The organism is Enterobacter sp. BIDMC 29, assembly GCF_019378755.1.
In the GTDB taxonomy this organism is placed as follows: domain Bacteria; phylum Pseudomonadota; class Gammaproteobacteria; order Enterobacterales; family Enterobacteriaceae; genus Enterobacter; species Enterobacter ludwigii.
This window is the reverse complement of record NZ_CP080000.1, coordinates 197,951-255,621: the sequence shown is the minus strand read 5'-3', so window position 1 is coordinate 255,621 and position 57,671 is coordinate 197,951. Positions and strand designations below refer to the sequence as shown.

Here is a 57,671-nt window from a genome sequence, read left to right as displayed (position 1 = left end):
AACTCCCAGCCATGGCATTTTATTATTGCCAGCACTGAGGAAGGTAAAGCGCGCGTGGCCAAATCTGCGGCAGGCACTTACGTGTTCAACGAACGCAAAATGATGGACGCCTCTCATGTGGTGGTGTTCTGCGCGAAAACCGCCATGGACGATGCGTGGCTTGAGCGCGTCGTCGATCAGGAAGAGGCCGACGGTCGCTTCAATACCCCAGAAGCAAAAGTGGCGAATCACAAAGGTCGCTGCTATTTCGCCGATATGCACCGCGTGGATCTGAAAGATGACGACCAGTGGATGGCGAAACAGGTTTACCTCAACGTCGGTAACTTCCTGTTAGGCGTGGCCGCGCTGGGCCTGGATGCCGTACCCATTGAAGGTTTTGACGCCGCCATCCTCGACGAAGAGTTTGGCCTGAAAGAGAAAGGCTTCACCAGCCTGGTAGTGGTCCCGGTTGGACACCACAGCGTGGAAGATTTCAACGCCACGCTGCCAAAATCTCGCCTGCCGCTGAGCACGATTGTGACCGAGTGCTAAGACAAACGGGCCGCAACTGCGGCCCGTTTTCAATCACGCGTCATCTGCCTGGTTTCGCCATTGAACCAGCATCTCACGCAGACGGCGTTTTCTGCGTCTTCCCGATAAAAACGCGTAAAACTTACTTCTCCGCACGCCCGGCATGCCAGATCCGCTCCGCATACCGCCCTATCACCGCCAGCGACGCCGCCAGAATCAGGAAGAACACCACCTTGTTCATCCCATCCCAGAAGTATTCGAAGTAGCGGGTATAGAGGTTAATGGCCAGGAACGTCAGGCCAAACCCGCGCAGCATGCCGTCGTCGGTTTTCAGACTGATGTAAATACAGAGAACCGCCGCCACCGCAAACAGCAGCGCCCACGGCAGCAATGAGGCCTGGGTCACGCTGTACCAGTTATCGATATCGTAATTACCAAATATCGACATGATCCACAGGGCGACAAAGAGATACGTCAGCCCCATCGCTTTACTGGTGGTGTAGAGATGACGGGACTGCAGCACAGCACGCAGGATCCAGCACAGGGCCAGCAGTGCGCCGCCGAAAAAGATAAAGCGCACCGGATAGTTCATCCCCAGCCAGTAAGCGCCCCAGCCGGACATATAGCCCGTCTCCGCGCCAAACCAGTTGCCAAGCGAGAGCAAGAAGAACAGCCAGACCAGCCCGGAGCGGCCGAAAAAGCCTACCAGGCCATAGACGGCACAGCCGGCCAGGAACAGGGGCGCGATGTGGCCGCTGCCGTTATCCAGCCGTTCACCCAGCTGCCAGAGCGCGATGGCGGTAAACAAGACTCCGAGGAACAAAATCGCTTCGGTACTGTAATGCCACTGCGTCTCCCGCCGCTGGCGGCTGAAGCCCCACAAATAAAACAGCACGGCCATCAGTGCCGGCAGCCCGATGCGGGCAAGGGAGGAAAAAGCGAAGAATTCGATAATGCGCGCCATCATTTCGCTGTCCGAAAACAGGCTGCCGATGGCGATAATGACGCAGGCGAGTGCCGTCCAGAAGGCATAGCGGCTCAGCCGCTGCCAGTCCATGGTCACGCGTTGAAGCGTACCGGCCAGCCGCTGATGGTCATCAGCGGTTAATGTGCCTTCCTGTTGCCACTCGTTGAGTGCGCGGCGTAGCAGCCGCTCCTGTTTGCCGGTAACCTTCATTTTGCCTGCTCCGTCAGCCATTCCATTGCTCTCTCCCCGGCTTCATCTACTGGCAGATACACCAGCAACCGGGAACCGTTTCGTGGAGCAGAGTACCAGTACATCTGCTGCAGGGTAAATTCCCCAAGCTCCGGATGGGTAAACAACTTGAGCTGGTTTTCCACACCGCGCACGTCATTGCGCTGATGCCACAGATTTTTAAACTCCTCAGACACCGCAAAGAAGCGCGCCAGTTTGGCTTCCCACAGCGGGTCACCCCGGTGCTCGGCCATCGCCGCCCGGAAATAGGAGACAAAAACGGGCAGCACATCGTCACGTCTGCCGAGACGGGCGCGCCATGCCGGGTGGGTGAGGAACAGATAAATACAGTTGCGGTCTTCCGGGGGGATCGCATTGAAATCGACCCCCATCAGATGACCAAAGCTGTCGTTCCACGCCACGATGTCGAAATTGGGTTTCTGAATGCTGGCCGGTTTCGGCATCAACGTATCAAGCAGGCGGCGCGTGCCTTCGCTGATCCCTTCACAGCAGGTGGCCTGCGGTGCTTCACCCGGCGGTAGCCCGGCCAGCACAAAAAGATGGCGCGCTTCGGTCGGGGTGCATTGCAGCGCTTTTGCCACGGCGGCCATCACCGCGCTGGACGGATTGACGTCCCTGCCCTGCTCAAGCCAGGTGTACCAGGTTACCCCGACGTCCGCCAGCAGGGCCACCTCTTCACGGCGCAGCCCGGGCGTGCGGCGTCGACCGCTGCGCGGCAGGCCGAGCCGCTGCGGATCGAGGCTTTCGCGTCGGGCGCGTAAAAACGCACCAAGTTGTTTTCGGGTGTCATCCTTGAGCGAGACGACGGGTTCAGACATCAGCGCCATAAATCCCCCTGCATGGTAGTGCCAGTACCAGTATAAGCAAGAACTGGTACCCGTTTATCAGATCGTTGATGCTACGACCATCTGTTGAATGACGCAATGGAGTTACCATGAATACGTCAGTCGTTTCACCGGGCCGCGCAGGCCTGATATTGCTGTTAACCGGCCAGATGCTGCCGCTGATTGATACCTCAATCACCAACGTGGCGCTGGATGCTATCACCCACTCGCTGCACGCTACGGCCACCGAGCTGGAATTAATTGTGGCCCTCTACGGTGTGGCCTTTGCCGTCTGCCTTGCCCTCGGCAGCAAGCTGGGGGATAACCTTGGCCGCCGTCGTCTTTTCATGTGGGGCGTGGCGAGCTTTGGCCTGGCCTCGCTGCTGTGCGGAATGGCAGGCAACATTGAACAACTGCTGGGCGCCCGTATTCTTCAGGGGGCTGGCGCGGCGCTGATCATGCCGCAAATTCTCGCCACCCTGCACGTAACGCTGAAAGGCACGGCCCACGCGAAGGCCATCAGCCTCTTTGGCGGCATCGGCGGCATCGCGTTTATCGTCGGCCAGATGGGCGGAGGCTGGCTGGTATCGGCGGACATTGCCGGCCTCGGCTGGCGCAACGCCTTCTTTATCAACGTGCCAATTTGTCTGGTGGTGCTGGCCATGAGCCGCCGCTACGTGCCGGAAACCCGCCGTGACACGCCATCAAGCATTGACTGGACGGGCACCGTCCTGCTGGCGATCGTCCTCTGCTGCCTGCTGTTCCCGATGGCGCTTGGCCCGCAGTGGCACTGGTCCTGGCCGCTCAAGGTCGCGCTTATCGCCATTATTCCGCTTGCCGGGTTAATGGCCCTCAACGCCCGCAAAAAAGAACGGGACGATGCGCATCCGCTGATCCCGCCGCGCCTGCTGCAGTTGCGCAGTATCCGTTTTGGCGTGCTGATTGCGTTGCTCTTTTTTAGCGTCTGGTCCGGCTTTATGTTCTGCATGGCGTTAACCATGCAAACCGGTCTGGGGATGGCGCCGTGGCAGTCTGGCAACAGTTTTATCGCCCTGGGTGTCACCTACTTTATTTCAGCGTGGTTTGCCCCGCGTCTGATTGCCCGCTACAGCACCAGTACCATTCTGCTGACCGGTCTGGCGATCCAGATAGCGGGCCTGCTGGCACTGATTGTCACCTTCCGCCTCTGGGGAATGCACAATACCGCGCTGACGCTGGCACCCGCGACCGGGCTGGTCGGCTACGGTCAGGCGCTGATCGTGAACAGTTTTTATCGTATTGGCATGCGCGATATTCAGCCTGATGACGCCGGGGCGGCGAGCGCCATTTTGAGCACGCTGCAGCAGGCGGCACTTGGACTCGGCCCGGCCATCTTTGGCGCGATTTTGCTGCACGGTCTGCAAAATCATCACGGAGATTACACCCAGGCGATCACCCTCTTCCTCGCGGTGGAAACTGGCCTGATGGTGATCCTCGCGCTGGCGACGCTGCGGGTTCGCCATCGGCTGTGCCTGCCGGTGGTGACGACCTGCCACGCCGTCAAATAACCCTGACGAATTTGCATAATAGATCCGCAGCCGCCATTATGGGGCTGCATCAATACAGGAGACGTTATGCAGGAATTAATTGCTCAGGTTGAAGAGTTAGGCATTGAAATTAATCACACCACCTCTTTAGTGATTATCTTTGGTATTATTTTTCTTACCGCACTCATCGTTCATTTTATTCTGCACAAAGTGGTCCTGCGGGCCTTTGAGAAGCGCGCGCAGGCCAGCAGCCATTTATGGTTGCAAATCATTACCCAGAACAAGCTATTCCACCGCGTCGCCTTTACCCTGCAGGGGATAATTGTCAACGTTCAGGCGGTACTGTGGCTGCAAAAAGGCAGCGAAGCCGCGGAAATGCTCACCACCTGCGCAAAGTTGTGGGTGATGGTGTATGCCCTGCTCTCGTTCTTCTCGCTGCTGGACGTCATTTTCAATCTTTCGCAAAAGATGGCGACAGCCTCGCAGCTCCCGCTGAAGGGCATCTTCCAGGGGATAAAACTGGTGAGCGCTATTCTGGTGGGGATTTTAATTATCTCGCTGCTGATTGGTCAGTCGCCAGCCATTCTGATTAGCGGCCTGGGCGCCATGGCTGCGGTGTTAATGCTGGTGTTTAAAGACCCGATCCTCGGGCTTGTCGCCGGGATCCAGCTCTCCGCCAATGACATGCTTAAACTCGGTGACTGGCTGGAGATGCCAAAATACGGAGCCAACGGCACGGTCACGGACATTGGCCTGACCACCGTCAAGGTGCGCAACTTCGACAATACCATCACCACCATTCCGACCTGGGCGCTGGTCTCTGATGCCTTTATCAACTGGAGCGGCATGTCGGCCTCCGGCGGGCGACGCATCAAGCGTAGCCTGAATATAGACACCACCAGCATCCACTTCCTCGACGAGCAGGAGCAACAGCAGCTGATTCAGGCGAAGCTGCTTAAGCCGTACATGGCGGCGCGTCATGAAGAAATTTCGCTCTGGAATCAGGAAAACGGTGAAGGCGAATCGGTGCTGAACCTGCGCAAAATGACCAATATTGGAACCTTCCGCGCCTATTTAAATGAATATCTGCGTAATCACCCGCGGATCCGCAAAGATATGACGCTGATGGTTCGCCAGTTAGCGCCAGAAGCTAACGGGCTGCCAGTTGAAATATACGCGTTCACTAACACGGTCGTCTGGGCGGAATATGAGGCGATTCAGGCCGATATTTTCGACCATATATTCGCGGTGGTGGATGAATTTGGTCTGCGTATTCATCAGTCTCCGACCGGAAACGATATTCGCTCGCTGGCTGGCGTAATAGCGAAATAATCAGGCGCTGGCGCGGGAGATAAAGCGCCAGTCCATCATCACTCTTTCCGTGGGCGCATCCGGGTTATCGATTTTATTCAACAACAAATCGACCGCCTTGCGCCCAATATCCCGAGACGGCTGTTCGATGGTGGTGAGCGAAATCATCTCCGCCAGTTCCGTACCGTCAAACCCGACTACCGCAATGTCTTCAGGCACGCGTAATCCCGCCTGCTGGATCGCATGCAATGCGCCTGCCGCCAGGGTATCGGAAACAGCAAAGACCGCGTCCGGCGGGTTTTCCTTCAGCAGATTTTGCATCGCCGCCATTCCGGCGCCGAAGCTGAGATCGCTGGCGTATTCCACCGCCTGGTAAGCCAGATCTTTCAGGTGGATAACGCTCTTATAGCCACGCTCGCGCAGGCGGGCATATTTATAACTCAGGTCGTGGTTAATCATCGCGATCCGCCCGCGCCCGCCGTCGGCAAGCTGGCTGACGGCATGCTGCGAGGCGTCCACATCGTTAATACCGACGCAAGAGACCGCACCGGCATCGGCGTATTCGGCGCACTGCACCCACGGCGCAGCGCCAATCAGGGCGGCCAGCTCAGGAAGCTTTGAGAAGGCATCCATGGTGATAATGCCGTCGACAATTTTACCGGACAGCAAACTCAGCCCCGAACGCGAGCGTTCAATGTCAGAGCCGGAGTTGCACAGCAGAATGCGGTAGCCGTTCTTTTCGGCTTCCTCTTCAATGCCTTTCACCACTTCGGCGCAGAACGGGTTAGCGATGTTCGACACCATTACCAGAATCATATAGCTGCGGGCAGTCCGCAGCTGGCGCGCCAGCAGGTTGGGCTGGTAATTACTCTCTTTGATCGCCTGCAGGACGCGTTCGCGGTTTTTCGCTTTCACGGTATCGCTGTTGTTAAGCACGCGAGAGACCGTTGCCACGGACACCCCGGCAAGCTGAGCGATTTTCTGAATGGACATAGCGACGGCACTTCCTGCGGTTAACGTTTTATGCAGGCTACCATAAATTCGTTGCCCGGCGAACCGGGCAACGCGTCAATAGGCAACGCGCACCCAGCGCTGCTGCTGATGGCTTTTCACTATCGCATCAATGATATACATGACGTTCGCGCCGTCATGGAACGTCGCAAACAGCGGCTGTGCCGGCATCTCCCCCTGCATCACGGCGCGGTAAAATTGCGCCATCATATTTTTAAAGGCATCAGGCCAGCCTTCGATATGTCCGCCGGGAAAATGGGCGCTTTCGGCCACGTCACGGTTCATCAGGTTTGGATCGTCGGAGAGGGTCTGGTTTGCCTGCGCGCGATGGCCGATCCAGAGTTGCTGCGGCACCTCCTGATCCCACGCCACGGACCGTTCGCTGCCGTTAATTTCAAACGTCAGCCGATTTTTGCGCCCGGCGCTGACCTGCGAGACGTTAAAGCTGCCTTTGCTGCCATCGTCGAAGCGCACCAGCACCGAGCCAAAATCTTCGGTGGTGACCGGTTTGTCTTCATCGTTCGCGCTGCGATCATCCGTGAAGGTCCGGTTTCCCGCCGCACTGGCCTTGCGCGTTGGCCAGACGATGGTGAGGTCGGCCATCACGTCGGTGATCCGCCGCCCGGTCACAAACTGCACCGTGTCACACCAGTGGGAGCCAATATCCGCCACCGCGCGCGACGCACCGCCCAGCGTGGCATCCACCCGCCAGTTGTAGTCGGTTTCCAGCAGCATCCAGTCCTGCAGGTAGCTGCCATGCGTGGCAAACAGCCGACCGAGACTGCCCTCGCGCTTCATGCTGGCCGCCTGACGCACCATCGCAAACTGGCGATAGACAAAGCTGACGCCGTGTACCACGCCCGCCTGCTCAGCCAGTGCCACCAGCTCGCGGGCCTCCTCCGGGGTCATACACAGCGGCTTTTCGGAAAAAACATGCTTACCCGCCTGCAAAATCTGTCGGTTAATCTCTGCGTGCAGATGGTTTGGCGTGCAGTTATGCACCACGTGCAGATCCGGATGGGCGAGCAGTGCCTCAACGTTCCCGTAAGCATGGGGCACATTCAGCTGGTGCGCCTTTTCCTGCGCTTGTGAAAGCGAGCTGTCGCACAGGGCGACCACCTGCACACTGCCGAGACGCCGCAGCGCCTCAATGTGCGCCGGGCCGATAAAGCCGCTGCCGACGATCCCGACGTTAATCATGGCTGCCTCCCGCGGCGAAATCGTCAAACGCGCGCCCGGATACCGGAATGATATGACGACGGATAAATTCGCTGCCTTCGCGGGCGCCGGTATCGCCATCCTTAAGACAGCACTCCCACTCCAGCACTGCCCAGCCCTCGTAGTCGTACTGGGTCAGTTTGCTGAAAATACCGGTGAAATCGATCTGCCCGTCGCCCGGCGACCGGAAGCGACCCGCGCGATGGATCCACGGCTGGTAGCCACCGTATGCACCGCTGCGCCCGTTAGGACGAAACTCTGCATCTTTGACGTGAAACGCTTTAATGCGCGCATGGTAGAGATCGATAAACGTCAGGTAGTCCATCTGCTGAAGCAGCATATGGCTGGGATCGTAGAGAATATTGCAGCGCGGGTGGTTGTCCACCAGCGCCAGAAAACGCTCAAACGTCACGCCGTCATGCAGATCTTCCCCCGGATGCAGCTCATAACAGACATCGACGCCGTGCTCATCAAAGGTGTCCAGAATGGGCCGCCAGCGGGTTGCCAGCGTCTGGAAAGCGTCCTGAAAACGCTGCGCGTTGTGCGGCGGCCACGGGTAGAAAAATGGCCACGCCAGCGATCCAGAAAAAGTGGCGTGCGCTGTCAGGCCTAATTTTGCGGAGGCCGCTGCCGCCTGATTGAGTTTGCTGGTCGCCCACGCCCGACGGGCCGCGTCGTTACCCCGCACGCCTGCCGGCGCGAAATGGTCAAACGCGTCGCCGTAGACCGGGTTCACCGCAATAAGCTGCCCTTCCAGATGGGTCGACAGCTCGCTGATCGCCAGCCCGTGCTCCGCCAGCGTGCCGGTAATGTCGTCACAGTAAGCCTGGCTCTCAGCCGCTTTCTCCACGTCAAAAATGTGCGGATGATTGCAGGGGATCTGCACGGCTTTGTAGCCCTTACCTGCTGCCCAGCCTGCCAGCCCATCCAGCGAGTTAAACGGCGCTTCTGCGCTGATAAACTGCGACAGGAAAATACCGGGTCCCTTAATCGTTCTCATACCACCTCCTGAACGTTACGCCTTGTCATCGTCATATTTGAACGTGAGAAGGAAAATCAGCGCAATCATCGCTGCCGCCACCGCCGGGATCCACCAGAAGGTGACCCACGCCTGCGGCACGGCCTGTCCCGCCACCAGACGGTTATACAGCGCGCCAGAAATCTGCGAACCAAGCAGCATGCCGATGCCGTAGGTGAACATCACGATCATGCTCTGCGCCTGGCCTTTCACCTTTTCGCCTGCCACGCGGTCGGTATAGATAAAGCCCACCACAAAGAAGAAGTCATAGCACACACCGTGCAACAGGATGCCGAGATAGAGCAGGAAACGTCCCTCCTCACTCACCCCCATGGCAAACATCGCGTAACGGACAAACCACGCCAGCATGCCGACCAGCAGCATGACTTTCACGCCCAGACGGCGGAAAAGCAGCGGGATCACCAGCATGAAGACAATCTCTGACATCTGGCCGAACGACATCGCGGTGCTGACATCAGCAATCCCGGCATCCGCCAGATATGAGGCGGTGTAAGCGTAGTAGGTGCCAAGCGGCACGGAAATCAGCATTGCGCAGACGGAAAAGACCAGGAAGTGGCGGGTTTTCAGCAGGGCAAACGCATCAGCGCAGAACAGATCGCGAATCTGGACCGGCAGCCCTTTTGCCGGGGCGGGCGTGTGCGGCAGCGTCAGACTGTAGATCGCCAGCAGCACGGAGCTCGCCGCCGCAACCTGGAAGATCGTGACGCTGGAGGCCACGCCAGTAACGCCGATAAAGATCCCCGCGACAATCCAGCCGATAGTGCCGAACACGCGCACCACCGGGAAGGTTTTATCGACGTTTGCCAGGCTGTGAAACGCGATGTTGTTCGTTAACGCCAGCGTCGGCATATAACAAAGCGTGTAGCCAAACAGCAGGCCGATCAGCAGCGCACCATTTTCAGCGATCAGCGCCCCCGGAACGAACCACAGGATAGCCGCGCCCGCCAGGTGCATTACCGCCATCACCTTCTGCGAGGCGAAGAAGCGATCCACCAGCATCCCGAGCACGAACGGCGACAAAATAGAGGCGATGGGCCCGGCGGAGAACGCATCGCCAATCAGCAACGACATGTTGTGCTGGGTCATCACCAGACCCAGCGTGACCGACCAGCTACCCCAGATAAAAAACTGCAGAAACATCATCAGCGACAGGCGCGGAACCAGCAGCCGGTGCTGCGCTATCACCTTCCCACTACTTTCAGTTGTTGACACCATAATGAGCCTCACCCTAGAAAAGTAATCGATTACAAATACCCTCAAATGAAAAGTAATCGATTACAAAATAAAGATCCTGTGGATCAGGAGAGATTTGGGAGAGGGGTCACGATAAAGAGGTTAATCGCGTTGGGATGGGAAACCGGATAGCTCGCCCTCTCCCACCGGGAGAGGGCGGCATGCATTATTGCTTGCGGGAAAGTTTAAACGCCACAAACAGGAAGATGACCCACACCGGGAGCAGCATCGCGGAAAGCCGCATGTCGTCCATGCTGCACATCAGCACAAGGATCAACCCGAGGAAAGCAATGCAGAGATAGTTTCCTGCCGGATAAAGCAGCGCTTTAAACTGCGTCTCACGTCCCTTGCGACGCATCGCGGCACGAAAACGCAGGTGCGCCAGGCAGATCATGATCCAGTTCAGCAGCAGGGTGGCAACCACCAGCGCCATTAGCAGGCCAAACGCCTCTTTTGGCAGCAGGTAGTTGATCACCACCACCAAAGAGGTGATCGCACCGGACAACAGCAGAGAATTCACCGGCACGCCGCGACGGCTGACGCGGGTTAAGAACTTCGGCGCATTCCCCTGCACGGAGAGGCCAAACAGCATCCGGCTGTTGGAGTAGACGCCGCTGTTATAGACCGAAAGTGACGCCACCAGAATAACGAAGTTCAACGCTGAGGCCACCACATTGCTGTTGAGATCGTGGAAAATCATCACAAACGGACTGCTGTTTGATTTCACCTCAACCCAGGGATAGAGCGCGAGCAATACCACCAGCGAACCGATGTAGAACAGCAGAATACGGTACACCACCTGGTTGACCGCTTTCGGAATGCTTTTATGCGGGTCGCGCGCTTCAGCGGCAGTGATACCAATCAGCTCCAGCCCGCCGAAAGAGAACATGATCACCGCCAGCGAAAGGATAAGCCCCTTCCAGCCGGTCGCCAGGAACCCCCCGTGCTGCCACAGGTTGTCGATCGTGGCACGCTCACCGCCGTGACCCGAGAACAGCAACCACAGGCCAAAACCAATCATGCCGATAATCGCCAGCACCTTGATGAGCGCAAACCAGAACTCGGTTTCACCGTACAAACGGACGTTCACAAGGTTGATGGCATTAATGATGATGAAGAAGGCCGCCGCCCAAATCCAGGTGGGCACATCCGGGAGCCAGTACTGCATGTAGATGCCAGCGGCGGTCAGCTCTGCCATCCCCACCAGCACAAACATCACCCAGTAGTTCCAGCCGGAGAGGAACCCCGCAAACGGGCCCCAGTATTTATACGCAAAGTGCGCGAACGAGCCTGACACAGGCTCTTCGACGACCATCTCGCCAAGCTGGCGCATGATCAGGAAGGCGATAATCCCGGCGAGGGCATAACCCAGCAATACCGCCGGACCCGCCATCTGAATGGCCGGGCCGATGCCGAGAAACAGCCCGGTACCGATAGCCCCACCGAGGGCAATTAACTGTATATGTCGATTTTGCAAACCACGTTGCAGCGTCGGATTCTGTTCCGACGAAGCTTCAGCGCTACCGGTGCCTGAAGCGGATGACGCGTCTTTCACGCCCTACCCCTGTCTCTTTTTTAGAAGGGGCACGTTTTAACACTTCAGGCTGGTGGTAGCAAGGGAATGGGGCATCCCTGCCCCGGATAACGAGCGGCGTTCTCAGAATGCGTAGCCCACCGAGACTTTAAAGGTACGCGGTTCGCCCTGGGTGATGTAGGTACCTGAATCATCCACGCTGGACCAGTAGTTTTCATTGGTCACGTTGTCGATACCCGCACATACCGTCATCTGATTTTGATTGTGGTTAACGGCGAAGCGATAACGCATACCCAGATCCAGCGTAGTGTAGCTGTCCAGCTTTTTGGTGTTCGCCAGGTCCGCATATTGCGTGCCGGAGTGGTTCACGCGCGCGGTAGCGGTCAGGCCATCAATCGGTTTGATGTCATACTCTGCGCCCAGAACGGCATAGAAATTCGGAACGCCAATCGCATCATTGCCCTGGTTGAGGCCGTTGTTGGTTTTGGTCAGCTCCGCCTGCAGCCAGGTAGCGCTGGCGTTCAGACGGACGCCCAGCAGGGGCTCGCCGAACACATTCAGCTCCACGCCGCGGTTACGCTGCTCGGCATCAAGACCATAATGACCGTTGCTGTTGAGGATCGCCGACGGCATTTTGATCTCAAACAGCGCCAGGGAGCCGCCCACGCGACCAAAATCCGCCTTCACGCCCACTTCGTTCTGCTTAGAGTGAACGATGCCGGTGCTCTGCCCGTAGTTGGTGGCGGTGTTGGGGGCTGCCTGACCCGGCTGCAGCGCTTCAGTGTGGTTAGCATACAGGGAGATCGCCTCCCACGGCTTGTAAACCACGCCGTAGGTAGGCATCCAGCGGCTGCCGTCGAAGCCGTCTGCTTTATTTTCCTGCCCGGTAATTTTGTTGTATCCGCGAATGACCACCTTCTGATGACGTGCCCCGGCGGTAAACAGCAGTTTGTCGTCCAGCACGCCCAGCGTATCACTCAACAGCCAGCCCTGCGTCCGGGTACGCCCGCTGGTGAGCGGATCGCTGTAATTTCCGCCTAAGCCGTTGAAACTGGAGCTGTCCGGCATATCCACACCGGTATTGTGATAGATATTGGTGGTTGGGTTATCCGCCGCCGACGACATTTTCCAGCCGATTTTTTCGTTTTTGGTCATCGCGGAGTAACCGACGTTGACTTTATGCGTTACGAAGCCGGTAGCAAAGTTACCGCGAATACCCGCCATCCCGCTGACGGAATCGCTGATGCGGTTGGTATCAAGACGGCTGACCGTCGCCTTACCGCTTTTATCCAGCAGCTTCGGCGCGCTGTAAATCCCTTCTTCGTGAGCGTGCTGTGCGCCGAGGCCGGTATAGGCCGTCCAGTTATCAGTAATGTCGTACTCGCTGCGCCACATCCCGAATTCATTTTCGATGTTGCTGTAGGCCCATTTCTGCGAGAAGTTACGATCGTTTTTCGGCGGTTCAGGCACGAAATCCACGGCGGAGATATTGACGCTGGTCGGGCTGCCATGGAAGGTTTTCTTCTGATACCCCACATCCAGCGAGGTGCGGAAATTGTCGCCTTTGTAGTCGAGGCCGGTGGAGAGCAGCGTGGTGCGGCGGCGATCGTTGGGCACCCCGCTTTCCCCTTCGCGATGAACGAGGTTCACGCGCGCGCCAAACTGGTCGTTGTCCCCATAGCGACGGCCCGCATCCAGCGTAGTGCCAAACTGGGAATCGGAGGTGTAATCGACGCCCACTTTTGCCTGCGGCGTTTCATCCGCGTGTTTCGGCTCAAGGTTAATCATTCCCCCCACGCCTGAACTTGCCGCGCCGTTCATCAGGGCGTTTGCCCCTTTAAAAATCTCAATGCGGTCGACCATCTGCGCATCCACCACCTGACGCGGCAGAACGCCGGACAGGCCGCCGAAGGTCATGTCATCCCCGTCAAACTTCAGGCCACGGATACGGAAGGTTTCGGCGCTGTTGCCGTAACCCTGCACGTACTGCACCCCCGCGTCGTTAGCGACCACATCAGCAATGGTTTTCGCCTGCTGATCTTCTACCAGCTTCGAGGTGTAGCTGATGATATTAAACGGCACGTCCATGGCGTTCTGCTGCCCCAGCATCCCCATGCGTCCACCGTTCGCCACCTGCCCGTCAAGGAACGCCGGCACAAGCTGGTCGCCGCCGGGTTTAAAATCGCTGGCAGGCGCAGACTGGACAATCAGGGTGTCTTCTTTCTTTTCATCCGCCGCCAGGGCGGAGTGCGTGACCGCGCCAATGGCGAGAGCCAGCAGCGTTTTATGCCTTTTCGTGTTGTTCATAATTAACTCATTAAACGTGCGCGCAAAAAGGGCCCGTTGTCGGGCCTTAGAATGTAATCAAGTGCAATGCAAATGAGAACTATACGCATTACATGATTGTTGGCAAGCGTAAACGCACGTCACTGCGTGAGAAAATCGGTTAACAGACGCGGGAAATCAGGAGGACGTATAGACGGGATAGCATGGCATAACCGCCCCGTTTCCGGGACGGTCTTTCAGGCGCGGCGGGAGAACGATAAAACGCGGGCGGTTCCCGCAACATCAATACGCACAGCCGTACCCGGATTCCAGCCAGGCTGGCTTACGGTCTTCAGAACAACAGGCTCCTGATGCCCAGCAAACGCCAGGGTGAGCGTGGACAAATGACCGGTAAAATCGACATCAATTATCGACACCGGGCTTTCATGCGGCGCGCACGCCGTCACGCGCAGTTGTTCAGGGCGCATCATGACGCGGCCCTGGCCGGTGGCATGCGTATTGTTGGTGGGTATCTCACCCAGCGCGCACACCGCATGGCCGGCGGTAAGCTGAGCGGGCAGGATCACCGCGTCGCCCAGAAACAGCGCGGTCTCTTCATCAACGGGCTGAGTGTAGACGTCATACGGGGTACCCACCTGGGTAAAGCGCCCGGAACGCATTACTGCCACCTGGGTGGCAAAAGATAATGCTTCGTTTTGATCGTGCGTCACCAGAATCGAGGCAACGCCCGCTTCCGCCAGCAGGTCAGCGGTCGCTTTGCGGGTCATGGCGCGAAGACCGGTATCGAGCGCCGAGAACGGCTCATCCAGCAGCATCAATGAAGGACGCTGAGCCAGCGCGCGGGCGAGCGCCACACGCTGCTGCTGTCCGCCAGAAATCTCATGCGGCCAGTGGGTCGCGAGCTGCCTGTCCAGCGACACCATCTCCATCAGCGCCTCTACGCGCTGGCGCTTTTCGTGGCGCGTGCCGTCCAGCCCCCAGGCAATGTTGTCTGCAACGCTGAGATGCGGGAATAACGCCCCCTCCTGGGGAACAAAGCCGATGCCGCGCAGATGGGCGGGAACGAAGCTGTTTTCGTCAAACAGCGTTCGGCCCTGCATCACTATCCGCCCGGCGTCCGGCGTTTCGAAGCCGGCAAGAATGCGCAGCAGCGTCGTTTTCCCCGACCCGGACGGCCCGACTATCGCCGTCCGGCTCCCCGGCGCAACGCTCAGGTTTAAGCTGTCGAGCACCTGCACACCGGAAAAGGATTTAGAAATGGACGTCAATTCAAGCATGTCATAGTCCTGCAATTTTTTTCGACTGCACGTAGAGGATGGCGGTCAGCGGGAGTGAAATCAGGATCATCAGCATCGCGTACGGCGCGGCGGCAACATAATCGATCTCACTGGTCAGCGCCCAGAAACCGGTGGAAAGCGTGCGTGTTCCCAGCGGGGAGAGCAGCAGCGTGGCGGTCAGTTCGTTGCTGACGCCGAGGAAAACAAGCGCAGCCCCCGCGGCGGCACCCGGCGCGGCCAGCCGCATGGTAACGCTCCACAGCGCCTTCGCAGGCGTGCTGCCAAGGCTACGCGCCACGTTTTCCAGCTCTACCGGCGCCTGTGCAATCCCGGCCCGCAGGTTGATGAGCGCGCGGGGCATAAACATCAGCAGATAGGCGAGGAACAGCGTAATTTCCGTCTGATAAATGGGGCGGGCGTAATGAATCGTCACCGTTACCAGCGCGAGAGCGGTCACAATCCCCGGCAGCGAGCTGGTGATGTAGATACACCCTTCCAGCATCCGGAAGACGCGGTGCGGATAACGGATACCAAGCCACGCAATGGGGATCACGCAGGCCGTGGTCAGCAGTGCGCCACCCACGCCGAGCATGAGCGTCTGGCGCAGGGAGTGCCAGAGGTCCACGCTCATCCAGTTCTCAATACCGCCCAGCCAGACCCAGCGACAGAGCACAATTAACGGTACGCCCAGCGCCAGCACGATCAGCGTGAGGAAAAACAGCTGGCCCAGCGTGGCCGCGACCGGCTTCAGCGGCCAGCGTTTCTGTTCACGTGCAGCCCCGCCGCCGATGCGCGCATAGCGTGCTTTTCCGCGCGTCACCCCTTCCAACATTAAGATGGCCAGACAGCATAAGGCCAGCACGCCCGCCAGCATATTGGCTGCCGGGCCGCTGAAGGTAGACTGAAACTGGTCATAAATCGCGGTGGTGAACGTATCAAAGCGGATCATCACGTACAGGCCGTATTCCGCCAGCAGGTGCAGCGCGACCAGCAGCGCCCCGCCGCAGATAGCAAGCTTGAGCTGCGGCAACACTACGCGGAAAAAGACCCGCCACGGCGGCGTGCCGAGCGACGCGGCCACATCTTCAAGCGTCGGGTCGAGGCGGCGCAGTACCGCGGCAACCGGCAAGTAGATAAACGGGTAGTAAGCTAAAACAGAGAGGAATACTCCCGCTGAGAGACCGTGCAGGGAGGGGACGACGCTCACCCAGGCATAGCTTTGTACAAACGCGGGGATTGCCAGCGGGGCGACCGCCAGCGCAGACCATATTCCCCGCCCGGCCAGCCGGGTACGCTCCGTGAGCCAGGCTATCGCCACGCCGGTCACAATACAAAGCGGAACCGCTAAGGCCGTCAGCCACAGCGTGTTGCTGAGTAGCTCAGCAACACGCGGGCGGAACACCAGCGTCTTAATGGTCTCCCAGCCCGTCTCAATGCCAATGGCAATGATAAAACCCAGAGGCAGAAGCGCCATTAATGAAAATAAGACAGCTAACGCAACCATCGGCAGCGCAGGTCGCCTGCGGGCAGGCTCCTGCATCCTGTTTTTTCCGATGTCGAGACTCAGACCAGACATAAGGCGTTCACTTAACTCTCAGGATCACAGCAGGCCGGCTTGCGTCATCAGCTCGATAACTTTTTTGCTGTTAAGCGTTGAAGGTTCCACTTTCGGCGCATCCAGATCTTTCAGCGGAACCAGTTTCGGGTTAGAGGCCGCGTTCACGCCAACCGCATATTCAAACGCGTTGTTGGTGCGCAGGCTCTCCTGACCTTCTTTACCGGTGATCCACTTGATGAATGCCTGAGCCTGTTCTTTGTGTTTGCTGGACGCCAGTACGCCACCGCCGGAAAGGCTGACAAAGGCGCCCGGATCCTGATGTTTGAAGTAGTAGAGTTGGGTGTTTTTGCTGTTTTCACCCGTTTTGGACTGATCGACAAAACGGTAGTAGTGATAAATCACACCGCCATCAATCTGGCCGGCGTTAACGGCTTTCATCACGGTGCTGTTACCTTTGTAGGCCACAAAATTGGTTTTCATCGCCTTCAGCCACTCAAGGGTGGCCTGCTCGCCTTTCAGGGCCAGCATCGCACTCACGATCGCCTGGAAATCCGCGCCTGACGGCGATGCCGCCCAGCGGCCTTTCCACTCAGGTTTCGCCAGATCCATCAGCGATGTTGGCAATTGCTGTTCGCTCAATTTTTCCGGGTTATAGACAAACACCGTGCTACGCGCAGCAATCCCGATCCAGCGCCCGTGCACAGGACGAAATTCCGCAGGCACCTGCTTCAGGGTCTCTGCATCCAGTGGCGCGAACAGTTTGGCATTATCCACCAGAACCATTGAAGGCGAGTTTTCCGTCAGAAACACGTCTGCAGGTGATGCCGTGCCTTCCTGAACCAGCTGATTACCCAGCTCGCTGTCATCGCCATTACGCAGCGTCACCTTAATACCTGTTTCTTTGGTAAAACCGTCAACCCACGCCTTCACCAGATTTTCATGCTGCGCGTTATAAACAACGATACCTTCGTTGTTATCAGCGGCAATTGCTTGTGTGGAAAGGAAAAGAGATGAAGACAACAAGGCAAGCGAGAAGCATGACAACAGGCGAGAATTCATGAACATATCCTTTATAGACCAGGGTGATTTACCACGCATAGCGTTGTGGGACAGGATTAAAGCATACAAAAACGCTAATGATAATTAGTATCAATCAAGTTTAGTCGTAAAAGTGTAAAATATTCTTATACAGCGGATAAATATGATAAAAATCCAGATTATAAAAATGGATGAAATAAAGATTAAGAAAACCTTAGGCTGGAAAAATAACAAATATTCATTAGCGTTCTATTTATTTCCCGATTATTTAATCGACAGAATGAGATCGGCATAAACGTGTATTTAGCGTAAAACGGGAGAGTGGAAGCGAAAAAGGGTGAAGGCAGTAAATGGCACGCCCTGTAGGATTCGAACCTACGACCTACGGCTTAGAAGGCCGTTGCTCTATCCAACTGAGCTAAGGGCGCACTGAGAAGAGTGAACTTCGCGGTGGTGAAACGCCTGGAATTATACGGTCAATGACAGGTGAGTCAATGCCTTTTCGGCTTTCAGGGGCAATTACCGCTAGCCGATTGTAAATACGGCTGTTTTTTCAACATTCATCGCTTTTCCGTCGTAGAATTTCGCGCTGCGAAAAGGCTTAGTTGCATTTAAGTAACGCCTGCTGTTTTCCTGAGCGTCAGCTCGTCACACTAGTGTGAGGTATCCCGGCCGCCTGGAGGCTGACAGACAACAGGACCATGGAGTGACAGCGCAAAACCTGACCTATACGCCCCCCCGGTTACAGTACCTTTCTCAGGACATCGTCGGCATCAAACTTGAGCCCATCGTCGCCCTCTCCTCTTTACGCAGGGTCGGCGTGGAGGTCCTTAGCGTCCTGTCTGAAACGCAGCATAGCGAAGCCTTTTTCCGCCATCAGTCTGCAGACTGGTCGATAACGCTGCTTGAAGCACAGCTCACCGCGTTAAAAAATACCCCGCACTGTAATAATTTTTTCATTAATCTGCCGATAACCGTCCTGACAGAGCCCGACGCTTTTCAGCGGCTTAGCCGGATAAAATGTCCGCCGCTGAATATTGAACTTGTCGACCCCAGTGCTTTTTTAACGCTGTCAGCCGCGCAGAGGCAGACCGTTACCCGGAGCCTGTTGCAGCTCATAAGACAAGGTCACGGTATCTGGCTGGATGACATTGATGAAACACTCATCCCGCCCTTTTTATCCTGCCAGTTACCGTTAAGCGGCGTAAAAATCGATAAGAATGCATTCTGGCGTTTACGCGCCACACCCGCGCTAAGGCAACTGGTGTCCCGGTGCTTTCAGCTTGCCGGGAAAGTGCTTATTGAAGGTATTGAGACTGAGCAGGATTGTACCTGGGCACTGCAGGCAGGCGCAGAACTCGGCCAGGGCTATTACTGGCCGTCCTGGACATGGCCGGAGGATTAAAAAGCCATTTCCAGGGGGGAGGCCATGCGAATGACAGTGCGCCGTTACCGGCGGCGGCGTACAGGAAGTGATGCACTGGGATTTACGCGCTCGCCTTTTGCTCCCCCCTTCTTCGACCGGCTCGAATTTTTGAGTCAGTCCATCAGCCAGCCCCGCAAAACAGACGCTCCGTTTATCATTCTGGTGACGGAGGATCATTTTCTGCGCACCGGTTTTCTCAACGGCCAATTTCCCCTGAGCAGCTGTTGCGACTACCCCACGCTGGAGGATGCGTTTAGCGCCCTGGCCCAGTGGCCATCCGCCCGTCTGGTGGTGGATATTGAAAGCCGCTCCACTGCGCTGATCGACAAGCTGGATCAGCTCAGAAGGCATAGCCTCTATCCCCCTTTTCTGACGCCCTATCTGTTAGTCAGGGCGGATAATTACGATACTCGCCTGTTCTGCAAAGCGGCGGGCCCTTTTCACGTGCTCGAACGTCAGCTGACGCCGTCTGCTTTCCAGCACAGCCTGATGGATACCAGCCCTCCCCAGGGCTGCGATAAAGACTGGTTCTCCCGCACCGAATGGCCTATTTTGCAGGAGTTATCGCGGGGGAAGACCCTTCGCCAGATAGCGTTGATGCAGAATCGCCCCTATAGCCGCATTATCTATCGTCTCAGCTGCATTCTGTTGAAACTGGGTCTGACCCATCGCCAGGAACTGCTGCACCTTCTCAATAACCTCTCAGACTGCACCTTCTAACCCACCCACTAAGCCCTTATTTCCTAAAGACCTTTAGGAATTTACTTATCAATCATGTTACTTAATTGTTAAATTTTAACAATAATTTCAATTTTATAACTATTCCTAATTTACGGGCTTAAACCATGTGAAATGTCACAGAATGAATAATCTGCAGCACTTTCCTCCGTGCGTTAAGTGTTTGATAAAGGAGTTAATAAGACGATAATGATGTAAAAACAAGCGGCTCGGCGAGACTGCCTGGCAGTCAAAAGCGAAGTCTGTAGTATGTTCTGCTGTACGACGGGTGCCCTTTCCGGCGACGACCCGATCACTTTCAAACGAAGGTCTGGTGCCCTCTGTGAACACTTTTTCGCCATCCGATCCCGCTTTCAGCCCCTGAAAATGGCCGTCGATTTGTTAACATTTGATCAACATACAGTGTGATATGTCATTTTTTGTTATTACATAAAGATCAAAAGATGCGGTAAATGGGATAACAGGATATTTAAGCTAATTTTAAAAAAATAGCTATTCGGATCCAGAAGATAATACAAAGTAATAAGCGAGGGGTAATTTACAGGGTTTTCGGAAAAAACTTACACGGTATAATAAGACGCGTATCAAATATGAATAAGAAAAACCTTTTTGCCAACACCAGCCAAATGAGATGACCGCGCTGAGGCATAGATTTCTTCACTACGTTAACAAGGATGCTTTCGCTCTTTCCAGGGAAATACTACGGTATAAGGATCTGCACATTTATCCTTCCGGCATTTCGAGAGTTTTAACCAAACTCGGCATAACGCTTTTAACAGTCTGAGGCATTAAAAATGAAACCGGCATCCGTTATCATTATGGACGAACACCCTATCGTCAGAATGTCGATAGAAGTCCTGCTACAGAAAAATAAAAACATCACAGTCAAACTCAAGTCTGGCGACAGCCATGAAGTCCTTGACTGTATCCGTAACCACCCTATCGATCTGGTGATCCTGGACATCGAACTTACGGGCACAGATGGCTTCGCTTTACTGAAGAGAATCAGAAACTTAAATAAAGACATCAAGGTCCTGTTCCTCTCTTCAAAATCCGAGTCTTTTTACGCGGGACGCGCCATTCGCGCCGGGGCAAATGGTTTTGTCAGTAAACGAAAAGATTTGGGCGAGATCTACAACGCCGTTGAAATGATCCTGATGGGCTATTCTTTTTTCCCGTCGGAAACGTTGAATTTTATAAACCATTTGGGTTCGGGGAAAGGGATGGTCGCGGATATGCCATTATCGAATCGTGAGGTGACGGTATTACGTTACCTGGCAAATGGTTTATCCAATAAGGAGATTGCAGAGCAGTTGCTATTAAGCAACAAAACCATCAGCGCACATAAATCCAATATTTATTCCAAGCTGGGTGTGCAAAGCATCGTTGAATTAATTGATTATGCCAAAGCACACGAACTGCTATAACCTGAATTCACTCCCTGCAGCTTATCCGAGCTGCAGGGAGTGCGGTCAGCGCTAATTATAATTAATCATGAAGGTGGCATCAGCATCAGCCCGTCCGGGCTGAGGGTTATCAGCAGTGGCAATATAATTGGCATAAAATGACAATGTCGCATTTCCCTGCGCATCAACCGCTACCGGCTGGCTGGCCTCCTGAAGTGCCAGACGCGTTTTATCCGCATCCCTGATCTCGACGGCAACGTTGCTTGCCGTACTGGCATCATTGAGCGCCAGTAACCCGTTATTGCTTCCGTCGGCTTTACCCGAAAACGTGATGGACGCCGCACCAGGCGGACAGCCGGTCAGCTTCAGCGTAAACGGCATGGGCTGCGTGCGGCTTCCCGTGGTGCTGAGCTGTTTCGTGGGCCAGGTTCCCAGCGTGACGGTCTTGTCGCTATCGCTGCCCTCGGCCACACAGGTAAAATCAACAATGTTGCCGTACATCTGAATATTGATCTCCCCCAGCGCAGTGGCTGCCTGCGCGCTGGCGTGAAGCATCATCAGTGTCATCGCGGCGAAATGCCAGTTCCGGTTCCGCATCTCTTCCCCTTAATCGTAATCCACACGCAGATAACCCCGTGACGTGAAACGGCCTTCCGCAGGCTTATTCCCCGTCACGCTGACCGGCCAGACCCGGATCCCCACCTGCGCCTGCGCACTGTCGTCGAGCCGGAACGGAATTTTGCTGGTCAGGTTGTTGGGTGTTAGCGGGGTACCGCTTTCGTTGGCAATCACAAACCCCACATCGGGGTTATCCGACACCACCGCGTTGCTGGAGACCTTTTCTGCCTCAACGCGCATCGTCAGCATTGCGTTCGCTTCCACGTTGGTGCATTTGATGGCGATGGTTTTGCTTTGTGCGGTTACCCCTTCCGGTTTGTTACCCGCCCCGGCCTTGCTGAACAGGGAGGCCCCGATATCGCCGAAGTCAAACTCCACGATATTCCCCGCATTGATGGCGCAGCTTTGCGGCACCTGAATGGTCCCGCTGTAGCTGATGGTGTAGACCGGCGAGGTTAACGGATCAGAGGAGGTAGTGGTGACATAGACGCGGAACATGGTCGCCCGCGGGATCACCACCATATTAATAAACCGTCGGGTCACTTTGAGGCGAAAGACGAGGCTGGAATCCTGAACGCCAAACGGTTTGTTTTTAGAGACGTTCGGGTGACTCCCCATCTGGATGTAACTTTTGGGCGGATAAAATACGCCAGCAAAGCTGTCCGTAATTTTCATTGCCCCATCCAGATAGTCGTTTAGCTTCAGGTACTGATAGCCATCACTCGTTCCCGTGACCGGGTAATCGGTAACATAACTACGTTTGGTCGTGTTCCCGGTGGTACCCTTCGGGCAGACGGCATTCACCCCCACCCACTGCGATTTCTCGCTGAGCGTCACCACCTGTCCGATCTGGTTATTCGAACTGTTAAATTTATCCGTCAGGTCGTAATGCACCTCCGTAGGGACGCCCTTTTCATTCACACACACGGTGGCTAAGGCATTCCCCACGGGCAAAATAGAGAGAAGTGATAAAGCCAGGCAATGGATTTTACTCACAGCGAATCCCCTTAAGTGTGATTGCCTGTTGCAGGCTCTTTTCTGGCAAGCTGTAGTGCGCACGACACTGGGATTGCATCCCGTTGCCCCACTGGATCAGCAGTTCACCTTCCAGCGGCAGGCCGCTCAGGTAAATCTGTCCGTCATCGCCCACCATACTGGTGACGCCGCTCTGGGTTTCACGCACCACGGCACCGAATGGCACAGGCTGGTTGCCGCGCGTGACGGTTAGCAGGGCGCGCACGCCAATACGGGTATCAAAGCTGGCGCGTACCAGCGCCCCTTTTGTCGGCACCACGCTGCTCACGTTATTTTCGATATCGGTGTTATTGCTCATGGTGTTGGTATCCAGCGCCACGCGGTTATAGCGGTAGACGGTGGCATACGGCATCACCGCATAGCCACGCCAGTCGGTTTTCACACCGGTCTGGTTTTCCACGCTCACGCCCGATGCTCCCGGCGCTTTGATCAGAACGTTGGTATCACCCAGCGGCTGGCTGAAGGTTACGCCATCCGCATGGCCGACCACGCCGCCGGAGAGCTGCCAGTTGAGATCGTGCTGGTCGCGTGCGTAGTTGTAGCCAACCCCCAGCGTGCCGTAGGTTGCCTGCCAGTTCGCGCTGGCGCTTCCGCTTGAGCCGTTATTGCTGGTGTGGCCCTGGGTCACGCTGTAGTTCAGGTTGCGATCTTCCAGCAACGTCCCACTGACCCCGGTTTGCCAGCTTGTGTCGCCATCACTATTACGGCTGGCTGACGCCGTGGCATAGGCGCGGTCAATGGCGCTGTCCCGACGAAAACCCTGGCGGGTAAAGAGGCTGAACGGTACGGAGACGTTAAACGACGCGATTCGGTCCGTGCCGTCTATCCCGACCGATTTGTTCCATGACCAGGACACGGAGTAGTTGACGCCCTTCACGCCACCCGCGTACCCCAGCTGATACCAGAGGTTGGACTCATCGGTGCCCCAGTACGTCTGTTCACTACCGGAGATATAGACCGAGCCGTAATCCCCCAGCGACTGGGAAATATTGAGCTGGAAGCGCCCTTTTTTATTCCACGTCAGGTTGTGATAACTCTCCACATCCGGCACACCGTCATCATCCTGGTTGTCGGCATACTGGTAGCCTTCCATCGAACGCCACGCGACATCGTCCAGGGTGTAGAACCCTTTTGTGGAGTAGCGGTAGCCCAGCAGCTGGAAGTTGGTTCCGAATCCGTTAAGCGATTTTGCATAGAGGAAACGCAGCGACTGCCCTTCATGGCGGCTGTCATCCGCGAGCTGGCTGCGGGCATGGGTGATATCGAGCGACACCGCCCCCCAGTCACCGAGGTTTTTCCCCGCCCCGATGGCTACCGCGGTATAACGTGACGCGAGTTGGGTACCGCCGTACAGCGTGTAGCCGTCGCCAAGCCCGGTAATCAACGTACCCTGCGTGAAGAATGGCGTATCCTGTTCGCTGTTGCCGCTGCGGTAATCCCCGGCCACCAGGTCATACTTCCAGCGCCCTTCGCGCTGCAGGAGGGGCACGGTGGAATACGGCACGGTATAGCGCTGCTGGCTGCCATCCTTCTCTTCAACCGTCACCTCAAGATCACCGCTTGACGAGGTTGGGTTAAGATCGGTGATGGCAAAGGCGCCAGGCTGTACATAGCTTTGATAGATAACGTAGCCGTTTTGTCGAACGACCACTTTGGCGGGCGTTCGGGCGATGCCGCGAACGGTTGGCGCGTAGCCCTGCAGGCTGTCCGGGTACATGCTGTCAGACGAGAAGAGCCGCCCGCCGCGAAAACCCACGCTGTCGAAAACGTCATTACCGGTATTGCTGTCGCCCAGCACCAGCTCGCTTTTCAGCGGGATCACGGTGCGCTGCGCCCAGGTGCCAATATTCTGCCAGTTGCTGTGCCGCTGCCCGTTATTCTGCGTGTAACGCCATGCGCCATTATTGCGTAAACGCCACGCGCCATAGTTCAGCCCGCTCTGCAGGTTCAGATAATAACTGTCGTCCTCGCTCCCGCGGTTGCCGGTAAAGCTGTAGTTCACCAGCGCGGCAGGGATCCCTTCATCCCATTGATCGGGCGGAATATAACCGCGTGCGCTGTTCTGCATCGCCACCTGTGGCAGGCTGATATTCAGGCGCAGCGAGGCGAAGTTGAACGCGATCTCACTGCCGGGAATCGCCTTCGCCAGGGGAATACAGGTATCCCCTTTCACGTTAACCAGCTCAGGAAAGGCCGCGATATTGACGCCAAAACGCTCCAGCATCACGCGCGTAATGCACGGCGACAGCCCACCGGCAACCGGCGGTGTATTGTCGGCCTGCTCGAAGCGCACATCCTGCGTCGCGATAAACTCATCGTTACGCCAGATATCCACGCGATAAACGCCAGGCGCCTGCTGGTGACCTTGTTCAAAACGCGATAAATCCGCCACGTTGGCGGTGTCATCGGACAAGAAGGCCGGGTTAAAGTAGCTTTCGCTCCAGCCAGCCTGTGGCCAGAGCGCTGCCATGAGCGCCAGTGCGACCGGGCAGTAACGTCCCTGGTGATTATTCATCGCGCTGACTCTGCTCACAGGTTGACGCTACGCGCCGGCGTAATGGCACCGTAGTCATTCACGCTCTGCCAGGAGAGCGTACCGCTTGCGGCGGCTGGCAGTACCTGCTGCGCCGAGTTTTTAGGCGCAACCATCAGGTTATCCAGCGTCTGTCCGCCCAGCTTCATATTGACCAGCGTGATGTAATACGGCGAAGCGTTACTGACTTTGAGGTGGTTGCCGACGCGCTCAAAACGCAGCTGCGAGAGCGCCTCTTCCGGCTGCATCGGCAGATTTGTCGGGCGGACAAACAGCTTGATCCGCGACAGGATAGCCAGCTGCAGCACGTTATTGTTTTCCGTTTTCGCTTTGTTCACGGACGGGATCGCTTTCACGTTCATGTAGAAGAGCGATTCACGATCGGCAGGCAGCGCGGGCCCGGCATAAATAATGCGCAGCGTGTTTTCGCTGTCCGGCTCGCTGACAAACAGCGGCGGGGTCACGGCAAAGGTTTTTTCTTTTTGCCCGTTCGCATTTTCGATCCACGCGTTGATTAAATAGCGCTCTTGTTTATTGCTGTTGGTGATCGCCAGCGAAGTTTGCTTTGCATCTGCCGGATAAATAACGCGGGTGGCCCCCAGCGCAATACCGCCGGAAGCATTTGCGCATGCAGAAACCATCATTAAAATTAACGATAAAAACAGTCCTGGTTTAATTAGGGTATTCATCACAACCGTACCTTTAATAATGTGTTCGCAGGTGTTATGGATAAATCAACGTAAACCAGACATCCGACTGAATATTGCCTGGCACGAGGTGTTCGGAAATAGCCCGATAGCGGGCGCTAAAATGAAACGCAAGCTCACTGGTATTCACCGGCAACCAGCTGACGGCCGTTGCGTTCGGGATAATCTGACGTTGTTGTTCGTCAAAAAGAGCCAGCCCGACGCCGCTGCTTATCGGTGATTCACCTGGCCGCGATGTCGCCAGAAAAACCTGCGGATCTTCTGCTGGCGTAACGCCCTGAAACTGGATCCCCACGGTGCGCGAGACATCCACGCTGCAATCCAGCAGCCGCACGGTGAAGGGCACATTGACCGTGGAAAAACTGCCCACACCGGAAAATGAATTGGTTCGGTACTGCCCCATTTCGATGCGCATGTTCTGGCTGTCGGGTGCCACGGCGCAGCCGCCGTTCACCAGCTCACCTCTGAGATGAACTTTGCCGCCGTCGATCACCACGGTATGTGCTGAGGCCTGGCAGGCCATCGCAAGGGTTAACAGCAGTAGTGTTCCGGTCCTTGTCATCCTTCGTTCCTGGCCTTTGCGTATGACGGCCTCTTCCCTGAGGCCTGAACATCCCTGTGCGGAGGAATTACTCGTATTTCATTACGAAAGTGGCGTCAGCGTTTGCCTGGCCTGGCTCGGTGGTCGCAGCCGTTGATTTGTAACGCGCGGTGAAGTTCAGGGTGTTAGTCCCTTCGATCAGGTTCTGCGCGGCAGAGAAGGTTGAACCATCTGGAGTCAGGGTGGTGGATTTGCTGTCGAGGATCTCGATGCCCACGCCCTTCGCGGAGTTGTCGTTGTTACCAGAGGTTACCGCCAGCAGGGTTTTGTCGGTCGCGTCGATCTGACCGGTGAACGCAACTGCGGCCGTTTTCGCAACCAGTGGGTCACAATCATTCAGTTCAATGGTGAACGGAATATTAGAGGTGGTGTCACCCACTTTCGTGAACTTCGCGGTACGGTATTGGCCCAGGTTAACCGTCTGCTCGGAAGAATCAGTATTTACTGAACATGCAGCATTAACCAGTTCACCTTTAAAGTGTACGGTACCGCCATTTACGGTAACCGGAGTGGCTGTATCTTCTGCATTTGCGGCACCCGCAACCAGGGCCAGAGTAGCAATAACAGTAGAAGCAATGTTGCTGAGTTTCATGTCTATTCCTTTAAAATATAAATAACCCTTCCCGCGAATAATCGGGAATAAGAAATACGTTCAATTGATTAATTGAAAGCTTATTTCGGAGGAGACAAAGTAGCTCATGAATGTATTTTAAAATATGTCAAAACGCTGTCATTTCGCCAGGTCACATCCTAATCCTGCCTAAGAAATTGACCATCCCCTCAGAAGGGTTTTTACGGCCTCCTGATGAAAACTCGCAAAGGGTGACTGACAGCGGCGCTCGCTTCTGACAAAATACAGGCAATCCCCCCTTTCAAACGTTACAGACGGAATCTTCTCTCTGATGGCAGCAAAGATTATTGACGGTAAAACGATTGCGCAGCAGGTACGCTCTGAGGTCGCGGAAAAAGTGAAGGCGCGTAAAGCTGCCGGAAAACGCGCCCCCGGGCTGGCCGTTGTGCTGGTCGGCAGCAACCCGGCATCGCAGATTTATGTCGGCAGCAAACGCAAAGCGTGTGAAGAGGTGGGGTTCGTCTCCCGCTCTTACGATTTGCCGGAAACCACCAGCGAAGCAGAACTGCTGGAACTTATTGATACCCTGAATGCCGACAACGCGATCGACGGTATTCTGGTTCAGCTGCCGCTGCCAGCCGGCATCGACAACGTGAAGGTGCTGGAACGTATCGCCCCCGACAAAGACGTCGACGGTTTCCACCCGTACAACGTGGGCCGTCTGTGCCAGCGCGCGCCGCGTCTGCGTCCGTGCACGCCGCGCGGTATCGTTACGCTGCTGGAGCGTTATAACATCGATACCTACGGTCTGAATGCCGTGGTCATTGGCGCATCAAACATTGTTGGCCGTCCGATGAGCATGGAGCTGCTGCTCGCTGGCTGCACCACCACCGTGACCCACCGCTTCACCAAAAATCTGCGTCATCACGTAGAAAACGCCGATCTGCTGATCGTGGCGGTCGGGAAGCCGGGCTTTATTCCGGGTGAATGGATTAAAGAAGGCGCGATCGTTGTGGACGTCGGTATTAACCGTCTGGAAAACGGGAAAGTGGTCGGTGACGTGGTTTACGAAGATGCTGCGGCTCGCGCCTCTTACATTACCCCAGTACCGGGCGGCGTAGGCCCGATGACCGTTGCCACACTGATTCAGAATACTTTGCAGGCATGCGAAGAGTACCACGACGTAGAGGACGCGTAAGATGGCCACATTTTCATTAGGTAAACACCCGCACGTTGAGCTGTGCGATCTGCTGAAGCTGGAAGGCTGGACCGAAAGCGGCGCACAGGCCAAAATCGCCATTGCCGACGGGCTTGTTAAGGTGGACGGCGCAGTGGAAACCCGCAAGCGCTGCAAAATTGTCGCGGGTCAGACCGTGAGCTTTGAAGGGCAAACCGTGACGGTGACCGCCTGATGCTCTCCCCCTCTCCCGTCGGGAGAGGGAACCCACATTCCCCCACACCCATCACGGTTAATTATCGATCGACTTCAAATAATCACTATTTCATCTGTTGAAAAGTGAAAATTCTGTTGCGCGTTTTTCACTCTTTCCCCACGATAAGTAGAACGTTCTACTAAAACGTTCTACTTACAATAACAGCGCCAAAAAAAGCGCTACTCGGGGGAAATCAGCATGAGTCTGATATCAGGATTTGTTAAATCGCTCTCTAAATTATCGATGATTGGTCGCGCGTTAATGCTGCCAATTTCACTGCTTCCCGCTGCGGGCCTGCTGCTGGCCTTTGGCGATAAGTTTCACCTGCCGCTGATGATGAACGCGGGCGGGGTTATCTTTGATAACCTGCCGATGCTGTTTGCCATTGGTTCCGCCGTGGGGCTGGCATCCGAGTCCGGCATTGCCGCGCTCTCGGCGGCGGTCTCGGTGTTTGTCACCAACATCACCATCAGCACCGTCTTGAGCATCACGCCGGAAATGGCGTCTCAGGGCGGCAAATACGCGATGGTGGTCGGCATCCCGACGTTGCAGATGGGCGTCTTCGGCGGCCTGATCTGCGGGATTCTCGCCGCCTGGTGCTATAACCGTTTCCACACCCTGCAGTTGCCAGAGTTCCTCGGGTTCTTCTCCGGGAAACGCTTTGTGGCGATTGCGACAGCGTTTCTCTCTTTCCTGCTCGGCCTGCTGTTGCCGTATGTCTGGCAGCATATCCAGGCGGGCATCGATGCGCTCTCCGTGGTGGTTAATGGCGATAATCAGGCAGCCTCGACCTTTATCTTCGGTCTGGTGGAACGCGCGCTGATCCCACTCGGCCTGCACCACATCTGGTATCCCTCTTTCTGGTATTCGTTTGGGGATTACACCACCCAGGCCGGTCAGGTGATTCACGGCGACCAGACCATCTGGTTTAAGATGCTCGAAGAAGGGGTCAAATCCTTCAGCAGTGACAGCTACCAGAACGCCGGTAAGTTCATGCAGGGTGAATTCCCGCTGATGCTGTTCGCGCTGCCTGCGGCGTGTCTGGCGATGTACCACGAAGCGCACACCAAAAATAAGAAAATCGCGGCCGGTATTTTGTTCTCTGCGGCGCTCACCTGCTTCCTGACGGGGATCACCGAGCCGGTTGAATTTACCTTTATCTTCGTCGCCCCTATTCTGTACGTCTTTAACGCCATCATGGCCGGTCTGGCGTACATGACCATGTATCTGCTGCATGCGCATATCGCCAAGTCGTTCTCTGCGGGCTTTATCGACTACCTGTCGTTCGGGATCCTGCCGTCATTTAACGGCTACAAAACCAACTTCCTGAACGCCATTATTATCGGCATTCCGATGGGCCTGATTTACTACTTCACGTTCCGCTTTGTGATCCGTCGTTTCGACGTGAAAACGCCGGGCCGTACAGAAGTGACCGCCAGTGCGGACGATAAGTCAGATTCAGAACTCGCCACAGAGATCATCAACCTGCTGGGCGGCGCGCACAACATCGACTCCGTCGGCTCCTGCATCACCCGTCTGCGCCTGGAAGTGGCAAAAAGTGAAGCGGTTGATAAGGACGGTCTGAACGGCCTTGGCGCCCGCGGCGTAGTGTTCGTCGGTGATAACGGTATTCAGGTGATTTTCGGTGCCAGAGCACAGTTTATCGCCCAGACCATGTCCACCATGATTGGCAAATAATAAGATGCCTGAACGACACGTCTCCTGTACGCTGGGGGACGTTGTCTTATCTGGCTGATAATCGGTAAATTTCAGGGAGCGGTTTTGAAGAAAGTCAGCATCATTGATGTCGCAAAGCATGCGGGCGTTTCGGTCTCCACCGTGTCGCTGGTGCTGCGCCAGAAAGGGAAGATTTCAGACGCAACGATCGCGAAGGTCAATGCTGCCATCACTACGCTGGGCTATGTTCACAACGTCGCCGCTGCCAACCTCCGCGCCAACACCTCCAACCTGATCGGCCTGATCCTGCGCGACTTTAGCGACAGCTTTTCCATTAAGGTGATGGCGAGCATCGTCCAGGAGCTGGAGAGACAGGGGTATATGGTTTTCCTCGGCCAGCCGCTGAACGACCATGAACATCTTGAGCGCTGCCTGCTGTCGTTTAAACAGCAGGGGGTCGCCGGCGTTATCTATCTGGCCTCTGACACCCGGGCATCCTCGCTGCCGGAACACATCCGCCAGTGCCCGCTGCCGCTGGTGGTGGTCTCTCAGTCCCTGCTGGATGAAAAATGCAATCTGGTGATGCGCGACAACCGCCAGGCGGCGAACCTTGCCGCGCGTTATCTTATCGAGCGCGGACACCGCAACATTGCCTACATTGGGGGTCGTGAAGGCTGCCTTATCCGCGAGCAGCGTCTGCTCGGCTTTCGCAGCGCGATGACCCAGAACGGTCTGGTCTGGCGTGAGGAATACTCGCCTGCGTGTAGCGATGACACGCTGGCCGCAGGTTTCGCCACCCGCCAGCTGCTGGAAAAAAACAACACCATAACCGCCCTGCTCTGCCACTCGCCGGATGCGATGATCGGCTCCATCTCCGGCATTCATCAGGTGGGGCGCACCGTGGGGAAAGATGTGTTTCTCACCCAGCAGGTCGCGCTGGTTGGTTTTGAAGATATGTTGCACGTGAACCTGACGTCTCCCTCGTTTACCTACGTTTCCTCCGCCAGTGAGGAGACAGGGCGTCAGGCGGCGGGGTTGATTATCCGCAAGTTAAAAGAGCCGGATCTGCAAACACAGCGTATCACCCTTTCCGGGCAGCTTATTGCCCGGGAATCGGCGTAAATAAGACGCTAACACCATCCTCATTGCGCCCATTCGCTGCTATATTTCCCTGCTTTGCCATGGATAATCGCAATGCCTACCGTTATCACCCACGCTGCAGTGCCTTTGTGTCTGGGCTTAGGCCTGGGAAGTAAAATCATCCCTCCCCGCCTGCTGCTTGCCGGCGTCGTCCTCGCCATGCTGCCGGACGCCGACGTGCTGGCGTTTAAGTTCGGCGTTGCCTACGGCAATGTGTTCGGCCACCGCGGCTTTACCCACTCCCTGCTGTTTGCCTTTGTGGTGCCGATACTTTGCGTACTGATGGGCCGACGATGGTTTCGGGCAAGTCTGACCCGCTGCTGGCTGTTCTTAACCGTGTCTCTGCTGTCGCACAGCTTGCTGGATTCCATCACCACCGGAGGGAAAGGCGTCGGCTGGCTGTGGCCGTGGTCAGATGAACGGTTTTTTGCACCGTGGCAGGTCATTAAGGTCGCGCCGTTTGCGCTGTCACGCTATACCACGCCCTACGGGCATCAGGTGATTATGTCGGAGCTGCTGTGGGTGTGGCTGCCAGGGGTCGTACTGATGGGGCTGTTGTGGTGGAAGCGGAGGTAAAAGCAAAACGGCAACCCAGTTGCCGTTTTAGTGTTTGCACCCTCTCCCGGTGGGAGAGGGCATCAGCGCGCACCAGAATTATTTTCGACGCCAGGTGGTTCCCTGCGGGCCATCTTCCAGAATGATGCCCATTTCCGTCAGACGGTTACGCGCGGCATCTGCTGCCGCCCAGTCTTTCGCCTGACGCGCTTCCAGACGCGCGTTGATAAGTTGCTCAATCTCCGCCACTTCGCTATCGTCCGCCTGTGCACCGCTTTGCAGGAACAGATCCGGTTCCTGCTCCAGCAGACCCAGTACCGAAGAGAGCTTACGCAGATGGGAGGCCAATGCATTCGCTGCCGCCATATCTTCTGACTTCAGACGGTTAACTTCACGCGCCATATCAAACAGCACGGAGTAGGCTTCCGGCGTGTTGAAGTCATCGTTCATCACGTCAATAAAGCGCGCTTCAAACGCCTCACCACCTGCCGCGGGTACAGATATATCGGTACCGCGCAGGGCAGTGTACAGACGCTCCAGCGCCGCACGCGCCTGTTTCAGGTTCTCTTCGCTGTAGTTCAGCTGGCTGCGATAGTGACCAGACATCAGGAAGTAGCGCACGGTTTCCGCATCGTAATATTTCAGCACGTCGCGCACGGTGAAGAAGTTGCCCAGAGATTTAGACATCTTCTCACGGTCAACCATCACCATCCCGGAGTGCATCCAGTAGTTCACGTACTCGCCACCATGCGCACAGGTTGACTGTGCAATTTCGTTTTCATGGTGCGGGAACATCAGATCCGAACCGCCACCGTGAATATCGAAATGTTTGCCCAGCTGTTTGCAGTTCATCGCCGAGCACTCAATGTGCCAGCCAGGACGCCCTTCGCCCCACGGGGAAGGCCAGCTTGGTTCGCCCTCTTTGGACATCTTCCACAGCACGAAGTCCATCGGGTTACGCTTCACGTCCACCACATCAACGCGTGCACCGGCCTGCAGCTGATCCAGATCCTGACGGGAAAGCTGACCGTAGGTAGGGTCAGTCGGCACGGAGAACATCACGTCACCGTTATCGGCCACATAGGCGTGACCACGTTCGATCAGCTTCTCGGTGATGTCGATAATTTCGTGGATATGGTGGGTGGCACGCGGCTCGCTGTCCGGACGCTGAATATTCAGGGCGTCGAAATCTTTGTGCATTTCCGCGATCATACGATCCACCAGCGCAACAAAGCTTTCGCCATTTTCGTTCGCGCGCTTGATGATTTTGTCGTCGATGTCGGTGATGTTGCGCACGTATTTCAGGTTGTAGCCCAGAAAACGCAGGTAGCGCGAGACAACGTCGAATGCAACAAAGGTACGGCCATGGCCGATATGACAGAGATCGTAAACCGTAATACCACACACGTACATGCCGACTTCCCCGGCATGGATAGGTTTAAATTCCTCTTTTTGGCGCGTCATTGTATTAAAGATTTTTAACATCGAAGATTCCATGTAAACACGTGTGTGGTTGAAAACCGGTTATTCTACCTGTAATTCAAACCTGAAGCAGCACACAATGCAAGGTGATCGCATCCTGTGGTTATGCTATAACAAGCCCCTATAGATGACCCAAACGCGGGTCGACGTACCACAATAACGGAACAGGATGCAAAAATGGTTACTTTCCACACTAATCATGGCGATATCGTAATCAAAACCTTTGATGACAAAGCGCCTGAAACAGTTAAAAACTTCCTGGACTACTGCCGCGAAGGTTTCTACAACAACACTATTTTCCACCGCGTGATCAACGGCTTTATGATCCAGGGCGGCGGTTTCGAACCTGGCATGAACCAGAAAGCGACGAAAGAAGCGATCAAAAACGAAGCGAACAACGGTCTGAAAAACACCCGTGGTACGCTGGCGATGGCGCGTACGCAGGCTCCTCACTCTGCAACAGCCCAGTTCTTCATCAACGTTGCTGACAACGACTTCCTGAACTTCTCCGGCGAAAGCCTGCAGGGTTGGGGCTACTGCGTCTTCGCAGAAGTGGTTGAAGGTATGGACGTAGTCGACAAAATCAAAGCCGTGGCGACCGGCCGCAGCGGCATGCATCAGGACGTTCCAAAAGAAGACGTCGTGATTAACAGCGTGACCGTCAGCGAGTAATTCGTGGCGACACTCTTTATTGCAGATTTGCACCTGCAAACAGAAGAACCGGCGATCACCGCCGGTTTTCTGCGTTTTTTACGCGGTGAAGCGAAAAGTGCCGATGCACTTTACATTCTGGGTGACCTGTTTGAAGCCTGGATTGGCGACGACGATCCCAACCCGCTGCACCGTGAGATGGCGGCTGCCATTAAAGCGCTGGTCGATTCCGGCGTCCCCTGCTTCTTTATCCACGGCAATCGTGATTTCCTGCTCGGCAAGCACTACGCCCGCGAAAGCGGCATGACGCTGCTGCCGGAAGAGCAGGTACTCGACCTTTATGGCCGAAAGGTGTTAATCATGCACGGTGACACACTCTGCACTGACGACACCGGCTATCAGGCGTTTCGCGCTAAGGTTCATACCCCGTGGATCCAAAAACTATTCCTGGCTCTGCCGCTGTTTATCCGCAAGCGGATCGCAGCCAGAATGCGTGCCGACAGTAAGGCCGCCAACAGCGGCAAATCCATGGCCATTATGGACGTTAATCCCCAGGCGGTAGTCAGGGTCATGGAAAAACACCGCGTTCAGTGGTTGATCCACGGTCATACTCATCGTCCCGATGTGCATACCCTTACCGCCAACGGCGAAGTGGCCCACCGCGTCGTCCTGGGGGCCTGGCACAGCGAAGGTTCAATGGTCAGCGTCACGCCTGACGGTGTGGAATTGATCGCTTTCCCGTTTTAACCTGCCAAAAAATCATTCTATTTTTTTGAACAATATCGGCAAATTGTTTCGATTTTAATCAGCCCGTGGTCGGCCTATTATTTATCACATCAGGGCAACACGCCCTATCCCAGATAAAACATTTAAGGAATACGACCATGAAATCCATCAAAACTTTCGTTGCAGTTGCCGCACTCTCTCTGATCTCTTTCGGTTCTTTTGCTCAGAGCGTCAGCGCTACTGCCTCTACCCTTGACCGCGCAGAAGCGAAAATTGCCGCTCAGGCTGCTGAACAGGGCGCGTCTTACAAAATCACCAGCGCTCAGTTTAACAACCGCGTTCATATGACGGCAGAACTGACTAAATAAGACGTCTGCTGACCGTGCCGTCCGTCAAAAGCACATCAAAGCACATCGATGCATGATAAAACAGACCGCCAGAACGCGGTCTGTTTTGTTATCTCCTGAGAGCCACAACGGCTCAGTTTTTAACCGCGCAACCGTTTTCCTTGCCCCTATTACATGCTATTCTCTGTGCCCTCGAAAGCAGTGTGTTTCGCACCACAGGAGTTTTAAGACGCATGTCTTCCCGCAATAATCCGGCGCGTGTCGCCATCGTGATGGGGTCCAAAAGCGACTGGGCTACCATGCAGTTCACCGCCGAAATCTTTGAAATCCTGAATGTTCCGCACCACGTTGAAGTGGTCTCCGCACACCGTACACCGGACAAACTGTTCAGCTTCGCCGAAAGCGCCGAAGAGAAGGGTTATGAGGTGATCATTGCCGGTGCGGGCGGCGCAGCACATCTGCCAGGCATGATTGCCGCCAAAACGCTGGTACCGGTTCTGGGTGTTCCGGTGCAAAGCGCTGCGTTAAGTGGTGTCGATAGCCTCTATTCCATCGTTCAGATGCCGCGTGGCATTCCGGTCGGCACGCTGGCCATTGGTAAAGCGGGCGCTGCCAACGCTGCCCTGCTCGCCGCGCAGATCCTGGCGACTCACGATAAAGCGTTACATCAGCGTCTGGCGGACTGGCGTAAAGCCCAGACCGACGAGGTGCTGGACAATCCGGACCCGCGGGGTGCGGCATGAAGCAGGTATGCGTCCTCGGTAATGGTCAGTTAGGCCGTATGCTGCGTCAGGCCGGTGAGCCGCTGGGTATTGCCGTCTGGCCCGTCGGGCTGGATGACGAACCGGAAGCCGTGCCGTTTCACCAGAGTGTGATCACCGCGGAGATTGAACGCTGGCCACAAACGGCCCTGACGCGCGAGCTGGCGCGTCATAATGCCTTCGTTAACCGCGACGTCTTTCCCATTATTGCTGACCGTCTGACGCAAAAGCAGCTGTTCGATAAGCTCGGGCTGCCGACTGCGCCGTGGCAGCTGTTGTCCGATAAAAGCGAGTGGAAGGATGTATTTGCAATGCTGGGCGAGCTGGCAATTGTGAAGCGTCGCGTCGGCGGGTACGACGGTCGTGGACAGTGGCGTCTGCGCGCCGATGACACTCACGAGCTGCCGGACGATTGCTACGGGGAGTGCATCGTTGAGCAGGGCATTAACTTCAGCGGTGAAGTCTCTCTGGTAGGTGCTCGCGGGCAGGACGACCATACCGTTTTTTATCCGCTGACGCATAACCTGCATCAGGACGGGATCCTGCGTACCAGCGTTGCATTCCCGCAGGCCAGTGCTGAACAGCAGGCGCAGGCAGAAGAGATGCTCTCTGCCATCATGCACGAACTCGGTTACGTCGGCGTCATGGCGATGGAGTGTTTTGTCACGCCGTCCGGTCTGCTGATTAACGAACTGGCACCGCGCGTTCACAACAGCGGTCACTGGACCCAAAACGGGGCGTCCATCAGCCAGTTCGAGCTGCACCTGCGCGCCATCACTGACCTGCCGCTGCCGCAGCCGGTGGTGAACAGCCCGTCGGTGATGATCAACCTGATCGGTACCGATCTGAACTACGACTGGCTCAAGCTGCCGCTGGTGCATCTGCACTGGTATGACAAAGAGGTGCGTCCGGGTCGTAAGGTCGGTCACCTGAACCTGAACGATACCGACACCGATCGTCTGGGCGCCACGCTGGAAGCGATTATTCCTCTCCTGCCGCCGGAATACGCGAGCGGAATTATCTGGGCGCAATCAAAGCTTAAGTAATACTCCTCTGCCGGGGAGTTGACCTTCCCCCTCCCCGGCGTACAATCCCCGCCCATTGCAGCTTAGTTTTCTTCTGGAAAAACCATGAACGATGGAACGGACTATCGCGCGATCCTCGCATCCGATACCCCTTTAATCGACGTTCGCGCGCCGATCGAATTCGCCCAGGGCGCGATGCCTGCGGCAATCAACCTGCCTCTGATGAACGATGATGAACGCGCCGCCGTCGGCACCTGCTATAAACGCCAGGGGCCGGACGCTGCGCTTGCTCTCGGCCATAGCCTGGTCGCAGGCATTACCCGTGAGATGCGCATTAACGCCTGGCGCGAAGCCTGTCTCTCCCACCCCACCGGCTACCTCTGCTGCGCGCGTGGCGGTCAACGCTCGCATATCACTCAGGCCTGGTTGAAAGCGCGCGGCGTGGATTACCCGCTGATCGCAGGCGGCTATAAAGCGCTGCGTCAGACCGCAATTGAGGTAACCGCTGAGCAGGTGCAAAAACCGATGGTGCTGATCGGCGGCTGTACCGGGAGCGGCAAAACGTTGCTGGTGAAACAGCACGCGCAGGGCGTGGATCTGGAAGGGCTGGCGCACCATCGCGGCTCGTCGTTTGGCCGCACGCTCACACCACAGCTTTCGCAGGCGAGCTTCGAAAATCAGCTCGCCGTCGTGCTGTTGAAAAAAGAGGCCGCACGCTGGGTGCTGGAGGATGAAGGGCGGATGATTGGTTCCAACCACCTGCCGGAATGCCTGCGCGACCGCATGGTCCAGTCACCTGTTGTGGTGGTAGAAGACCCGTTTGATGTCCGTCTTGAACGCCTGCGTGAAGAGTATTTCGACCATATGTGGGCGGATTTTTCTGCTGCCTTTGGCGAAGAGGCGGGCTGGAAAGCGTACAGCGAATACCTGCACCACGGCCTGTTTGCCATTCGCCGCCGTCTGGGGCTGCAGCGCTTTGCAGACTTTACGGCGCTGCTGGATTCCGCCCTGCAGGAGCAACAACGTTCTGGCAGCACCGACGCGCATTTGCGCTGGCTTGCCCCGCTGCTGAACGACTATTACGACCCGATGTACACCTGGCAGCTGGCAAAAAAGGCGGAGAAGATTGTGTATCGCGGAACGTTTGAGGACGTGGCTGACTGGCTCAATCGCTGAATCACGCGCAAAAAAAACGGCAACCCAGGGTTGCCGTTTTCATAGCGGGGTGACTCCCCTGCTGACTGAACTTAGAAGTCGTAACGCAGACGCACCAGGTTCATGTCGCCCAGGTTATCCGTGCTGGAGGTGAACACGTGTTCGTAATCAACACGGAAACCGTAGTCCAGCTGGACGCTAACACCCACGCCGTTATCGATACGCTGGTAGTTACGACCATTCACGTACTCAATACGGTCACCCATGAAGTAAGGCTGGATGGATTTCACCGCATACTGATCGATTGGGAATTTGTACCCTGCGAAGTATTCAATACCCCATGCATCACCGGCAAAGTAGTTGTCAGTAGACACTTTTTTGGTGGTCAGGAAGTTCTGGTACCAGCCGCCGCCAGCCGAGAAGGTCCAGTTATCCGGCGTCCAGCTCAGCGCGGTACCGAGGATATTCTGGTCGTAAGATTTGCTGTCGCCGTTGTCCGGGTTACGCATGTCCGCGCGGGTGTAGTTCCACGCTGCGCCCCAGGTCAGATCGGTGGTCAGGTGGTAATCCAGACCCAGTGAACCGCCGCCTTTACGTTTGTAACGCAGGCCATTGCCCGGCAGGTATTCGCTGTCTTCAAACAGGTAGGATGCATAGATATCCGCATCGCCTACGGTTTTCTTATATTTCAGCATTTTGCGTGAACGATAAGAGCCGTCGTAGTCACCGTTGATCCCGTTACCTGGAGCCTGACCAATCATGTCGTAGTCCCAGATATCGGTTTTCACGCCAACCACATCATAGTAAACGCTGTTCTGTTGACCGAAGGTCAGCGTACCCCAGGTGTCGCTCTTCAGACCGGTGTACAGCATACGGCGAGAGGTGTCGTTAGCACCTTCAGCGTAGTGGTTATCCCAGTTGAACAGCGCCGGAATGTTCACACCCAGCTCGTAGTAGCTGATCCAGCTGATGTCATCAAACAGATAGTAATCTGCTGCGAAACGGAAACGGGTGCCGCCGTCGAAGCCATTACGTTTGTAGGAGCCTTTATCGCCGTCGCCCGTCATCATGTTGAACTGAGGACGAATACTGCCGCCAACGGTAAAGTTAAGACGGCTCAGCGGGTTACCCGCCTGAGGGTCTTGTTTAAGAACCGTGATTTCCGCCTGAGATGCGAAGGAGGTCAATGCCACTGCTGCGCCAATTGTTACTGCCAGCGCTGATTTTTTTATAGTCATTATTTTTCCTTTATAGACACGCTGCTAAATATTTAGCAGGTGAATATTAACTGGAAATAATCTTGCTGTGTGCGCGGGTTTTTAATGTTTTGTGCTACTAAACGCATGGGTATTACCGATTTGTGCTGCTAAATTATTACGCACCAGCAGATAAACCGGTGCGTAATTATCACGGATTTGAACTAACTGGCAAACTGACGGAACAGCGCTTTGCCTTTTAGCAATCGCGTGCCGAGCCAGCCGCCGCACAGCGACAGCAGCACCGCACCGCAGACCGGCAGCGTGAACCACAGTCGCCAGTCAGGCTCCCATGGGAAATCGAAGACCCGGGTCTGCAGCACGGCTAACGCCGTCTCAGCCCCCATCGCCGCCACCAGACCCGAGACCAGCCCCAGCAGGGCGAACTCGCTCCACAGCGTGGTGCGCAGCAGTCGCTTGCTCGCCCCGAGCGTGCGATAGACCACCAGCTCCTGATGACGCTGCCGCATCCCGACCTGCACCTGGGCCAGCAGCAACAGTACGCCGCAGATCGTCACCAGCACCACCATAACCTCCAGTGCCCGGCTGACCTGCTCCAGCACCTGCCCGACCTGTTTAAGGATCGCGCCAATATCCAGCAGGCTGACCGTCGGAAATTCGCGGTTCAGCCGGGTCAGCATACCGTTGCCGTTTTCCCAGCGGAAACTGGTGAGCCAGCTTTGCGGCTGTCCGTCCAGTGCGCCTGCGGGGAAAATAAAGAAGAAGTTCGGCCGCAGGCTTTCCCAGTCCACCTTACGCAGGCTGGTGACCTTAGCGCTAAAGTCCTGGGTATCGCCGGTAAAAGTCACGCTGTCGCCCAGCCTGACGTTCAGGCGCGTCGCCAGCCCCTCTTCCATCGAGACTTCTCCCGCTTTCGGCGGCCAGCTGCCGGCGGTAATCGGGTTGTGATCTGGACGTTTCTCCTGCCAGGTCAGGTTCAGTTCGCGGTTAAGCGATTCATCCTTGTTTCCCTCCGTGGACTGGCCGTTGATCTGCGTCAGACGCGCACGGACGATGGGGTAGAACGACTCCGGCACAATCTGGTGTTCCGCCAGGAACGTCTTCAGCGGTGTCACCTGCTCAGGGGCGATATTGATCAGGAAATAGTTCGGGCTTTCCGGCGGAAGCTGCTGTTGCCAGCGATCCAGCAGATCGCCGCGCAGCACCAGCAGCAGTGCCAGCAGCATAAACGACAGCGAAAAGGCAGACAGCTGACTCAGCGTAGACCAGGGCTGGTGCAGCAGACGGTTCACCGCCAGCCGCACGGGAAGCGACTTCACCGTCAGCTTTTTAAGCACATTAAGGAGCACCCAGCCGACCACACCACACAGCAGCGCCAGCACCACCGCCCCGGCCAGTACGGCCCACAGCAGCGTGCTGCCGCCCATCAGCCAGGCCAACAACCCAACCGACACCGCAACAATGACAGGAAGATAGAACTTCAGCGGCCAGACGTTGGCCACCACGTCACGGCGCAGCACGCGCAGCGGCTGCGTCGCGAGCAATAGCCGGTACGGGCGAAGCCCCACCAGCACCGAGATCACCATCATCGCGCCAATCGCCCACAGCCACGGCCAGAGGCTGGCCGGTGGAAGTGCGGCAGGCAGTACCGGTTTCAGCATGACCATCAGCAGCTTTTCAAACAGCAGCCCCATCGCCCCACCGGTGAGTGCTGACAACACCAGCAGCATCAGCCACTGGCCGACAATCAGCTTACGCAATTGGGCGCTGCCCGCGCCGAGGGTTTTGAGGATCGCCACCAGATCGTATCGGCTGCGGCAGTAGTGCCCCATGGCCACCGCCACCGCTGCCACGGCCAACAGCAGGGTTAACAGCGCTGAAAGCAGCAGGAACTGCTGAGAACGTTCGAGAGATTTACCAAGCGCCCCTTCGTCCTGCTCCAGTCCGTACCAGCGGTGCTCTGGTTTTAACTGCGGCAGAAGCCATTTTTCATACGCGTCAAGCTGGGCGGGCGTTCCCGCAAACTTATAGCGCCAGGTGACGCGGCTTCCCGGCTGCACGGCATGGGTATTTGCCACATCAGCGGTATTCATCAGCAAGCGCGGGGCAAGCTGGAACGGGTTAAAGCCGGAGTCAGGTTCCTGAACCACCTCCCCGGCGATACGGAGCGTGGCGTCACCCACGTCGATGCTGTCACCCGTTTTCAGGTTCAGCAGCGCCATTAAACGTGGCGCCAGCAGCACCGTGCCCGGTTTCGGCTTTAAGCCAGGCGGGCTGGTCTGCAGTTCACCGTACAGCGGGTAAAGGTCGTCGACGGCTTTGACGCTCGCCAGCTGCGGCGTATCGCCGGCAAAGGTCATGGTCTGAAAGCTCAGCTGTTCCCCCACCTTCAGTCCACGCTTACGCGCCTCCTCAAGCCAGCCCGGCGGGACGGGACGCGAGCTTTGCAGCGCCCTGTCTCCGGCCATAAACTCGCGGCTTTGCTGGCTTAACCCTTTCTCCATGCGATCGCTGACGCTGCCCAGCGCCAGCACGCAGGCTACCGCCAGGCTTAACGCCATCCAGACAATCAACAGCGTGGGCGAGCGCCATTCGCGCCAGAACCAGCGGGCAATCATGCTTCCTCCTGCAGTTCACCGTTAACCAGCCGCAGGCGACGGTCGCAGCGGGCAGCCAGTTGCGGATCGTGGGTCACCAGAATCAGCGTGGTCCCGTGTTCACGGTTGAGCGAAAACAGCAGGTCAGCAATTTTATCCCCGGTCTTTCGGTCGAGGTTTCCGGTAGGCTCATCCGCAAACAGCACGTCCGGGCGGCCGTTAAACGCCCGGGCCAGGGCCACACGCTGTTGCTCCCCGCCGGAAAGCTGCGCCGGGAGATGGTCGAGGCGTTTGCCAAGCCCAAGCTGCTCCAGCAATGCCTTGGCGTGGGCGCGACTTTCACGGCTGTTACCGCCGCGCAGCAGTGCCTGCAGTTCAACGTTTTCCAGCGCATTGAGCGTCGGGATCAGCATGAAGGACTGAAAGACAAAGCCGATATGACGTGCACGGAGCGCGGCACGTGCCTCTTCATCAAGCTGATGCAGCGGTTGCCCGACCAGGTTGACCTCTCCACTGCTACCGTCGTCCAGACCGGCTAAAATGGCCAGGAGCGTGGACTTCCCGGAGCCGGACTCGCCAATCAGCGCAATGGTTTCGGCGCGTTTGACAACGAGTTCAACTCCGGTGAGGATGGAAAGCTCGTGTTCCCCCTGACCGACGGACTTCTTAAGACGATGAACTTCAACAATGTTTTCCGCTGGCATTTGCCCTTCCTGTTTTTAATCCTGATGACTTTCCGCGCGGCGGCAGCGGACACGTTACTGGTTCTCGGTGACAGCCTGAGTGCAGGCTATCGCATGGCGGCCAACGCGGCCTGGCCGGCTCTGCTCAATGACAAATGGCAGAGTAAGACAACGGTTATTAATGGCAGCATCAGCGGTGATACCTCGCAGCAAGGCTTGTCGCGCCTGCCAGCCTTGCTCAAACAGCATCAACCGCGATGGGTGCTGGTTGAGCTGGGCGGTAATGATGGCTTGCGTGGTTTCCAGCCTCAGCAAACGGAACAGACCCTGCGCACGATCCTTAAGGATATTAAGGCCGCGAATGCGCAACCGCTGCTGATGCAAATTCGCCTGCCCGCCAACTATGGACGTCGGTATAATGAAGCCTTTAGCGCGATCTACCCAAAGCTTGCCAACGAGTTTGATATTCCGCTGCTGCCATTTTTTATGGAAGAGGTCTATCTCAAATCCCAGTGGATGCAAGACGATGGGATCCACCCCAATCGCGATGCGCAGCCGTTTATTGCCGACTGGATGGCAACACGGCTGGCCCCTTTAGTTAAACATGACTCCTAATTCAGCGGAGATCCTGACAGGTAAAGTTATGCAAAAATCGGTCTTAATTACAGGATGTTCCAGCGGAATCGGTCTTGAAAGTGCACTCGAATTGAAGCGTCAGGGATATTGGGTACTGGCGGCCTGTCGTAAACCCGACGACGTCGAACGCATGAACGGGCTGGGCTTTACCGGTGTGTTACTGGATTTAGACTCACCGGAAAGCGTGGAACGCGCAGCCGATGAGGTGCTGGCCCTGACCGACAACCGTCTGTACGGCCTTTTTAACAATGCCGGTTACGGCGTGTATGGTCCCCTGGACACGCTTACCCGCGAGCAGCTGGAAAAACAGTTTTCCACCAATTTCTTTGGCGTCCATCAGCTCACCATGCGCCTGCTTCCCGCCATGCTGCCGCACGGTGAAGGACGCATTGTGATGACCTCCTCCGTGATGGGGCTGATTTCAACCCCGGGCCGCGGGGCCTATGCCGCCAGCAAGTATGCGCTGGAGGCCTGGTCCGATGCCCTGCGCATGGAGTTGCGTCACAGCGGCATTAAGGTCAGCCTGATCGAGCCGGGCCCTATCCGCACCCGCTTTACGGAAAACGTTAACCAGACCCAGGCGGATAAACCGGTCGAAAATCCCGGTATCGCCGCACGCTTTACGCTCGGGCCGGAAGCAGTCGTCGCTAAAGTACGCCATGCTTTTGAGAGCGAAAACCCCAAAATGCGCTATCCGGTGACGCTGGTAACCCATGCGGTAGGCTGGTTAAAACGCCTGCTGCCGGGCCGGATGATGGACAAAATTTTACACGGTTGAGTTGAAGCGTCGTCGCTAACCCCCATGTAAATAACAAACCGATAAAAGAGAAGGCCGCATGTCCGTACAGAATATCGTCAATATCACTGAAGCAAACCTGCAACAGACCCTCGAACAGTCCATGACCAAACCGGTGCTGTTCTACTTCTGGTCTGAGCGTAGTCAACACTGTCTGCAGCTGACGCCGGTACTCGAAAGCCTTGCCGCGCAATACAATGGCCAGTTCATTCTCGCCAAACTGGATTGTGACGCTGAGCCTATGGTGGCGTCTCAGTTTGGCCTGCGCGCGATTCCTACCGTCTATCTGTTCCAGAATGGGCAACCTGTTGATGGCTTCCAGGGGCCACAGCCTGAAGAAGCGATCCGCGCCCTGCTGGATAAAGTCCTGCCGCGCGAGGAAGAGCTGAAGGCGCAGGAAGCCATGGGACTGATGCAGGAAGGCAAATACGACGAAGCGCTGCCGCTGCTCAAAGAGGCGTGGCAGCTGTCGAAACAGGACAGCCAGATTGGCCTGCTCCTCGCGGAAACGCAGATTGCCCTGCACCGTTCCGACGATGCGGAAGCTGTGCTGAAGACCATTCCACTGCAGGATCAGGATACCCGTTATCAGGGTCTGGTCGCGCAGATCGATCTGCTGAAACAGGCGGCGGATACGCCGGAGATCCAGCAACTTCAACAGCAGGTTGCCGATAACCCGACCGATGCCGCGCTGGCAAGCCAGTTGGCGCTGCAGCTGCATCAGGTGGGACGTAACGAAGAAGCGCTGGCACTGCTGTTCAGCCATCTGCAAAACGATCTGGGTGCCGCCGACGGTCAGGCGCGGAAAATGTTCCAGGAGATCCTGGCCGCGCTGGGCACCGGCGATGCGCTGGCGTCGACGTATCGCCGTCAGCTGTACGCCCTGCTCTACTGATGAACAGGCCCGGTGCCGCTTGCGCTCACCGGGCCTGCAAAAGAGGCGGTCACCCCGCCTTTTTCAACTGCGTCACCACCAGCTGATGGCGCGCGTTGTAGAACTTCCGATAGGTTAAATAGCAGGCAATGATGGTCGACAGGCTGGCCGTAGAGAGCAGCATAAAGGTCACCATGATCTGATATTTAATGGCTTTGACCGGATCGATACCGGCAAAAATCAGCCCCGACATCATTCCCGGCAGGCTAACCAGCCCAACCGTTTTTGCGGAATCCACCGTTGGGATCAGCGACGAGCGGATGCTGTCGCGGATCAGTACCGCCGAGGCCATTTTCGGTGTTGCCCCCAGACTTAATTTCTCCTGCAGCTTCTGTTGTTCACTGCTAAATCGCTGGCCGAGGTTGTTGTAACACAGTCCTACAGCCACCATAGCGTTCCCCGCAATCATCCCGGAAATAGGGATAACCTGCATCGGCGTAAACTCTATTGAGCCGGACACCACCAGCACCGCCAGCGTCAGCGCCGTCCCGGTTGTAATGGCGATAAACGATGAGACAAACGCTTTATCGATATACTTACTGCGTTTCTGCGCGTTCCACGCCGCGTTAAAGCAGATAAACAGCACCATCAGGAGCGTCAGCACCGCGTGGTTGACGTTAAAAATATACTTCAGCACATAGCCGACAATAATGAGCTGGATAACCGCGCGGCAGATACTCCAGATAATATCTTTCTCCAGACCCAGCTTTTCCCGGTAGCTCACCACAATAGCGATCAGTACCAGTACCATCGAAAACGCCAGCGACGTATTCGTAATATTATGCTCACCCACGGTTTGCCTCCTGCATTTTCCCGCCCTGCGGCTCAAGCGTAATGACGTCATCCGCATGGGTAATTTCGTTTGAATCGTGCGTAACCCACAGCACGGCAATATTCTGCTCGCTTGCGTAACGATGAATAATCTCGTTAACGTTGCGTTTGTTCACCTCATCCAGCGCGCTGGTGATCTCGTCCAGTAACAATATCTTCGGCAAAAACTGCAGATTGCGAATCAGCGAAACACGCTGCTTTTCGCCGCCCGATAATTCATTGATGGATTTTGTCAGCGTCTCTTTCGACAGGCCAAAGCGGGCCAGATCGGCGATAAATTTTTCTGGCTCCGGCGTTTTATGACGGATTTGCCACGGAAAGACCAGGTTGTCATAAACCGTGTCCCCGAACAGCGAAGGGGTTTGCACGCAGTAAGAGACCTGCTGGCGATAGCTTTCTGGCGACAGTGTCGCGATATCCTGCCCTTCAAACAGAATAGCGCCCTCAGTGGGGCTGAGCAGTGAAGCGACAATCTTTAATAACGTACTTTTGCCACAGCCTGACGGCCCTGTTATCAGTTTGAACTCCCCCGGGGAAAGACAAAAATCGACATGCTGAAGGATCGTGGTATTTGCCACACGAAAACCGACATCCCTGACCTGCAAGAGCGTATTTTTATTGTTCATCATGCATCCTGTAACCACCTTTATTGCAACCACGCGTAGAATAATCCTTTCACGAACGTAGCGCGAATAGGGTGTGTCGATGGCTGGAGTAAAGGTTTTACCGGTATTCGTCGCGCCCCCTTCTTTACAGGGGCGAATTTCAGCCCGATAGCCGATATACTGACTCATAACACACACGCAGTTCCCTTCGTCACAGCATGCAAAACAGGAGGTTTTTATGCTTATCGTTATACCTGTCCTTATTTTCGTTGCGCTGGTTATTGTCGGCGCTGGCGTCAAAATTGTCCCACAGGGGTATCAGTGGACCGTTGAACGCTTTGGCCGCTACACCAACACGCTCCAGCCGGGTTTAAGCCTGATTGTCCCTTTCATGGACAGGATTGGACGTAAAATCAATATGATGGAACAGGTGCTGGATATTCCTTCCCAGGAAGTGATCTCCAAGGATAACGCCAACGTCACCATTGATGCGGTCTGTTTTATACAGGTTATTGATGCGCCAAAAGCGGCCTATGAAGTCAGCAATCTGGAGCTGGCTATCGTAAATCTGACGATGACCAACATTCGTACCGTGCTCGGTTCAATGGAGCTGGACGAGATGCTCTCTCAGCGCGACAGCATTAACACCCGCCTGCTGCACATTGTCGACGAGGCCACCAACCCGTGGGGGATCAAAGTTACCCGTATTGAGATCCGCGACGTGCGTCCACCGGCAGAGCTGATCGCCTCCATGAACGCACAGATGAAAGCGGAACGGACCAAACGCGCCTACATTCTGGAAGCTGAAGGGGTACGTCAGGCAGAGATCCTGAAAGCCGAAGGGGAAAAACAGTCGCAGATCCTGAAAGCGGAAGGTGAACGCCAGTCTGCCTTCTTACAGGCGGAAGCCCGTGAACGTTCTGCAGAAGCGGAAGCCCGCGCCACCCAGATGGTCTCTGAAGCAATTGCAGCAGGTGATATCCAGGCGGTGAACTACTTTGTTGCGCAAAAATACACTGACGCGCTGAAAGAGATTGGCTCCGCGAACAACAGCAAAGTGGTGATGATGCCGCTGGATGCCAGCAGCCTGATGGGCTCCATCGCCGGGATCACTGAACTTATCAAAGACAGCGGAAACGAGCGCAAAAAATGATTGAGCTAATCGTCGCACATCCTCATGCATTCTGGCTAAGCCTCGGTGGCTTATTGCTGGCCGCGGAGATGCTTGGCGGCAACGGTTACCTGCTCTGGAGCGGTGTTGCCGCTGTCATTACCGGGTTAGTGGTCTGGCTACTGCCCCTGGACTGGGCGTGGCAGGGGGCGTTATTTGCCGTGCTGACGCTGTTGGCCGCCTGGCTGTGGTGGCGCTGGCTTAACCGCCAGGTGACAGAACAGAAACCGCTCGACGCCCACCTCAATCAGCGCGGTCAGCAGATTGTCGGCAAACGTTTTACGCTTGATACGGCGCTGGTTAACGGGCGCGGACATATGCGCGTGGGCGACAGTTCATGGCCCGTGGTGGCCGACGATGACCTCAGCGCCGGCACGCAGGTTGAGGTCATTGCGGTGGAAGGAATAACCCTGCGGGTTAAAGCCTGTCAGGCATGAGCCTTACGATGACAGCAGCCGGACAGATTATCGATAATCGGGCAGTCGGCGCTGTCATCCCCCGGACAGGATTCCGCCAGCGCCAGAAGCTGCTGACGCATCGCCTGTAACTCGGTAATGTGGCGTTCAATCTCAGCCACTTTCTCCAGCGTTCGTTTTTTCACGTCTGCGCTATGGCGTGCCGGATCGTTGAATAAGGTGACCAGCTCGCCGCACTCTTCAAGGTTAAATCCCACCTGCCGCGCCTGGCGCAGCAGCGTCAGTTCATCAAGATGCAGTTGCGTATAACTGCGGTAGCCATTTTCACTGCGCAGCGGCGGTGTCACCAGCCCCTTCTCTTCATAAAAACGGATCGCTTTGCTGGTCAATCCGGTTTTTTTCGCAACATCACTGATATTCACATTTCCCCCTTGACCTTCCCCTTGATGGAAGGTTTAACCTTCATAACAGTTAGCGAAAAGCGTTATGCCGGTCAACATCTGACCAGATCATTATACGGGAGTTTTGTTATGTCTCACACTATTGACCTGACACTGGACGGCCTCTCCTGCGGCCACTGTGTCAAACGCGTTAAAGAAAGTCTGGAACAGCGTCCTGATGTAGACAGCGCTGAAGTGACCCTTGATCACGCCGCCGTCACCGGTAGCGCCAGTGCGGATGCGCTGATTGATACGATCAAACAGGCTGGTTATGGGGCGGAGCTGAGCCACCCAAAGGCTAAACCGCTGGCAGAGTCATCATCCCCGTCGGAAGCACTGACAGCGGCCACTCCTGAGCTTCCGGTAGCTGATGATATTGATGACAGCCAACAGCTGCTGATCAACGGCATGAGCTGCGCCAGCTGCGTCTCCCGGGTACAAAATGCCTTGCAGGCTGTACCGGGTGTCGCGCAGGCACGGGTCAATCTTGCGGAGCGTACTGCGCTGGTGATGGGCAGTGCCTCCGCCGCAGATTTAGTGCAGGCCGTTGAAAAAGCGGGCTACGGCGCAGAGGCCATCGAAGATGACCTCAAACGTCGTGAACGCCAGCAGGAAACGGCCGTCGCCACCATGAAACGCTTCCGCTGGCAGGCCATCGTCGCGCTGCTGGTTGGGGTGCCGGTCATGGTGTGGGGTATGATCGGTGACAATATGATGGTCACCGACGATAACCGCACGCTGTGGCTGGTCATTGGGTTGATTACGCTTGCCGTGATGGTCTTCGCAGGCGGTCACTTCTACTCCAGCGCCTGGAAAAGCCTGAAAAATCGCACCGCGACGATGGATACCCTTGTCGCACTCGGCACGGGTGCGGCGTGGCTGTACTCCATGAGCGTCAACGTCTGGCCCCAGTGGTTCCCGATGGAAGCGCGTCATCTCTATTATGAAGCGAGCGCGATGATTATCGGCTTGATTAACCTCGGCCATATGCTTGAAGCGCGCGCCCGTCAGCGCTCCTCCAGGGCGCTGGAGCGCCTGCTGGATTTAACCCCACCGACCGCGCGCGTCGTGACGGATACGGGTGAAAAAAATGTCCCATTGGCTGAAGTTCAACCCGGCATGACGCTGCGCCTGACCACCGGCGACCGCGTTCCCGTCGACGGTGAAATCACTCAGGGCGAAGCCTGGTTTGACGAAGCGATGCTGACCGGAGAACCCGTCCCGCAACAGAAAGCCCAGGGCGATGCCATTCATGCCGGTACGGTGGTGCAGGACGGTAGCGTGCTTTTCACCGCCAGTGCGGTCGGCAGCCATACCACGCTGTCACGCATTATTCGCATGGTGCGTCAGGCACAGAGCAGTAAGCCGGAAATTGGTCAGCTGGCCGATAAAATCTCCGCCATTTTTGTGCCGGTCGTGGTCGGTATCGCGCTGCTGAGCGCGGCTATCTGGTATGTCTTCGGTCCGGCACCGCAAATTGTTTATACCCTGGTGATTGCCACCACGGTGCTGATCATTGCCTGTCCTTGCGCGCTCGGTCTTGCCACGCCAATGTCGATCATCTCAGGCGTAGGCCGTGCCGCTGAATTTGGCGTGCTGGTACGGGATGCCGATGCGCTGCAGCGGGCGAGCACGCTGGACACGCTGGTGTTTGATAAAACCGGCACGCTGACGGAAGGGAAACCGCAGGTAGTGGCCGTGATAACCGCAGGCATCACGCAGGATGACGCGCTGCGTCTCGCCGCGGCGCTTGAACAAGGCTCCAGCCACCCGCTGGCCCACGCCATTATTGAGAAAGCCGGGAATGCCAGCCTGCCGCAGGTGAGCAATTTCCGCACCCTGCGCGGTTTAGGCGTCAGCGGTACCGCCGAAGGGCACACGCTGCTGCTGGGGAATCAGGCACTGCTGAAGGAGCATGGCGTTGAGACCTCTGCCCTGGAACAAGACCTGAAAGCTCAGGCCTCTCAGGGCGCAACCCCGGTTCTGCTTGCCGTTGATGGCAAGGCCGCGGCGCTGCTGGCAATTCGCGATCCGCTACGCCAGGACAGCGTGCAGGCGTTGCAACGCCTGCATCGCGCGGGCTATCGCCTGGTGATGTTGACCGGGGATAATCCTGTGACGGCGAACGCCATCGCCCGGGAAGCCGGGATTGACGAGGTCATTGCCGGGGTGTTACCTGACGGCAAAGCAGATGCCATCAAGACGCTGCAAAGCCAGGGCCGCCAGGTGGCGATGGTCGGTGACGGGATTAACGATGCGCCGGCGCTGGCACAGGCGGAAGTGGGTATTGCGATGGGGGGCGGTAGCGATGTCGCCATTGAGACGGCCGCCATCACCCTGATGCGTCACAGCCTGATGGGCGTTGCGGACGCGCTGGCGATTTCAAAAGCCACCTTGCGCAACATGAAGCAGAACCTGCTGGGTGCCTTCGTCTACAACTCGCTCGGTATCCCGATTGCTGCCGGTATTTTGTGGCCGCTGACCGGCACGCTGCTGAACCCGGTTGTCGCGGGTGCGGCGATGGCGCTCTCGTCCATTACCGTGGTGAGCAACGCAAACCGGTTGTTGCGGTTTAAACCGAAAGATTGAACCTTCTTCTCCTACGCGCTAGCATGAACCTTTCCGTTTATGGAGCGCGTATGAGTCTGTTTAATCGTATAAAAACATCGTTTCGCGCCCTCTTCCCCCGCCGTTATGCCTGGCCCGGCATGGATATCTCGCTTCCCGGCGGGCAGCACCTTCACCTGGTGGGCAGCATCCATATGGGCACGCAGGATATGTCCCCGCTGCCAGCCGGTCTGATGAAACTGCTGAAGAGCGCCGATGCGCTGGTCGTTGAAGCGGATATTTCGGGCCAGACGTCGCCGTTTGCCGGCCTCGAAAGCGATCTCCCCCTGGCTGAACGTTTGAACGACACGCAGTTTGCTGAACTGACGCGCGTCGCAGATGAGACGGGGGTGTCGCTCTCCATGCTGGACACACTGCCGCTGTGGCAAATCGCGATGGTCCTGCAGGCGACCCAGGCGCAGCGTCTGGGGCTACGCGGCGATTACGGTATTGATTACCAGCTGTTGAATGCCGCGAGAGCACGCCATTTGTCAGTCATTGAGCTCGAAGGTACGGACAGCCAGATAGCCCTGCTGCGCCAGCTTCCTGATGATGGGCTGATGCTGCTGGATGATACCCTGACCCACTGGCACACCAACGCGCGTCTGTTGCAAACGATGATCGGCTGGTGGCTGAATGCGCCGCCCACGGACGGTAAACTGGCGCTGCCGTCGACGTTCAGTGAATCGTTGTATGATGTGCTGATGAACGAACGCAACAAAGCCTGGCAGCAGACGTTACATGCATTGCCTGCGGGGCGTTACGTGGTCGCTGTCGGGGCGTTACATTTGTACGGGGAAGGGAATTTGCCGTCACTGCTGAAATAAAAAAATGGCCAATATTTCTATTGGCCCGTCAAAGAGGAATTTCATCGTTTTTATTATGCCGAAGGAGACCTTCGGTTGAGCCGATTGTCGCTCAAAGTGACCATCACTGCCAATACTATTGCGCAAGATGGTGCTATTTTTTAGACAAACGTCAGGCGTATGCTGTCAGCATGAATTGTCTGTCGTAAGAAGGATAGCTATGACTCCCGCCGTTAAATTACTCGAAAAAAACAACATTCCCTTTCGGATCCACACCTACGATCACGATCCCAGCGAAACGAATTTTGGTGATGAAGTGGTGCGCAAACTGGGGCTGAACGCCGATCGGGTTTATAAGACGCTGCTGGTGGCGGTGAACGGTGATATGAAACACCTCGCCGTTGCGGTAACGCCCGTTGCCGGGCAGCTGGATCTCAAGAAAGTGGCCAAAGCGCTGGGGGCAAAGAAGGTGGATATGGCCGATCCGATGGTTGCGCAACGCACTACCGGCTACCTTGTTGGCGGTATCAGCCCGCTCGGGCAGAAAAAACGCCTGCCGACGCTGATTGATGCCCCTTCGCAGACGTTCGACACCATTTATATTTCCGGCGGCAAACGCGGGCTGGATATTGAACTGTCCGCAGGCGATCTGGCGAAAATACTGGACGCGACATTTGCGGATATTGCGCGACGGGATTGAGGAAGTGGCCCGGAGGCACTGTGCTTACCGGGCCGACGATTCTCATACAGGCCGGGTCAGGCGTAGCCGCCCCCCGGCACAAAACCGCACTACTGCCAGCTCACCTCGCCTTTCGGCTCATAGGTATTCACGTCGATCGGTGAATTCTGCTCGATGAACTGCTTCAGCACCTCCGCATCGATAAACCCGGTATTCACATAGCCCGGTTTATTGTCGATATGCGGATAACCGTCACCACCGGTGGCGTTAAAGCTTAATGTTGCCATGCGGTAGGTTTTGGCAGGGTCGACCGGCTCGCCTTTGATTTTGAGGTCGTTGAGCTTGCCGTCCTTCGCCACAAAGCTGACGTTGGCAAACTGCGGATAAGCGCCGGAGTCCGGCTTCATCTGCGCCACGGCGGTGAGATAGTCAATCACCTCTTTACCGCTCATGTCGACATACACCACGATGTTACCGAACGGCTGAACCTTCAGCACATCTTTATAGGTGATGTTTCCGCCTTCGATGGAGTCGCGGATACCGCCGCCGCTCATCACGCCAAAATCGGCATTTGTGCGCGCCATTTGTGCCGCCAGCACCAGATGCCCCATATTGGTCTGCACAAAGCGAACTTTGCTGCGGTCCCCTTCCAGACGACCATTCAGCGTACCAATCTTCACGTCCAGCTGCGCCTTGCCTTTATTCTGGAAGGGCGTCAGCAGGGAGAGCATCTGTGCGTTCTCGGCAATTTCCGGGGTGTAGAGTACGCGCTCACTTTTCCCGTCAGGGTAAGTCACTTTCTTCTTCAGGTTGACCGGAATGAGCTGATAGTGCACCAGCTTCATCTCGCCGTTACGGAACTCAAAGTCCGCACGCCCCACGTATTTACCCCATTCATGCGCCTGCACAATCCAGATACCGTTCTGACGGTCCGGAGCACACGGCGTGCCTGGCACGTAGTCGACCTGCTTTTTATTCTCTGACGCCATGCAGACCGGGTCTTGTGAATGACCGCCCACAATCATCGCCAGCGAGCCTGCAGGCAGGCTGCGAGCCATCTCCACGTCACCCGGCGCATTCGAGCCGTGCTCACCGTTGTCGTAGTGGCCCATATGGGTGGTGGCAATAATGACATCCGGCTTTTCGTTCTGCTGCAATTCCTGAATGACCAGTTTCGCTTCGTCTGCCGGTTTACGGAATTCGATATCGGTAAAGAACTCAGGGTTGCCGATTTTCGCCGTATCGTCGGTGGTTAACCCGATGACCGCAATTTTCAGATCCTGACGCTTAAACAGCGCCCAGGGTTTGAACAGTCGCTCGCCGGTGCTTTTCTGGTAGATGTTGGCAGAGAGGAACGGGAATTTGGCCCATTTTTCCTGCTGACGCAGCATCGTCAGCGGGTTATCGAATTCATGGTTACCGACGGCCATCGCATCGTAGCCAATAAGATTCATGCCGCGGAAATCAGGCTCCGCATCCTGTAAATCAGATTCCGGCACACCGGTATTGATATCGCCCCCCGACAGCAGCAGTACGCTGCCTCCCTGGGCTGCCACCTCTTTACGAATGCCATCCACCAGCGTTTTTTGTGCCGACAGACCGTATTCGCCGTATTCACTGCGCCAGAAATGGCCGTGGTGATCGTTGGTATGCAGAATGGTGATTTTATAGGTTTTATCTTTTTCATAGGCCTGCACGGGCAGGCTAACCAGACCCCAGGCGGCGATCAGCGCCAGCGCGACGCTCCGCTTCATTAACTTCATCTTCTCTCTCCCTGACCAATAGACAAAGGCAAAAATTACAGTGACTAATAAGAATAGACAAATAAGTTTTCAGAATTGCGACTTTATTCAAATGTCACTGCCGGGTATGTTAGTTGGATAATAATTACACCCTGCATTTCTAATAACAAAAGACGTGGTATTCATCTCTATGGCAATCAGTGAATCAACCCAGCCCGTGTCTGGCGCTCCGGCGTCGCGCACCTCGTTTAAAGTGTTAGGCGCAATCAGTCTTTCACATCTGCTCAACGACATGATCCAGTCGTTGATTCTCGCGATCTACCCGCTGCTGCAGTCCGAGTTTTCGTTAACGTTCGTGCAGATCGGGATGATCACCCTGACCTTCCAGCTGGCCTCCTCGCTTCTGCAACCGGTCGTGGGCTACTGGACGGATAAATATCCCATGCCGTGGTCGCTACCGATTGGCATGTGTTTTACCTTGAGCGGGCTGGTGCTGCTGGCAATGGCAGGCAGCTTTGAAGCAGTGCTGATTGCCGCCGCGCTGGTGGGCACGGGGTCGTCGGTCTTTCACCCGGAGTCCTCACGCGTGGCGCGCATGGCCTCCGGGGGCCGTCACGGGCTGGCGCAATCGCTCTTTCAGGTGGGCGGTAACTTTGGCAGCTCCCTCGGCCCACTGCTGGCAGCGGTGATCATCGCTCCGTACGGCAAGGGTAACGTGGCGTGGTTTGTGCTGGCAGCCTTGCTGGCGATTATCGTACTGATTCAGATCAGCCGCTGGTATGCCGCGCAGCATCGCGTGAACAAAGGTAAACCTAAAGCGAAGGTTATCAATCCCCTTCCTCGCGATAAGGTCATTCTGGCCGTCTCCGTGCTTCTGGTACTGATTTTCTCGAAATACTTCTATATGGCGAGCATCAGCAGCTATTACACCTTTTACCTGATGCAAAAATTCGGATTATCGGTCCAAAACGCCCAGCTTCACCTGTTTGCCTTCCTGTTTGCGGTGGCTGCAGGGACGGTTATCGGCGGGCCTGTGGGCGATAAAATCGGGCGCAAATACGTCATTTGGGGCTCTATCCTCGGCGTGGCCCCGTTTACCCTTATTTTGCCGTATGCAAGCCTGGAGTGGACGGGGATTTTGACCGTGATTATTGGGTTTATCCTCGCCTCGGCGTTTTCCGCCATCCTTGTTTACGCTCAGGAGCTGTTGCCAGGCCGTATCGGTATGGTTTCCGGGCTCTTTTTCGGTTTTGCTTTCGGCATGGGCGGCCTTGGTGCGGCAGTGCTGGGCATGATTGCCGACCACACCAGTATCTTCCTGGTCTATAAAATCTGTGCTTTCCTGCCACTTCTGGGGATGTTGACCATATTCCTGCCTGATAACCGCCATAAAGCGTAATATAACGGTCGCTAAAGTTTTACTTTGGCGACCTGACCCCCTGATGCCATAAGGGTTTCTTCTGCATCCCCCCGCCTAATTTATCAAAATGCGCTTTTTTACACGCATATTGCTGTTTTATTCAAACTTCAACAATTATTCATAAACATAACGGCAAAAATTGTCATAAACTATTACTCGGTTTTTGGTTTTTTAACCAAATGGAACACCCACAACGAAAGGAGACGGAATGCATCACGCCACACCGCTTATCACCACCATTGTTGGTGGACTTGTGCTCGCTTTTATCCTCGGCATGATTGCCAATAAACTGCGTATTTCGCCTCTGGTGGGCTATTTGTTAGCGGGTGTGCTGGCGGGTCCTTTTACGCCAGGTTTCGTGGCGGATACCAAACTGGCGCCTGAACTGGCGGAATTAGGCGTGATTCTGCTGATGTTTGGCGTGGGTCTGCATTTCTCACTCAAGGATCTGATGGCGGTAAAGTCGATCGCCATACCGGGAGCGATCGCACAGATAGCCGTAGCGACGCTGCTGGGAATGGCGCTTTCGACAGTGCTTGGCTGGTCGCTGATGACCGGTATCGTCTTTGGGCTGTGTCTTTCAACCGCCAGTACTGTCGTACTGCTGCGCGCGCTTGAGGAGAGGCAGCTTATCGACAGTCAGCGCGGACAAATCGCGATAGGCTGGCTGATTGTGGAAGACCTGGTGATGGTGCTGACGCTGGTGTTGCTGCCTGCCGTCGCCGGTATGATGGAAAAAGAGAGCGTCGGCTTTGCGACGCTGGCGCTGGACATGAGCATCACCATCGGGAAAGTGGTGGCGTTTATCACCATTATGATGCTGGTGGGCCGCCGTCTGGTGCCGTGGATCCTGTCCCGCAGCGCGGCCACCGGCTCCCGTGAGTTGTTTACCCTGTCTGTCCTTGCCCTGGCGCTGGGGATTGCCTTTGGTGCCGTTGAACTGTTCGACGTCTCCTTTGCACTGGGCGCGTTCTTCGCCGGGATGGTGCTGAACGAATCCGAGCTGAGCCACCGTGCGGCGCACGATACGCTGCCTCTGCGCGACGCCTTCGCCGTCCTGTTCTTTGTCTCCGTCGGGATGCTGTTTGATCCGATGGTTCTGGTTCAGCAACCGCTGGCCGTGATGGGCACCCTGGCGATTATTATCTTTGGTAAGTCGGTTGCCGCCTTCTTCCTGGTACGGATGTTTGGCCACTCGCCGCGTACCGCTCTGACCATCGCCGCCAGCCTGGCGCAGATTGGTGAGTTCGCCTTTATTCTGGCGGGCCTGGGTATGGCGCTGAATCTGCTGCCGCAGGCCGGGCAAAACCTGGTCCTCGCCGGAGCGATCCTCTCCATCATGCTGAACCCGGTCCTGTTTGCATTGCTGGAAAAATACCTCGATAAAACCGAAACGCTGGAAGAGCAGACGCTGGAAGAAGCTATCGAAGAAGAGAAGCAGATCCCGGTGGATATTTGCAATCATGCCCTGCTGGTCGGCTTTGGCCGCGTAGGAAGCCTGCTCGGTGAGAAGCTGATGGCGCAGGGGATCCCGCTGGTGGTGATTGAAACATCACGTACCCGTGTCGACGAGCTGCGCGAGCGCGGCGTTCGCGCGGTGTTGGGCAATGCGGCAAACGAAGAGATCATGAATCTCGCGCATCTGGACTGCGCGCGCTGGCTGCTGCTGACCATTCCAAACGGCTATGAAGCGGGTGAAATTGTGGCGTCCGCACGTGAGAAGTGCCCGAATATTGAGATCATTGCCCGCGCCCATTATGACGATGAGGTGGAGTACATTACCGAACGTGGTGCGGATCAGGTGGTGATGGGTGAACGCGAAATTGCAAAAGCGATGCTGACGCTGTTAACGAAACCGCCGGTTGACGAGGTGGTGACGGGGTAAGCGTGCCTCCTGCAGCCCTTGACTGCCCCTCTCCCACT

The 57,671-nt window shown here is 56.1% G+C and carries 52 protein-coding genes and 1 tRNA gene (1 of these 53 cut by a window edge); 27 read left to right on the top strand and 26 right to left on the bottom strand.

What is annotated here, in order from left to right; all coding sequences use genetic code 11:
• Positions 1–531: the 3' portion of an oxygen-insensitive NAD(P)H nitroreductase gene (gene nfsB, locus JTA15_RS01175; RefSeq protein ID WP_219372759.1), read on the top strand. The gene continues 123 nt to the left of window position 1, outside the view; only the last 531 of its 654 coding nucleotides appear in the window; its start codon lies beyond the left edge, outside the window; the stop codon is at positions 529–531.
• Positions 532–652: 121 nt separating this feature from the next.
• Here nfsB and JTA15_RS01170 read toward each other — a convergent pair whose 3' ends face one another.
• Positions 653–1,687, bottom strand: a complete 1,035-nt coding sequence (locus JTA15_RS01170; RefSeq protein WP_050737441.1) for a hypothetical protein — start codon at positions 1,685–1,687, stop codon at positions 653–655.
• Complete coding sequence (locus tag JTA15_RS01165; RefSeq protein WP_014168966.1) at positions 1,684–2,553, bottom strand: helix-turn-helix transcriptional regulator; 870 nt, start codon at positions 2,551–2,553, stop codon at positions 1,684–1,686. Before JTA15_RS01165 ends, JTA15_RS01170 begins: the two co-directional genes overlap by 4 nt.
• Positions 2,554–2,660: 107 nt before the next feature.
• Between JTA15_RS01165 and JTA15_RS01160 the strand changes: the two genes are divergently transcribed.
• Positions 2,661–4,097, top strand: a complete 1,437-nt coding sequence (locus JTA15_RS01160) for an MFS transporter (RefSeq protein ID WP_219372758.1) — start codon at positions 2,661–2,663, stop codon at positions 4,095–4,097.
• A gap of 66 nt (positions 4,098–4,163) precedes the next feature.
• Entirely contained in the window at positions 4,164–5,408 is a 1,245-nt protein-coding gene (locus JTA15_RS01155) for a mechanosensitive ion channel family protein (protein WP_014168964.1), read from the top strand.
• On the opposite strand, the gene JTA15_RS01150 is transcribed toward JTA15_RS01155, so the two are convergent.
• The 10 genes from JTA15_RS01150 to JTA15_RS01105 all read right to left on the bottom strand — a co-directional run bounded on the left by JTA15_RS01150 (position 5,409) and on the right by JTA15_RS01105 (position 18,009).
• A complete protein-coding gene (locus tag JTA15_RS01150) occupies positions 5,409–6,380 on the bottom strand; it encodes a LacI family DNA-binding transcriptional regulator (protein WP_025204778.1) in 972 nt (323 codons plus the stop codon). It lies immediately after the preceding gene.
• 75 nt (positions 6,381–6,455) lie between these two features.
• A complete protein-coding gene (locus tag JTA15_RS01145) occupies positions 6,456–7,598 on the bottom strand; it encodes a Gfo/Idh/MocA family protein (protein ID WP_219372757.1) in 1,143 nt (380 codons plus the stop codon).
• The gene (locus JTA15_RS01140) at positions 7,591–8,616 is read right to left on the bottom strand and encodes a sugar phosphate isomerase/epimerase (RefSeq protein WP_047955160.1); all 1,026 of its coding nucleotides are present in this window, start codon (positions 8,614–8,616) and stop codon (positions 7,591–7,593) included. Before JTA15_RS01140 ends, JTA15_RS01145 begins: the two co-directional genes overlap by 8 nt.
• Before the next feature lie 15 nt (positions 8,617–8,631).
• Positions 8,632–9,870 (bottom strand): MFS transporter, encoded by a 1,239-nt coding sequence (locus JTA15_RS01135; RefSeq protein WP_219372756.1) that lies wholly within the window; start codon positions 9,868–9,870, stop codon positions 8,632–8,634.
• Positions 9,871–10,054: 184 nt separating this feature from the next.
• Positions 10,055–11,443: a phenylalanine transporter gene (pheP, locus tag JTA15_RS01130; RefSeq protein ID WP_059306883.1), complete on the bottom strand. Its 1,389-nt coding sequence runs from the start codon at positions 11,441–11,443 to the stop codon at positions 10,055–10,057.
• Between the two features lie 102 nt (positions 11,444–11,545).
• Complete coding sequence (locus tag JTA15_RS01125; RefSeq protein ID WP_219372755.1) at positions 11,546–13,729, bottom strand: TonB-dependent siderophore receptor; 2,184 nt, start codon at positions 13,727–13,729, stop codon at positions 11,546–11,548.
• 215 nt (positions 13,730–13,944) lie between these two features.
• Complete coding sequence (locus JTA15_RS01120; RefSeq protein ID WP_025204783.1) at positions 13,945–14,985, bottom strand: ABC transporter ATP-binding protein; 1,041 nt, start codon at positions 14,983–14,985, stop codon at positions 13,945–13,947.
• Position 14,986: 1 nt separating this feature from the next.
• Entirely contained in the window at positions 14,987–16,561 is a 1,575-nt protein-coding gene (locus JTA15_RS01115; protein WP_219372754.1) for an iron ABC transporter permease, read from the bottom strand.
• 24 nt (positions 16,562–16,585) lie between these two features.
• On the bottom strand, positions 16,586–17,602 hold the full coding sequence (locus tag JTA15_RS01110) for an iron ABC transporter substrate-binding protein (RefSeq protein WP_106503783.1): 1,017 nt from the start codon (positions 17,600–17,602) through the stop codon (positions 16,586–16,588).
• 330 nt (positions 17,603–17,932) lie between these two features.
• Positions 17,933–18,009, bottom strand: a tRNA-Arg gene (locus JTA15_RS01105).
• Positions 18,010–18,287: 278 nt separating this feature from the next.
• On the opposite strand from JTA15_RS01105, the gene JTA15_RS01100 reads away from it, so the two are divergent.
• The 3 genes from JTA15_RS01100 (at position 18,288) to fimZ (ending at position 21,172) form a co-directional block, all read left to right on the top strand.
• Positions 18,288–18,986: an EAL domain-containing protein gene (locus JTA15_RS01100; protein ID WP_219372753.1), complete on the top strand. Its 699-nt coding sequence runs from the start codon at positions 18,288–18,290 to the stop codon at positions 18,984–18,986.
• A 24-nt stretch (positions 18,987–19,010) separates the two neighbouring features.
• Positions 19,011–19,727 (top strand): response regulator transcription factor, encoded by a 717-nt coding sequence (locus JTA15_RS01095; RefSeq protein ID WP_032677572.1) that lies wholly within the window; start codon positions 19,011–19,013, stop codon positions 19,725–19,727.
• Between the two features lie 812 nt (positions 19,728–20,539).
• The gene (fimZ, locus tag JTA15_RS01090; RefSeq protein WP_014168952.1) at positions 20,540–21,172 is read left to right on the top strand and encodes a fimbria biosynthesis transcriptional regulator FimZ; all 633 of its coding nucleotides are present in this window, start codon (positions 20,540–20,542) and stop codon (positions 21,170–21,172) included.
• Positions 21,173–21,223: 51 nt separating this feature from the next.
• Here fimZ and sfmF read toward each other — a convergent pair whose 3' ends face one another.
• The 6 genes from sfmF to fimA form a co-directional block, all read right to left on the bottom strand.
• Positions 21,224–21,748: a fimbria assembly protein gene (gene sfmF, locus JTA15_RS01085; protein ID WP_032681530.1), complete on the bottom strand. Its 525-nt coding sequence runs from the start codon at positions 21,746–21,748 to the stop codon at positions 21,224–21,226.
• Positions 21,749–21,757: 9 nt separating this feature from the next.
• Positions 21,758–22,765: a type 1 fimbria D-mannose specific adhesin FimH gene (gene fimH, locus JTA15_RS01080; protein WP_020885154.1), complete on the bottom strand. Its 1,008-nt coding sequence runs from the start codon at positions 22,763–22,765 to the stop codon at positions 21,758–21,760.
• On the bottom strand, positions 22,758–25,319 hold the full coding sequence (locus tag JTA15_RS01075) for a fimbrial biogenesis usher protein (protein ID WP_106503780.1): 2,562 nt from the start codon (positions 25,317–25,319) through the stop codon (positions 22,758–22,760). Before JTA15_RS01075 ends, fimH begins: the two co-directional genes overlap by 8 nt.
• Positions 25,320–25,333: 14 nt before the next feature.
• Positions 25,334–26,026 carry a type 1 fimbria chaperone FimC gene (fimC, locus tag JTA15_RS01070; protein ID WP_020885156.1) on the bottom strand — a complete coding sequence of 231 codons (693 nt, stop codon included), beginning with the start codon at positions 26,024–26,026 and terminating at the stop codon, positions 25,334–25,336.
• A 34-nt stretch (positions 26,027–26,060) separates the two neighbouring features.
• Positions 26,061–26,606 carry a type 1 fimbrial protein subunit FimI gene (gene fimI / locus JTA15_RS01065; RefSeq protein ID WP_020885157.1) on the bottom strand — a complete coding sequence of 182 codons (546 nt, stop codon included), beginning with the start codon at positions 26,604–26,606 and terminating at the stop codon, positions 26,061–26,063.
• A 67-nt stretch (positions 26,607–26,673) separates the two neighbouring features.
• Complete coding sequence (gene fimA / locus JTA15_RS01060) at positions 26,674–27,237, bottom strand: type 1 fimbrial major subunit FimA (protein ID WP_020885158.1); 564 nt, start codon at positions 27,235–27,237, stop codon at positions 26,674–26,676.
• A 310-nt stretch (positions 27,238–27,547) separates the two neighbouring features.
• On the opposite strand from fimA, the gene folD reads away from it, so the two are divergent.
• From folD to JTA15_RS01035, 5 genes are all read left to right on the top strand, one after another.
• On the top strand, positions 27,548–28,414 hold the full coding sequence (gene folD / locus JTA15_RS01055; RefSeq protein ID WP_014168945.1) for a bifunctional methylenetetrahydrofolate dehydrogenase/methenyltetrahydrofolate cyclohydrolase FolD: 867 nt from the start codon (positions 27,548–27,550) through the stop codon (positions 28,412–28,414).
• A gap of 1 nt (position 28,415) precedes the next feature.
• Positions 28,416–28,628, top strand: coding sequence for a ribosome-associated protein YbcJ (gene ybcJ / locus JTA15_RS01050; RefSeq protein WP_014168944.1), 213 nt, complete (start codon positions 28,416–28,418; stop codon positions 28,626–28,628).
• 219 nt (positions 28,629–28,847) lie between these two features.
• Complete coding sequence (locus tag JTA15_RS01045) at positions 28,848–30,347, top strand: PTS transporter subunit EIIC (protein WP_014168943.1); 1,500 nt, start codon at positions 28,848–28,850, stop codon at positions 30,345–30,347.
• Positions 30,348–30,431: 84 nt separating this feature from the next.
• Positions 30,432–31,448 carry a Mal regulon transcriptional regulator MalI gene (gene malI / locus JTA15_RS01040; RefSeq protein ID WP_014168942.1) on the top strand — a complete coding sequence of 339 codons (1,017 nt, stop codon included), beginning with the start codon at positions 30,432–30,434 and terminating at the stop codon, positions 31,446–31,448.
• A 72-nt stretch (positions 31,449–31,520) separates the two neighbouring features.
• On the top strand, positions 31,521–32,042 hold the full coding sequence (locus tag JTA15_RS01035) for a metal-dependent hydrolase (RefSeq protein WP_020885160.1): 522 nt from the start codon (positions 31,521–31,523) through the stop codon (positions 32,040–32,042).
• Positions 32,043–32,120: 78 nt separating this feature from the next.
• On the opposite strand, the gene cysS is transcribed toward JTA15_RS01035, so the two are convergent.
• Positions 32,121–33,506 (bottom strand): cysteine--tRNA ligase, encoded by a 1,386-nt coding sequence (cysS, locus tag JTA15_RS01030; protein WP_219372752.1) that lies wholly within the window; start codon positions 33,504–33,506, stop codon positions 32,121–32,123.
• Positions 33,507–33,680: 174 nt separating this feature from the next.
• Between cysS and ppiB the strand changes: the two genes are divergently transcribed.
• From ppiB to mnmH, 6 genes are all read left to right on the top strand, one after another.
• The gene (gene ppiB, locus JTA15_RS01025; protein WP_014168939.1) at positions 33,681–34,175 is read left to right on the top strand and encodes a peptidylprolyl isomerase B; all 495 of its coding nucleotides are present in this window, start codon (positions 33,681–33,683) and stop codon (positions 34,173–34,175) included.
• 3 nt (positions 34,176–34,178) lie between these two features.
• On the top strand, positions 34,179–34,901 hold the full coding sequence (gene lpxH / locus JTA15_RS01020) for a UDP-2,3-diacylglucosamine diphosphatase (protein ID WP_219372751.1): 723 nt from the start codon (positions 34,179–34,181) through the stop codon (positions 34,899–34,901).
• A 137-nt stretch (positions 34,902–35,038) separates the two neighbouring features.
• Positions 35,039–35,248 (top strand): YdgH/BhsA/McbA-like domain containing protein, encoded by a 210-nt coding sequence (locus tag JTA15_RS01015; RefSeq protein WP_013095921.1) that lies wholly within the window; start codon positions 35,039–35,041, stop codon positions 35,246–35,248.
• A 212-nt stretch (positions 35,249–35,460) separates the two neighbouring features.
• A complete protein-coding gene (purE, locus tag JTA15_RS01010) occupies positions 35,461–35,970 on the top strand; it encodes a 5-(carboxyamino)imidazole ribonucleotide mutase (protein ID WP_020885164.1) in 510 nt (169 codons plus the stop codon).
• Positions 35,967–37,034, top strand: coding sequence for a 5-(carboxyamino)imidazole ribonucleotide synthase (gene purK, locus JTA15_RS01005; protein ID WP_219372750.1), 1,068 nt, complete (start codon positions 35,967–35,969; stop codon positions 37,032–37,034). Before purE ends, purK begins: the two co-directional genes overlap by 4 nt.
• A gap of 84 nt (positions 37,035–37,118) precedes the next feature.
• Positions 37,119–38,189, top strand: a complete 1,071-nt coding sequence (gene mnmH / locus JTA15_RS01000) for a tRNA 2-selenouridine(34) synthase MnmH (RefSeq protein ID WP_219372749.1) — start codon at positions 37,119–37,121, stop codon at positions 38,187–38,189.
• A gap of 71 nt (positions 38,190–38,260) precedes the next feature.
• Here mnmH and JTA15_RS00995 read toward each other — a convergent pair whose 3' ends face one another.
• From JTA15_RS00995 to ybbA, 3 genes are all read right to left on the bottom strand, one after another.
• A complete protein-coding gene (locus JTA15_RS00995) occupies positions 38,261–39,406 on the bottom strand; it encodes a porin (protein ID WP_014168933.1) in 1,146 nt (381 codons plus the stop codon).
• A gap of 182 nt (positions 39,407–39,588) precedes the next feature.
• Complete coding sequence (ybbP, locus tag JTA15_RS00990) at positions 39,589–42,003, bottom strand: putative ABC transporter permease subunit YbbP (protein ID WP_068795146.1); 2,415 nt, start codon at positions 42,001–42,003, stop codon at positions 39,589–39,591.
• A complete protein-coding gene (ybbA, locus tag JTA15_RS00985) occupies positions 42,000–42,686 on the bottom strand; it encodes a putative ABC transporter ATP-binding protein YbbA (RefSeq protein ID WP_219372748.1) in 687 nt (228 codons plus the stop codon). Before ybbA ends, ybbP begins: the two co-directional genes overlap by 4 nt.
• Between ybbA and tesA the strand changes: the two genes are divergently transcribed.
• The 3 genes from tesA to JTA15_RS00970 are packed head-to-tail and all read left to right on the top strand — an operon-like array spanning position 42,657 to position 44,992.
• Complete coding sequence (gene tesA, locus JTA15_RS00980) at positions 42,657–43,280, top strand: multifunctional acyl-CoA thioesterase I/protease I/lysophospholipase L1 (RefSeq protein WP_219372747.1); 624 nt, start codon at positions 42,657–42,659, stop codon at positions 43,278–43,280. The genes ybbA and tesA overlap by 30 nt on opposite strands.
• Positions 43,270–44,079: an SDR family oxidoreductase gene (locus tag JTA15_RS00975; RefSeq protein ID WP_014168929.1), complete on the top strand. Its 810-nt coding sequence runs from the start codon at positions 43,270–43,272 to the stop codon at positions 44,077–44,079. The genes tesA and JTA15_RS00975 overlap by 11 nt, the downstream gene beginning before the upstream one ends.
• Positions 44,080–44,137: 58 nt before the next feature.
• Positions 44,138–44,992, top strand: a complete 855-nt coding sequence (locus JTA15_RS00970; RefSeq protein WP_025204830.1) for a co-chaperone YbbN — start codon at positions 44,138–44,140, stop codon at positions 44,990–44,992.
• Positions 44,993–45,041: 49 nt separating this feature from the next.
• Here the strand turns inward: JTA15_RS00970 and fetB are convergent, their stop codons facing one another.
• Positions 45,042–45,824: an iron export ABC transporter permease subunit FetB gene (gene fetB / locus JTA15_RS00965; RefSeq protein ID WP_020885171.1), complete on the bottom strand. Its 783-nt coding sequence runs from the start codon at positions 45,822–45,824 to the stop codon at positions 45,042–45,044.
• The gene (fetA, locus tag JTA15_RS00960) at positions 45,817–46,488 is read right to left on the bottom strand and encodes an iron ABC transporter ATP-binding protein FetA (RefSeq protein WP_032677558.1); all 672 of its coding nucleotides are present in this window, start codon (positions 46,486–46,488) and stop codon (positions 45,817–45,819) included. The genes fetB and fetA overlap by 8 nt, the downstream gene beginning before the upstream one ends.
• Positions 46,489–46,705: 217 nt before the next feature.
• Between fetA and JTA15_RS00955 the strand changes: the two genes are divergently transcribed.
• Both JTA15_RS00955 and JTA15_RS00950 read left to right on the top strand, forming a co-directional pair.
• The gene (locus JTA15_RS00955) at positions 46,706–47,620 is read left to right on the top strand and encodes an SPFH domain-containing protein (RefSeq protein ID WP_014168925.1); all 915 of its coding nucleotides are present in this window, start codon (positions 46,706–46,708) and stop codon (positions 47,618–47,620) included.
• Positions 47,617–48,075, top strand: a complete 459-nt coding sequence (locus JTA15_RS00950; RefSeq protein ID WP_014168924.1) for an NfeD family protein — start codon at positions 47,617–47,619, stop codon at positions 48,073–48,075. Before JTA15_RS00955 ends, JTA15_RS00950 begins: the two co-directional genes overlap by 4 nt.
• On the opposite strand, the gene cueR is transcribed toward JTA15_RS00950, so the two are convergent.
• Positions 48,066–48,476, bottom strand: coding sequence for a Cu(I)-responsive transcriptional regulator (gene cueR / locus JTA15_RS00945; RefSeq protein WP_014168923.1), 411 nt, complete (start codon positions 48,474–48,476; stop codon positions 48,066–48,068). The genes JTA15_RS00950 and cueR overlap by 10 nt on opposite strands.
• Positions 48,477–48,584: 108 nt before the next feature.
• Here cueR and copA point away from each other — a divergent pair, with 108 nt between their 5' ends.
• The 3 genes from copA (at position 48,585) to ybaK (ending at position 52,607) form a co-directional block, all read left to right on the top strand.
• Positions 48,585–51,083: a copper-exporting P-type ATPase CopA gene (gene copA / locus JTA15_RS00940; protein ID WP_219372746.1), complete on the top strand. Its 2,499-nt coding sequence runs from the start codon at positions 48,585–48,587 to the stop codon at positions 51,081–51,083.
• Between the two features lie 50 nt (positions 51,084–51,133).
• Entirely contained in the window at positions 51,134–51,928 is a 795-nt protein-coding gene (locus JTA15_RS00935) for a TraB/GumN family protein (RefSeq protein WP_025204835.1), read from the top strand.
• Positions 51,929–52,127: 199 nt separating this feature from the next.
• Positions 52,128–52,607 (top strand): Cys-tRNA(Pro)/Cys-tRNA(Cys) deacylase YbaK, encoded by a 480-nt coding sequence (gene ybaK, locus JTA15_RS00930; RefSeq protein WP_020885175.1) that lies wholly within the window; start codon positions 52,128–52,130, stop codon positions 52,605–52,607.
• Between the two features lie 89 nt (positions 52,608–52,696).
• Here ybaK and ushA read toward each other — a convergent pair whose 3' ends face one another.
• A complete protein-coding gene (gene ushA, locus JTA15_RS00925) occupies positions 52,697–54,349 on the bottom strand; it encodes a bifunctional UDP-sugar hydrolase/5'-nucleotidase UshA (protein ID WP_219372745.1) in 1,653 nt (550 codons plus the stop codon).
• Between the two features lie 169 nt (positions 54,350–54,518).
• On the opposite strand from ushA, the gene JTA15_RS00920 reads away from it, so the two are divergent.
• Both JTA15_RS00920 and ybaL read left to right on the top strand, forming a co-directional pair.
• A complete protein-coding gene (locus tag JTA15_RS00920) occupies positions 54,519–55,727 on the top strand; it encodes an MFS transporter (RefSeq protein ID WP_032677549.1) in 1,209 nt (402 codons plus the stop codon).
• A 229-nt stretch (positions 55,728–55,956) separates the two neighbouring features.
• A complete protein-coding gene (gene ybaL, locus JTA15_RS00915; protein WP_014168917.1) occupies positions 55,957–57,633 on the top strand; it encodes a YbaL family putative K(+) efflux transporter in 1,677 nt (558 codons plus the stop codon).
• Positions 57,634–57,671 lie beyond the last annotated feature (38 nt).

Coding starts and splice junctions, on each gene's coding strand:
- JTA15_RS01035 (WP_020885160.1), top strand. CDS start 31,521: ATGCCTACCGTTATCACCCACGCTGCAGTGCCTTTGTGTCTGGGCTTA.
- ushA (WP_219372745.1), bottom strand. CDS start 54,349: ATGAAGTTAATGAAGCGGAGCGTCGCGCTGGCGCTGATCGCCGCCTGG.
- JTA15_RS01135 (WP_219372756.1), bottom strand. CDS start 9,870: ATGGTGTCAACAACTGAAAGTAGTGGGAAGGTGATAGCGCAGCACCGG.
- JTA15_RS01110 (WP_106503783.1), bottom strand. CDS start 17,602: ATGAATTCTCGCCTGTTGTCATGCTTCTCGCTTGCCTTGTTGTCTTCA.
- fimI (WP_020885157.1), bottom strand. CDS start 26,606: ATGACAAGGACCGGAACACTACTGCTGTTAACCCTTGCGATGGCCTGC.
- JTA15_RS01145 (WP_219372757.1), bottom strand. CDS start 7,598: ATGATTAACGTCGGGATCGTCGGCAGCGGCTTTATCGGCCCGGCGCAC.
- mnmH (WP_219372749.1), top strand. CDS start 37,119: ATGAACGATGGAACGGACTATCGCGCGATCCTCGCATCCGATACCCCT.
- JTA15_RS01165 (WP_014168966.1), bottom strand. CDS start 2,553: ATGGCGCTGATGTCTGAACCCGTCGTCTCGCTCAAGGATGACACCCGA.
- JTA15_RS01015 (WP_013095921.1), top strand. CDS start 35,039: ATGAAATCCATCAAAACTTTCGTTGCAGTTGCCGCACTCTCTCTGATC.
- folD (WP_014168945.1), top strand. CDS start 27,548: ATGGCAGCAAAGATTATTGACGGTAAAACGATTGCGCAGCAGGTACGC.
- fetA (WP_032677558.1), bottom strand. CDS start 46,488: ATGAACAATAAAAATACGCTCTTGCAGGTCAGGGATGTCGGTTTTCGT.
- JTA15_RS01170 (WP_050737441.1), bottom strand. CDS start 1,687: ATGAAGGTTACCGGCAAACAGGAGCGGCTGCTACGCCGCGCACTCAAC.
- fimZ (WP_014168952.1), top strand. CDS start 20,540: ATGAAACCGGCATCCGTTATCATTATGGACGAACACCCTATCGTCAGA.
- JTA15_RS01095 (WP_032677572.1), top strand. CDS start 19,011: ATGCGAATGACAGTGCGCCGTTACCGGCGGCGGCGTACAGGAAGTGAT.
- purE (WP_020885164.1), top strand. CDS start 35,461: ATGTCTTCCCGCAATAATCCGGCGCGTGTCGCCATCGTGATGGGGTCC.
- ybaK (WP_020885175.1), top strand. CDS start 52,128: ATGACTCCCGCCGTTAAATTACTCGAAAAAAACAACATTCCCTTTCGG.
- JTA15_RS00935 (WP_025204835.1), top strand. CDS start 51,134: ATGAGTCTGTTTAATCGTATAAAAACATCGTTTCGCGCCCTCTTCCCC.
- ybaL (WP_014168917.1), top strand. CDS start 55,957: ATGCATCACGCCACACCGCTTATCACCACCATTGTTGGTGGACTTGTG.
- JTA15_RS01160 (WP_219372758.1), top strand. CDS start 2,661: ATGAATACGTCAGTCGTTTCACCGGGCCGCGCAGGCCTGATATTGCTG.
- sfmF (WP_032681530.1), bottom strand. CDS start 21,748: ATGCGGAACCGGAACTGGCATTTCGCCGCGATGACACTGATGATGCTT.
- ppiB (WP_014168939.1), top strand. CDS start 33,681: ATGGTTACTTTCCACACTAATCATGGCGATATCGTAATCAAAACCTTT.
- fimC (WP_020885156.1), bottom strand. CDS start 26,026: ATGAATACCCTAATTAAACCAGGACTGTTTTTATCGTTAATTTTAATG.
- ybbP (WP_068795146.1), bottom strand. CDS start 42,003: ATGATTGCCCGCTGGTTCTGGCGCGAATGGCGCTCGCCCACGCTGTTG.
- purK (WP_219372750.1), top strand. CDS start 35,967: ATGAAGCAGGTATGCGTCCTCGGTAATGGTCAGTTAGGCCGTATGCTG.
- JTA15_RS01125 (WP_219372755.1), bottom strand. CDS start 13,729: ATGAACAACACGAAAAGGCATAAAACGCTGCTGGCTCTCGCCATTGGC.
- JTA15_RS00955 (WP_014168925.1), top strand. CDS start 46,706: ATGCTTATCGTTATACCTGTCCTTATTTTCGTTGCGCTGGTTATTGTC.
- ybbA (WP_219372748.1), bottom strand. CDS start 42,686: ATGCCAGCGGAAAACATTGTTGAAGTTCATCGTCTTAAGAAGTCCGTC.
- tesA (WP_219372747.1), top strand. CDS start 42,657: ATGAACTTCAACAATGTTTTCCGCTGGCATTTGCCCTTCCTGTTTTTA.
- JTA15_RS00995 (WP_014168933.1), bottom strand. CDS start 39,406: ATGACTATAAAAAAATCAGCGCTGGCAGTAACAATTGGCGCAGCAGTG.
- ybcJ (WP_014168944.1), top strand. CDS start 28,416: ATGGCCACATTTTCATTAGGTAAACACCCGCACGTTGAGCTGTGCGAT.
- JTA15_RS01120 (WP_025204783.1), bottom strand. CDS start 14,985: ATGCTTGAATTGACGTCCATTTCTAAATCCTTTTCCGGTGTGCAGGTG.
- JTA15_RS00970 (WP_025204830.1), top strand. CDS start 44,138: ATGTCCGTACAGAATATCGTCAATATCACTGAAGCAAACCTGCAACAG.
- JTA15_RS01150 (WP_025204778.1), bottom strand. CDS start 6,380: ATGTCCATTCAGAAAATCGCTCAGCTTGCCGGGGTGTCCGTGGCAACG.
- cysS (WP_219372752.1), bottom strand. CDS start 33,506: ATGTTAAAAATCTTTAATACAATGACGCGCCAAAAAGAGGAATTTAAA.
- copA (WP_219372746.1), top strand. CDS start 48,585: ATGTCTCACACTATTGACCTGACACTGGACGGCCTCTCCTGCGGCCAC.
- JTA15_RS00920 (WP_032677549.1), top strand. CDS start 54,519: ATGGCAATCAGTGAATCAACCCAGCCCGTGTCTGGCGCTCCGGCGTCG.
- JTA15_RS00975 (WP_014168929.1), top strand. CDS start 43,270: ATGACTCCTAATTCAGCGGAGATCCTGACAGGTAAAGTTATGCAAAAA.
- JTA15_RS01045 (WP_014168943.1), top strand. CDS start 28,848: ATGAGTCTGATATCAGGATTTGTTAAATCGCTCTCTAAATTATCGATG.
- JTA15_RS01115 (WP_219372754.1), bottom strand. CDS start 16,561: ATGTCTGGTCTGAGTCTCGACATCGGAAAAAACAGGATGCAGGAGCCT.
- JTA15_RS01075 (WP_106503780.1), bottom strand. CDS start 25,319: ATGAATAATCACCAGGGACGTTACTGCCCGGTCGCACTGGCGCTCATG.
- JTA15_RS00950 (WP_014168924.1), top strand. CDS start 47,617: ATGATTGAGCTAATCGTCGCACATCCTCATGCATTCTGGCTAAGCCTC.
- JTA15_RS01155 (WP_014168964.1), top strand. CDS start 4,164: ATGCAGGAATTAATTGCTCAGGTTGAAGAGTTAGGCATTGAAATTAAT.
- fimA (WP_020885158.1), bottom strand. CDS start 27,237: ATGAAACTCAGCAACATTGCTTCTACTGTTATTGCTACTCTGGCCCTG.
- JTA15_RS01140 (WP_047955160.1), bottom strand. CDS start 8,616: ATGAGAACGATTAAGGGACCCGGTATTTTCCTGTCGCAGTTTATCAGC.